Here is a 55771-nt window from a genome sequence, read left to right as displayed (position 1 = left end):
GTGGTTGGTCCGTTCCATGACCAGCTTGGCGACCTTGGAAGGATTTTTGATGTTCTTGATGGCGGCCACCGCGCCGCTGGCGTGGGTCGGGCCGTGCATGACCGAGGCGTCCAGCTCGACCTCCCCTTCTTCGTTGGGCAGACCCCCGTAGCCGACGGACATGTCGTTGGGATCATCCTCGACGATGTTGACGCCGGCGATGACGGCGTCCACCGGGTCGGCGCCGGAGCGGAGAAGCTCCATCGCCTTCTCGGTGGCCCGGATGCCGTTTCCAGAAGCCACGGCCCGGAGTCCCGGCTTGGCGGCCGCCTGCGGCGGAGCAGCCCGCAGGGGCGAGGTTGCGGCCAAGGCGGCCGCACCCAGCACGGCGCCCGACTTGAGGAAATCACGGCGGCTGGTCGAATGGCTCATGGGTCTCTCCTCTTCATCGCGGCATCGGGATTTTCTCCCGGGTTTTGTATAATATCCCTTCTCGGGAGAACGGACAAGGACCGATGGCCCAAGGATTACGCGCGATATTCGCCGAAGTGCCCCCCACCTATGAGCGGGTCAACCGGGTCCTGACCCAGGAGCTGGACGCGGCGCCGATCCACGTCGCCCTCCGCCGCGCCCGGAGCCGGGCTACATGCTGATGTTCATGCTGAACCCGCCGTTGCCCGAGCCGAACCGCGGGTTGATGATGTTGCTGAAGATCGAGCCGAAGCTGTAGCTGAACCCGGCCTGAAAGCTGTAGCTGTAGCCGGTGGCGAGCTGTTTTCTTTGCAGCAGGACTTCCTCCAGCGTCGCCCCGCCCTTGGCCAGGTTGAGCTGATCGTGGACGCGCGAGCCGCTGCCTTCGAAGTTGACGTTGAAGCCCTTGAACAGCCGGATCGAGACTTCGGCGCTCAGCTCGACCCGGTATTTGCTGAGGTCGTGGAAATAGTGGGAGCCGGTCAGATCGGCGCTGAGAGCGCCCCACGGCTGTTTGAACTCGAGGGCCGCCGTCAGCGACTGGCCCAGCAGCGATTCGCGGGTCTTGTCGTAGATCGTCGGCTCGTCGTAGCGGATGAACGTGGGGCCGATCGTGTATAGGAAGCGGAACTGGCGCTTGGTCGATTCGGCATAGGGGAAGACGTCGTATTCGATCGCCGGCCGGGGGTTGACGCCCCAGCGGGTGTTGGCATACGTGCTGCGCTGGAACTCCAGAATGACGCCGGCGGACCAATGGTCGCCCAGGCTCTTGACGGCCAGGCCGCTGAAGCTGGTGCTGTGCGAATCGCTGGTGTAGTCGTAGTCTTCGAGGGTGTATCGGTTGCGCGACAAGGACAGTCCGGCGGACATCCGGAGCTTCCAATCGGGCGTCACCCGGTTGGCCGAGAAGCTGCCGAACAAGTTGCTCATGGCGTAGGATTTCTCGCCGTTGACGAAGGTGTTGCCGGAGACGCTGAAGACCCAGAAATTCCAGGGGTCGACGACCGAGGTGGGCTTGACGGCGTCGAGCAGGCTGACGCTGAGCAGGCCGGCGGCCGGCGATTTCGAGGCGTAGCGAAGCAGCCCCAGGCGAAGCGTCTGGACGAGCCGGGTGCGGAACCGGTCCGGGGGCTCGTTCGGCTCGGGACCCAGCGGATACTCGGCCCGCGTCTTTTCATACTCCCCCCGCCCGGCGAACAGGACGCGTGTCGGCTCGACCGTGACGATGACCTGGGCTTGGGCCCGGTCCGTGACGAAGCGGACGAAAGCGATATCCGCCTGCAGGGCTTCTCCGGACAGGCCGGGCCCTTCCAGCCAGACCCGGGGCAGGTTGTCGGCGGCGTTGGCGGGAGGCTTGTCCGTGACTTGGGCCAAGGCGCCGGCGGCGAGGAGCAGGAACAAGAGAAGGCCGGCGGCGGCGAATCGGGATTGTTGTGATCGTATCATGGCCGAGCTCCTCAATTCATCACGATATGGACGCCGCCGCTGCCCTGGTTGCCGAACCGCGGATTGACGACGTTGGTATAGATCGAGCCGAAGGTGAAGCTCAGCCCGCCCATGACGAAGTAGTTGTAGCCGGTCTCGAGCTGGCGGCGCTGCAGCAGCACCTCGTCCAGACTGGCCTCGCCCTTGATCAGACCGAGCTGGTCGTGGATCCGCCCGCCTCCGCCCGCCACGTACAGGCTGAGGCCCTTGAGCAAGTTCAAGTTGACGCTGCCGAAGATGTTGACCTGGTATTTCGTCAGGTCGTTGAAATATTGGGAGCCGGACAGCACCGTGGAGATCGAGCCCCACTTCTCCTTCATTTCCAGCGTCGCCGAAAGGCTGTGCTTGAACAGGCTGTCCCGGGTCTTGAAATAGATCGTCTCCTCGCGGTAGCGGACGGACTCGAACCCGATCTTATACAGGAAGCGAAGCTGATGGCGGGACGACTCGGCGTAGGGGAAGACGTTGAACTCGATGGCCGGGGCGGGCGCGACGCTCAGCCGGTTGTTGTCGTAGGTGGAGGACTCCACGTCCAGGGCCAGGCCGGCCGACCAGTGGTCGCCCAAAGCCGTCACGTAAAGGCCGTTGAACTCGTAGCTCTCCTGGTGGCTCTTGATCGTCTCGCCTTCGTACTCGAACCGGTCGCCGTGGAAATCGGCCGACCAGCCTAGCCGCAGCTTGCTCCCAGCGGTGATCCGGTTGGCCGAGGCGTTCGCGCCCCAGCTGTTCTGGGTATGCGATTTTTCGCCGTTGAAATAGCCGGACGAGTTAAGGCTGAAGACCCAGCTGTTCCAGCGGTCGACGATGGGGCCGGTTCGGGGCGGAGCCGTGTACTGGACAGTCAGGCGGGAGGCGATCGGGGTGCGGGCGGCGTAGCCGGCCAGCCCGATCTTGAGGGCTTTGACCAGCCCGTGCCGGACTTCGTCGTCCGTATCCGTACTGTTCGAAAAATATTGGACTGTATCGTCCAGGCCTTTGAATTCGTTCTGGCCGAGGAAGTTGAGCATATACTCCCGGCCGCCGCTGCCCGTCGCCTGGGTGGTGATCAGGATATGGACTTGGGCTTCTTTGCGGTCCCGGACATAGTTGACGAACGTCACCTCGGTCTTGATGTACTCGATGTCGCATTCGCCGCAATCGAGATAGACCTTCGGTGCGGTCTTCTTGAGGGCTTCTAGGTCGGCCTGTCCGGGCGTTTGGCCGAAGGCGACGGCGGCCGCCGACAACGCCAGCAGGCCGAGCGCCGCTCGCATCATTCCGTTCCGGTCCATCATGATCCGCTCCTTAATTCCGGCCGGGAAGCATAAAAATCCCCTCGCGCCGCGGCCGGGTTCCCTTGTAATACGCTCGGGCGCGGTAAAAGGTTACAGTGGGTTGTCCAGACCTTCCAGGAGCTGGAACAGGATGGAGTGGGTTCCGGCCGGCACGTCGATCCGGAACGAATCGCCCCGGAACACCTCGCGCGGGGCGTTGTCCACGAGCAATTGGTACTTGCCCTCGCGCAGGAATCGGATCAAGACTTCGCGCGGGCGCAGGCTCGCGATCTCGAAAGAAACTTCGTTCTCCGAGTAGAGGAAGTGACGGACGACCGCCCCGCCGTCCGCGGCGAAGATCTCCCGGTCGTCCTCGAGCAGACGGATCCGCTTGGGGCCCACTTCGACGTCGTAGGACCGGCCCTGCACCGCGAGGTGCGATAGAGTTCCCTTGCTCTCGGGCTTGAGCAAACCGAAGCGGAAGCCCTCCCAAGGCGTGAAGTCCAGATATTCTTCCAAGGCCATCAGGGCGAACAGAGGTCCCCAGCTCTGGTATCGCTGGCCGGCCGCTTCGCCCGTTCGGGCGTCGAAGTTCTCCGGGCAAAGCTGGAAGTTGCGCCAGGTTCGCAGGAACAGGCCGGCGCTTCGGGCCGCGAACTCGGAGCCTTCGATGTCGAAGCCGTAAGCCTTGAGTCCTTGGTAAACGAGGTAGTTCGTGGGCGGCCAGATCGATCCCCGCCAGTACTGCTGGTCCTTGAACGCCGGGTCGTCGCGGGAGATCGAGGGCAGGACATAGTCGCCCCAGAACTCCTTGGGATTGAGCAGCCGGCGCAGCATCAACCGGGCCCGCCGCTCGTCCGGGATGCGGGCCAGCAAGGGGTAGAAGTTCGAGGCCGCCTTGCGGGTCGAGAACCGGCCGTCCCAATGGCGGTCGAAGTAGAAGTTCTCGCGCGGGTTCCAGAGCTGGTCGTTGATGAGCTCGCGGATCTTCTCGTACTCGGCTTGGTACGCGTCGCTCTCGTCGCGGCGGCCCAGGATCGCCGCCATCTGGGCCAGACAGGACGCGTCCAGAGCGTAAAGGCAATTGAGGTCGAGGCAGTTCATCGTCAGCGTGCCGGCCTCGGCATCGAAGGGGACGTCGTCCCAGTTGGGCAGGTCGTCCTGACCGGATTCCCACTTGGCCCGCTGTTCGCCCGAAGCGCCTTGCTCCCAAGGCGGAACCTGGGACTTATCGGCCAGGAGTCCGGAATCCGAGCCCCATTCGAGGAGTCCGTCGCCGTTGCCGTCCCGGCGCGGCTGCCCGTTCGGCCGGCGCGCCTTCCAGAAGGCGTGCCAGCGGCGCAGGACAGGATAGGCCGTTTTTAGTAGATCCATGTCTCCCAAACGCTGGAACAGCTTCAGCGTGCAATAGGCGCCGACCGGGGGCTCGGAGCGGTCGGGGGTGCCGCCGAAACGGCCCCTCCAGTTGGGGATGTTGCCGTTGGGGTACTGGGTCTCCAGCACGGCCCGGATCGCGTCCACGGCCAGCTTAGGGCTTTCGACGGCCAGCTCGAGGGCGTTGAAGAAGGAGTCCCAGGCGAAGATCGTCCAATGATCGGGGCCGCCGTCGGGCCGCGGGAAAATCCAGCGGCGGCCGGCCGGCGTATAAAGACGATGGGCTCCGGGCTGGTAGAGGACCATCCAATACAGGTTGTTGGTGATGGACTCGGGCGCGCCGGCAAAGAGATCGCCCTTGATCAGGACCCTTTTTTTGGCGTAACGGGCCTCCTCCTCCTCCAACAAGCCGTCGATCGTCTTGCGGCGGCGGAACCGCTCCAGCCGCGTCCGGATGGACTCGAGGTCTTCGCCCACACCTGCCGCGAACCGCAGGACTCGCTCCCGGTCCGTCGGGAAGACCTGCTCGGCCTCTTCGCCTTCGGCGGTCTTGCCCGGCTCTCCGGGGCGGTCGGTCCAAAGCAGAAAGCGGGCCGGCTTGGCCGCCCGGGCGTCGCCCTGGATCAAACCGTCGGCCAGGGTGCGAAAGACCCCCTTGAAGTCCCAGGGGAAATAAGTCAGAAGATGGACGCGCAAGCCGGCCGGCGCCGTCAGCCGGCCGATGACGGTGTCTTCATCCTGGCGGGACCATTCCAGGGTCAGGGTTTCCTTGGGCGGCGAAGGCTTGATCAGGATCGGCGTGTCCTTGCGGCTGTCGGCCGGCAGGACGGGCAGGCTGAGATCGAACCGGACCCGGGCGTAAACTCCATCGGGCGCCTTGGGCCCGACTTCGGAAACCATATAAAAAAGATTGTCCCCGTCGATCAAGGCTCCGTCCTTCTCGATCTTGAACCGAAAGCCGAAGCCGGCGTCCTTGGTCGGGATGAGGGTCAGGCCGCACCAGCCCTGGCCTTCCAAGCCGCCGATCTGGACGTCCTTCCAAGGGTAATAAACCTGGGCCCGCAGAAGGAGCGCCAGGAAAAGGACGATGGCTCCCCTTCCCAGGCGGACCGGCGAACGGCGTTGAGGGCGCATGATCTGTTGTTAATGTAAGAGAAACGACGGAAAAAGTAAATCCGGAATCGCGTTGCCCCGGGGATGCCGAACACCTTGACCGCGAGGCCGGTTTTTTTCCGGCCCCGCCGACGGGGCGCTCTTCATCCAAGAAGCGTCGGGCGTCGCGATCAAGACTTTATCGCCGGCCGCTTCCCGGGCGCGCCGGGTTGTGTTAGATTGAGCCGGGGAAAAGGAGGCGGCATGGATTTCCGACTGTATTTCAAGTCCCGCCAGGGCGAGCTCATCGGTTTGCTGAAGGAGCTGGTCAAGCTCGAATCGCCGACCTCGGACAAAAAGGCGGTCGACGCGTGTTCGGCCCAAGCCGTCGCCCGATTCCGGTCGCTGGGCGCCAAGATCACCCGCCTGCCGCAGGCGTCGGTCGGCGACTTTCATTTGATCGAATGGCCGCCTCGCGCCGGGGCCGGCGGGGACGATCGAATCCTTATCCTGACCCATATCGACACGGTTTGGCCGGTCGGACGGTTGGTCCAGATGCCGTTCTACATCCAGGGCGACAAGATCTATGGGCCGGGAGTCCTGGATATGAAGGCCGGCGTCGTCATGGCTTACGCCGCCCTGCGGGCCCTGAGCGACCTCAACCGCAAGCCCGGAAAGAGGATCGCCTTATTCCTCAATTCGTCCGAGGAAGAAAGCTGTCCCGAGGCGGACGATCTGATCCGGGCCGAAGCCCGGCGGGCCTCGGCCGTGCTGTGCCTGGAACCCGCCCTGCCGGGCGGCGGGCTCAAGATCCAGCGTAAGGGCCGCCTGGTCGTGCGCCTGGAGTCGTCCGGACGGGCGGCCCACGCCGGTCAGCCCGAAAAAGGAGTCAGCGCCGTCGAGGAGCTGATCGGCCAAATCCGCAAGCTGGCCGCATTGCGGAGCAAGGACGTCAGCCTCAACGTCGGGCGGATCGGCGGCGGCGAAAAGGCCAATGTGGTCGCGGAGGCGGCTTGGGCCGAGCTTGATTTCCGCTTCTGGACGACGGCCCAAAAGCAGAAGATCCTGGCGGCCGCAAGAACCCTAAGCCCGGTCGTCCGCGGCGCTAAGACCCGGGCTACGATCGCCGGCGCAACGCCGCCTCTCGAACGGACCGCGGCCTCCGATAGGCTCCTAGCCAAGGCCCGCGAAGCGGCGGCCGGGCTCGGGCTGACCCTGGCCGCCGGTCGGGCCGGCGGCGGCTCGGACGGATCCATCGCGGCCGGGACCGGCGCCGCCGTCCTGGACGGGTTGGGGCCGGACGGCGACGGCATCCACGCCGCCGATGAGCACTGCCTCCTGTCCTCTCTGCTGGAGCGGGCGGCCCTGCTGACCGAGATCCTGGCCCGGGCCGGAGATTGACAAACGTCTTTTTATTGACCTATATTAAATATCAAATGTCACATACAACCGCCCGCAAAAGACGCTTTTGTCAAAAGCGGGCCGGCCATTCATCCAAGGAGGCCTCATGATCAAAAAGTATTACCTGTTGTCCCCCGGCCCGACACCGGTGCCGGAGTCCGTCCTGGCCGCGGCGGCCGAGCCGATCATCCACCATCGGACACCCGAGTTCTCCAAGATCTTCATGGAGGCGACGGAGATGCTCAAGATGGTCTTTGGGACCAAGGAGGATGTCTTCATCCTGACATCCTCGGGCACCGGGGCGATGGAAGCCGCCGTCGTCAACACCCTGTCGCCCGGCGACAAGGTCCTGACCATCAACGCCGGCAAGTTCGGCGAGCGCTGGGGCAGCATCTGCAAGGCCTACGGCATCGCCTACAAGGAGATCGTGGTCGAGTGGGGCAAGGACTACCCCAAAGAGAAGCTGGAGGCCGAGCTGAAGGCCCTGCCCGACTGCAAAGCCGTCCTCTGCCAGCTCTCGGAGACCTCGACCGGCGCCATCTTCGACGTCCAGGGCTTCGGCGAGGTCGTCGCCAAGACCGACGCCGTCCTGATCGTCGACGGCATTTCGGGCACCGGCGCGACCCCCTGCCCGATGGATGAATGGAAAGTCGACCTCATGGTCTCGGGCTGCCAGAAGTCGTTTATGATCCCGCCCGGCCTGGCCTATATCGCCTTCGGTCCCAAAGCCTGGAAGATGGTCGAATCGGCCAAGTGCCCCCGCTTCTATTTTGACGCCAAGAAAGCCAAGAAGAACCTGGCCGACAAGACGACGCCCTGGACGCCGGCCGTGTCGCTGGTCATCCAGCAAAAGAAGGCCCTCGACATCATCGCCGGGATGGGGCTGGAGATGCTCTTCGCTCACCACCGCATCCTGGGCGACGCCACCCGGGCCGGCATCAAAGCCCTCGGCCTGGAGCTGCTCTCCGAGAAGCCCGGCAACATCCTGACCGCGGTCAAAACCCCGGCCGGCCTCGAGGGCGGCAAGATCGTCAAGACGATGCAGAACAAGTACATGGCCTACATCGCCGGGGCCCAGGATCCGATGAAGGGCAAGTTCTTCCGGATCGCCCACCTCGGCTACATGGGCGGGTTCGACATCATCACCGCCCTGACCGCCCTGGAAATGACCCTGGCCGACCTGGGCTACGCCTTCGAGACGGGAGCCGCGATCAAAGCGGCCGAACCGATCCTGCGGGAGAACTGGGCATGAAAAAGATCCTGATCGCCGATTCGCTGGACAAGGAGGCCGTGGAGCTTCTGAAAGGCGTGCCCGGCTTCGAGGTCACCGTCAAGACCGGACTGGATGAGGCCGGTCTGGTCCGGATCGTCCCCGGCTTCAACGCCGTGGTCGTCCGCAGCGCCACCAAGATCACCAAGCCCGTGATCGACGCCTCCGCGGGCCTCGAGATCGTCGTCCGGGCCGGCATCGGCCTGGACAACGTCGACGCCGTGGCCGCCAAGGCCAAAGGCGTGGCCGTGGCCAACACGCCCTCCGCCACCACGATCACGGTGGCGGAGTACACCTTCGGTTTGATGCTGGCGGCGGTCCGCCAAACGGGCCGGGCCAATCTGACGATGAAGCAGCACAAGTGGGAAAAGAAGGTGCTGCACGGCACGGAACTCTTCGGCAAGACCCTGGGCCTCGTTGGGGCCGGCCGCATCGGGCTGGCCGTGGCCGAGCGGGCTTTGGCCTTCGGCATGAGCGTCGTAGCTTATGACGTCGTCCCGATCAAAACCGCCCTAACCGTCAAGCAGGTCGCCCTGGACGATCTTTTGGCCCAAGCCGACATCATCACCCTGCACGTCCCCAAGACCCCCGGCGCCCTGCTCGGCCCGGCCGAGTTTGGGCGCATGAAGGACGGCGTCATCCTGATCAACGCCGCCCGCGGCGGGGTTGTCGACGAGATCGCCCTTCTGGCCGCCCTCAACGCGGGCAAGGTTCGGGCCGCCGCTTTAGACGTCTACGCCAAGGAGCCGCCCGAGGACTGGACGCTCGTTGATCATCCCAACGTCATCGCCGCCCCGCACATCGCCTCCCAGGCCGAGGAAGGCCAGAAGAGAGCCGGGCTGGAAGTCGTCCGCATCCTCAAAGACAAGCTGGCCTGACCCGCCGGCTTCTCCCCCGCGCGGCGGGGGAACGGGCGTTTCGCCCGCCCTCCCGCCGCGCTTTTCCCTATCGGGCCTGGAACATACTTTCTTATCGGAATAGTATTTTTTCGTCCGTTTCTGCTAGAATAGAAGCTCGGCCCTAAGCCGCGAAAGCGAGATCGAGATGGTTTACTTCGACAACAACGCCACGACGCCCCTGGATCCGGCCGTCATCGACAAGATGACGGCTTTCATGCGGGATCAGTTCGGCAACCCATCCTCGCTATACCCCATCGGCCGCCAGGGCAAAGAAATCCTCAATGAAGCGCGCGACCATGTGGCCCGATCCCTCGGTGCGGCCAAGGGCGACATCTATTTTACGGGTTCCGGGACAGAGTCGGACAATCAGGCCCTCCTGGGCGTCCTGGACGCTTGTCCCGACCGGCGCGAAATCGTCCTCTCGACCATCGAACACCCGGGCATCCAGGAAACGGCTGCCTACTGCGAGCGCAAGGGCGTTCGCGTAACTTACGTCCCGGTCGATTCTCTCGGCTCGATCGACCTCGGGGCGCTTCGCGACGCCGTGACGCCGCAAACCGCTCTCGTCTCCGTGATGCACGCCAACAACGAGATCGGGACGATCCAGCCGATCGCGCTGATCGCCGAGATCGCCCATGAAAAAGGCGCCCTGATGCACACCGACGCCGTCCAGTCTTACGGCAAGATCGACGTCGACGTGAACGCCCTGGGTATCGATCTCCTAACCGTATCCGGCCACAAGATCTACGGCCCCAAGGGGGTCGGCGCCCTCTATGTCCGCAAGGGCACTCCTTTGGCTCCGTTCGTCCACGGCGGCCACCAGGAGCGGGGCCTGCGAGCCGGGACCGAGAACACCATCGGCATCGTCGGCTTCGGCGAAGCGGCCCGGATCCTGCCCGAGCGGATGCGCGCTGATAAGCCCCGGCTGACGGCTCTGGCCATACGCCTCCGGGCCGGGCTGGAAGCCCGCGTCCCGAAGCTCCATAGCAACGGCCACCCCGAAAACCGGGTGCCGACTACCCTCAGCTACTCCGTCCTGGGCCTGGAGGCGGAGGCGATTCTGCTGGGGCTGGCCACCAAAGGCATCTATATCTCGACCGGGTCGGCCTGCAGCGAGGATTCCGAGGAAGTCTCCCACGTTCTCAAGGCCATCGGCCTGCGGCCCGAGTTCGCCCGTTCGACCATCCGAATGTCCCTAGGCCGTTTCAACACCGACGCGGATGTCGACACGGCCCTGGACGTGATCCCCGGCATGATCGATAAGCTGCGCCGGATCTCGGCTTGGGACCCGGACGAGATTTGATCGCCGCCTCGCCTCCGCGGTCTTGTTTTTTTTGCGGCCCGGCCCGATAATATCCCGGATCCCAAAGCGCTCGAGGAATAACCGCCATGACCGTACCCATTCTTGAGCTGGCCGCAACGAGAACCGTCCTCCTCGACGGAGGCCTGGGTACCGAGTTGATGAAGCGGGGCATCCCTCTGGGCCTCTGCCCCGAGATCTGGAACGTCGAGCGACCCGACGCGGTCGCCGGCGTCCATGCCGATTATTTCGCAGCCGGATCGGACGCCGTCTCGACCAATTCCTTCGGCGGCCACCCGCTCAAGCTCGAAGCTTATGGGCTGCGGGATCGGGCCGTGGAGCTGAACCGCCAAGCGGCCCGGAATGCGGTTTCGGTCCGCCCCCCGGGCCGCTTCGTCGCCGGCAGCCTGGGCCCGACCGGCCGGCTGCTCAAGCCGCAAGGCGAGTATACCGATCGGGAATTTGAAGCCGGATACGCCGAACAAGCCTTGGCCTTGGCCGAAGGCGGCGTCGACTTCCTGATCGTCGAAACGATGTTCGACTTGCGGGAGGCGTTGGCCGCCCTGCGCGGAGCCCGAAGCGCCGTCCTCGGGGTCCCGGTCTTCGTCACCCTGACCTACAATAAAACCCGGCGCGGCTACTTCACTATGATGGGCGATCGGCTGGACGCGGCTGCGGTGGAGCTCGAGAAAAACGGCGCGGCGGCGATCGGCGCCAACTGCACCCTGACCTCGGCCGACATGATCGGCTTGGCCCGGGAACTGCGCGCGGAGACGGCCCGGCCGCTCGTCATCCAGCCGAACGCGGGCCGGCCCGAGATCGAGGGCGACGGCGGCCTGCGCTACGCCCAGACCGCGGACGAGTTCGCGGCGGACATGGCTGCGGTTGCCGCCGAGGGCGTCGCGTATCTGGGCGGTTGCTGCGGCACGGCCCCGGAGACGATCCGCCGCCTGGCTGAGCGCCTTCGCCCCGCTTGAAAATCTCTTAAACCGCGCCCGGGGTCTTCCTGAGTTCCTCGAGATAGCGCCGCCTCACTTCCAGGAAGAAAGCCTTATAGCCGGTCTGCAGGAAGTCGGGGTAGGTCCAATCCAGGCACCGGATGCCGCCGTTCCGAGCGAACAGGAATTCAAGGTGGGCGTAGATGCCGTCGGCCAAGGGAACCCGGTGCGAAAAATCCTTGGCCGTGGCCATGATCAAGGCAGCCTTGGTCAGATATCCCGGGTCGAGGTTGACGGGGCGAAGGCCCGAAGCGAAGCGCCGCCGAATCTCGCCCTCCAGCGCGTTGGTGGCCAGCTTGAGTCCGGCCAGGCGCTGGGGCTCGATGAGCCCGGCGAAGCTTAAGAACCCCCGCTTCAGTCCGGGCCCCATCTCCGCGACATAGTAATCCGTCAAGGAGAACGCGAAGCGCGGGCTGCGGGCCTGGACTAGGCCCAAAAGGCCTTCCAAGCCGGCTTCCGCCTCGCGGAACGCCTCGTCGGAGGCCGCGATGATCCCGCACACCGGTTTAACCGGAAGGAACGGCTTGGGTTCGGCCATGGGCTCACGTTAATCCAACTCGGCCCGGCCGTCAAACCGTCCCCTTGCGCCGCCGCACGGCGCCGCCGGGTTTATTGCTTTCCGGGTCCGGGATTGCCTATAATGGACTGACTTTCTCCCAAGGATTAGTGCCATGAAATGGGTCTATGTCGAGGATATCGCCGCTTACAAGGACCAGGACGTCGAGATCCGCGGCTGGGTCTACAACAAGACCTCCATGGGCAAGGTCCGCTTCATCCTAGTCCGGGACGGGACCGGGATCATCCAGGCCACCGCCTTCAGCAAGGATGAGACGAATCCGCTTTTCGCCCAGTTCGACTCGCTGACCCAAGAGTCTTCGCTCATCGTCCGGGGCCGCGTTCGGGAAGACAAGCGGGCGCCCGGCGGGCACGAGCTGAGCCTGTCCGAGATCGAGATCGTCCAGATCGCCAAAGACTATCCGATCACGCCCAAGGAGCACTCCACCCCGTTCCTGATGGAGCATCGCCACCTGTGGCTGCGGTCGAGCAAGCAGCACGCCGTTTTGCAGGTCCGGGCCGAGGTCGTCAAGGCCATTCGCAACTTCTTTGACGATCGGGGCTTCCGGCTGATGGACACGCCCATCCTGACGCCCAGCGCTTGCGAGGGGACGACGACCCTCTTCGAAACGAAATATTTCGACCAGGCCGCCTATCTCAGCCAGAGCGGCCAGCTCTACAACGAGGCCACGGCGGCCGCCTTCGGCAAGGTTTATTGCTTCGGCCCCGCCTTCCGGGCCGAAAAATCCAAAACCCGCCGCCACCTGATCGAGTTCTGGATGGTCGAGCCCGAAGTCGCTTTCGCCGACCTGGAAGACACCATCGGCTTGGGCACGGACTTGATCCTGTTCATCATCGACCGGGTCCTCACCCGCCGCCGGGCCGAGCTGGAGACGCTCGAGCGGAATCCCAAGCCGCTCGAGGCCGTGGCCGGTCCCTTCCCCCGCTTTACTTACGACGACATCCTGCCCCGGCTCCAGGAGAAGGGCTCGGCGATGGCGTACGGCGATGATTTCGGCGCTCCCGAGGAGACGATTCTTTCCGGCCTCTCGGCCAACCCCGTCCTGATCACTCACTTCCCGGCCGCCATCAAGGCGTTCTACATGCAGCCTGACGCGGCCCGGCCGGACTTGGCCCTGGGGGTCGACTTCATGGCCCCCGAGGGCTACGGCGAGATCATCGGCGGCGGCCAGCGCATCCACGATCCCGAGCTCCTGGAGCAGAGAATCCGCGAACACGACCTGCCGCGCGAAGCCTATCAATGGTACATCGACCTGCGGAAGTACGGATCCTGCCCCCACGCCGGCTTCGGCATGGGTGTGGAGCGGATGGTGTCCTGGATGTGCGGCATCAAGCATATCCGCGAGACAATCCCCTTTCCGAGGCTCCTCTATCGGATCTATCCCTGAACGGAGAGATCGGACGACGGCCATGAAGAGCCCCGCGGTCGCCTTGATCACTTTCGGCTGCGCCAAGAACCTCGTCGACAGCGAAGTCATGCTGGGCTTCCTCGATCGGGCCGGTTATCGCTTTGTCTCCGATCCCGACCTGGCCGACGTGGTCATCCTCAACACCTGCGGTTTTATCGGCCCCTCCCGGGACGAGGCCGACGGCGCCATCGGCGAGGCCGTGGAGCGGAAGCGTCGGCGAGGCGGCCGGGTCATCGTGACCGGTTGTTATGCGGAGAGATCGGGTCCGGCCTTGCGCGGTCGCTATCCGGAAGTGGACGCCTGGATCGGGGTCCGCGACTTCGACAAGATCGTCGCCGTCGTCCGCGGCGAGAGCTTCCGGCCCGGTGAACGCACCTTTCTCTACGGGCACGATTCGCCGCGCGTCCTCTCGACGCCCCGGGGCTGGGCTTACCTCAAGGTCTCCGAGGGGTGTTCCCATGAGTGCGCGTTCTGCGCCATTCCCGCCATCAAAGGGCCCTACCGCTCGAGGCCGGCCGTGTCGATCCTGCGCGAAGCCGCGGATTTGGCCGACCGCGGCATGCGCGAAATCGTTCTGATCTCGCAGGACACCACCTACTTCGGCCGAGACCGGGGCCGGGCCGAAGGGCTGGCCGGCCTTCTCGGCGGGCTGGCCCGCGTCGAGGGCCTGGCCCGGATCCGGTTCCTATACGGGTATCCCGAGGAGACCAGCGACGCCCTGCTCGAAGCGATGTCCCACCCCAAGGTCTGTCGTTACCTCGATATCCCCTTTCAACATGCCGACCCGGCGGTGGTCAAACGGATGCGGCGGACCTTTGCTGCGGCCCGGGCCCTCCGCCTCCTGGACAGGATCCGGACCCGCCTGCCCGGAGCCGCCGTCCGGACCTCGGTCATCGTTGGGTTTCCCGGCGAGGGGCGGCGGGAGTTCGAGCGGCTCCAGGCCTTCGTCCGCGAAGCCGCCTTCGATCATCTGGGGGTGTTCACCTATTCGCGCGAAAAAGGCACTCCGGCTTTCGATTGGGGCGATCCGGTGCCCCAGGTGGTCAAAGAGAGACGCCGCGATCGGATCCTCGAAATCCAGGCGGAAATCTCCGCCCGCCTTCTGGCCCGATCCGTCGGCCGGACCGAGGAGGTCCTGATCGAAGGCCCCTGGGAAAAGAGCGGGCGTCTCCTCGTCGGCCGGACGCGGAGCCAGGCGCCCGAAGTGGACGGAGTCGTCCTCGTCGAGCGGCCCGCGGATTGGACAGAAGCCGCGAACCCCATCGCCGCGGTTGAAATCACCCACGCGGACGTGTATGATTTGCACGGCCGGATAGCCCCCCAAGGGCCCGCCCGCTGAATACGGGGCCGATCACCGCGGCCTCCAGATCGAAGCTTGGAAATGAGAGTCAGCAAAGTCTTTTCCACTTGTCTGGGCGCGGGCCTCTTTCCGTTCGCCCCGGGCACTTTCGCCAGCTTGATCGCGGTTCTGATCCATGCCCTTTTATTGGCTCGGCTCAGCGACCCGCTTCGGGGAGCCGTCATCGCCGCCGTGTTCTTTCTCGGTATCGCCGCAGCGGGATCGACGGCCCGATCGCTCGGGCTCAAGGACCCTCGCCTGATCGTGATCGACGAAGTCGTCGGACAGTGGCTGGCGCTCTTCGCCGCCCCTCCGGGCTGGCTTCCCCTTCTCGTCGGCTTCCTCCTTTTCCGGGGCTTCGACATCCTCAAGCCTTTCGGTATCCGGCGCCTCGAAGCGCTGCCCGGCGGCTGGGGCATCATGGCCGACGATGTCGCGGCCGGCCTGGCCTCGCTGGCCATCCTCCGTCTTCTCCTGCTGGCGCTATGAACATTGAAATTGTCGCCGTCGGTTCGGAGCTGCTGTCGACCCGGTTCGCGGACACGAACTCGCTTTATCTGACCGAGCGGTTGAGCGATCTGGGATTGTCGGTGGCCCGGCGAACGATCGTGGGCGATCAGGGTCCGGACTTGGAGGTTAGCCTGCGGCAGGCGTTGGCCTTCGCCGACCTCGTTCTGGTCGGCGGCGGACTGGGCCCGACCGGAGATGATCGGACTCGGGAATCCGCGGCGGCGGCCCTTGGGCGCAGGCTGGTCTTCCGGTCGGATCTGGCAGCCGGGATCGAGGCGCGCTTCCAGAAGCTCGGCCGTCCGATGTCCGAGCCCAACCTCCGCCAAGCCTGGATCGTCGAAGGCGCCGAAGTCCTGCCGAACGCCAACGGGACTGCGCCCGGGCAATGGATCGAGGCGGACGGAAAGATCCTGGCGCTGCTGCCGGGACCGCCCCACGAGCTGAACGGCGTCTTCGAAAGCGGGGTCTGGCCCCGCCTCAAGGCCCGGAGCTTCCAGCATGCTTCGCGACTCATGATCCGGACGACCGGACTCGGCGAATCCGATCTCGAAGCCCGAATCGCGGATCTTTACCCGGCGGACGAACGCCGGAGGCTGACGGTTCTGGCCTCCCCCGGACGGGTCGACCTGCACATCACGGCCGTATCGCCCGAAAGCGCTGAGCAGGCGGCAGCCTTGGCCGAAGCCCTGGCCGCGGCGCTCCGGGATCGGCTTGGGACCTTCATCTACGGCGGCGAAGGCGCCGATCTGGAAGCGGTCGTCGTCGGACTTCTCGCCGACGCGGGTGCGACCCTCGCCACGGCCGAATCGTGCACCGGCGGGCTTGTCGCCCACCGCTTGACCAACGTGCCCGGCAGCTCGCGGGTCTTCCTGGGCGGGTTTGTCGCCTACGGCAACGCCGCCAAAGCCCGCGACCTCGGCGTCGAGCCCGCGTTGATCGCCGCCGAGGGCGCGGTCAGCCCCGCTGTGGCCCTAGCCATGGCCTCCGGCGCCCGGAGCCGAATGGAGGCCGATTGGGGCTTGGCGTTGACCGGCATCGCCGGACCCGGAGGAGGCTCGCCGGACAAGCCCGTCGGGCTTGTCTACATCGCCCTGGCCGGCCCGGACGGCGTTGCGGTGGAGCGGCATGTCTTTCCGGGCCGCCGCGAGGCGGTCAAGTTCCAAGCCAGTCAGAGAGCGCTCGACCGTCTGCGGCGGCGGCTCGCGGGAATCGCTTGAAGGAGTCGCGCCATGCGCACGTTCATCGCCATCGACCTCGAGCCGGACCTGAAGGCGAACTTGGCCGAGTTCATCAAACGCCTTAAGAAGATCAACGAGAAGGACGTCAGCTGGTCCGGCCCGGACGGCCTCCACCTGACCCTCAAATTCCTGGGCGAGATCCCCGAGGCCAAGCTGGCCGCGGTGAAGGAGAGCCTCGCCGGAGTCGTCAGCTCCCAGAAGTCGTTCCCGCTCGTGCTCAAGGGGACTGGGTATTTCCCTCCGAACTCCAAGTTCATCCGCGTCCTCTGGGCCGGCGTCTTCGAACAGCCGACCCTGATGAACCTGCATCGCGAGATCGACTTCGAGATGGCCAAGCACGGCTTCATCCCTGAAAGCCATCCCTTCCATCCCCATCTGACCCTGGGCCGGGTCCGGACGGCTCTTCGCCTGCACGACGTCCTGGACGAGCTCGAGCGCCACAAGTACTCCACTTTCGGCCAGATGACGGCCGGCCAAGTCACTCTGTTCGAGAGCCGCCTCCAGCCGGCCGGAGCAAGCTACGGCATCCTCGCGGAGTACCCTCTGCCATGACTCCCGCGGCTGCCCGTCTGGGCTTCGCCGCCGCTTCCTACCTGCTGGGGGCTTTCCCCACGGGCTATCTCCTGATCCGATCCCGCACCCGGCGCGACATCCGATCGCTGGGAAGCGGCGCCACGGGAGCCACCAATGTGCTTCGCGTCGGCGGCTGGCGGGCGGCGCTGCCGGTGGCCGTCATCGATCTCGTGAAGGGGGCTATCCCCGCTTATGTGGCGCTCCAGCTCTTCCGCGATCCGGCCTTCTCCGCCCAAGCCGCCTCCCTGGCCGTGCTGGGCCATTGCTACCCCGTTTATATCGGCTTCCGGGGCGGTAAAGGCGTCGCTACGGCCGCGGGGGCCATGGCCGCTCTGGCGCCCTTGCCTGCGGCGGCCAGCCTGGCTCTCTTCGCCGCCGTCGTCGCCGCCACCCACTATGTTTCCCTGGGCTCCATCCTGGCTGCGGCCGCCTTTCCGGGATTCGCCCTCCTCTCCGGCGTCGCGCCGTCCGTCGCGGCCTGGAGCGTCCCGATCGTGCTCATTATTCTCGTCCGTCACGCCGCGAACATCCGCCGCCTGCTGGCGGGGCGGGAGTTGAAGCTCGGCGCCCAGGGAAGGACCATTCGATGAAAGCCTGCGTCATCGGCGGCGGCAGCTGGGGTTCCGCTTTCGCCCTCTATCTCGGCCGCCTCGGGTATCCGACCCGGCTCTGGATTCGCGAGCCGGATATCTTCCTGGCCGCTCGGCGCGATCGCGAGAATTCCGTCTTTCTCCCCGGCTACAGGTTTCCGGCCGACGTCACTTTTCACGACGACTATGAGGAAGCCCTGGCCGGAGCGGAATACGTCTTCATCGCCGTCCCCTCCCAGTTCTGCCGCCGCGTCTTCGGCCATCTGGCCGGCCGGCTGCAGCCCGGCCAAGCCCTGATCAGCCTGACCAAGGGGATCGAAAAGTCGACGCTCAAGCGGATGACCGAAGTCATGGCCGATTGCTTCGGGCCAACAGAACGCCCGCTGGCCGTCCTCTCCGGCCCCAGCTTCTCCAAGGAGGTGGCCGAGGGCCACCCGACCGCGTTGGTTTTAGCCTCCGACGAATCCGATCTGGCCCACCGCCTGCAGGGCCTTCTGTCCAGCCTGAGCCTGAGGGTCTACACAACGCGGGACGTCGTGGGGGTGGAGCTGGCCGGCGCTCTGAAGAACGTCATCGCCATCGCAGCCGGCATCTCCGACGCCCTGCGCTTCGGCCACAATTCGCGGGCTTCGCTTGTGACGCGGGGACTGGCCGAGATCGGCCGACTGGGCTTGCACATGGGGGCTCAGCGCAAAACCTTCGCCGGCCTGGCCGGCATGGGAGACCTGGTCCTGACCTGCACCGGCCATCTCAGCCGCAACCGGCGAGTCGGGCTGGAGCTCGGGGCGGGCCGCCGGCTGGCCGAAATCGTGGCCGACATGCGCATGGTAGCCGAGGGCATTCCGACCACCGTCTCGGCTTACCATTTGGCCCGGCGCGAAGGCATCGAGATGCCGATCACCGAGCAGGTCTATGCGATCTTAGTCCGGCGCAAGGATCCCCGCCGGGCCCTCGGCGATCTGATGTCGCGCGGGCTCAAGGACGAATGAGTCCCACCCGATTGAACCGCCCCGTCCTCCGGGCTACAATAAGAACATGAGGTCTCCGATGAAATCGAAATCCGCCGTCCTGATCTTCCTGATGGCCGCCCTCTTGGCCGCCTGCGCTCAATCCCAAAGGTCCCTGACGGCTCAGCGGGAGAAGGACCCCCAATACCAATACGAGAAAGCCGTGGTCTGCATGAACGCGGGCCTGACCGACTACGCCTTCCCCTACCTCAATCAGGCCCTGGTCCTCGCCCCCCGGCACTACCAGTCGCTCAATCTCCTGGGCTTGGCCCACATGATCAAAGGCAATCTGCCGGCTGCCGTCGCGGCCTTGGAAAAGTGCGTCGCGATCGCCCCCGACTTTTCGGACGGGCACAACAACCTGGCCACGGCCCTGCAGGAAAGCGGCCAGATCGAGAAGGCCGAGGCGGAATACCGCAAGGCCTTCGCTCTGGACGAAAACTACAACGCCAGCTTCAACCTGGCCAAGATCGAGTTTCAACGGAACAACCCCGAGGCGGCTCTGGAATACGCGGCCAAGTCGCTGCGCAAGAACGCCAAGTCCCTCCTGGCGTTCAACCTTCAGGGCCTGATCCTGGAATCTCTCAACCGCCTGGATGAGGCGACCGCCAGCTATGAGGCCGCCATGAAGCTCGTCCCGGGCGAGCTCAACGTCGAATTCAACCTGGCCATCGTCTACACCAAAAAAGAGGATTTTGCCCGGGCCCGGTCGATGTTGACCTCGATCCAGCGCCGCCTGCGTGAGCGGACGCCGGCCCAGGCGGGAGATGCGGAGCTTAAAAAAAGGGTCGACGAGACGCTCAAGCGAATCGAGAACCGCTAGGCGCGCCGATCAGGTCCCTTCCTGCCATTCGGCCAGGTAGCTCTTCTGCTCGGGCGTCAGCTTGTCGATCCGAACGCCCATCGTGCCCAGCTTGAGGCGGGCGATCTCGGCGTCGATGACCTTGGGGACCGAATAGACCGCCTTGCCCAGCTTGGCCGCGTTCTTGACCAGGTGCAGGACGCTGAGAGCCTGGTTAGCGAAGCTCATATCCATGACCATGGCCGGGTGGCCTTCGGCCGCGGCCAGGTTGATCAGCCGCCCCTCCCCCAGGATGAAGACCTTGCGCTTGTTGGGCAGGGTGTATTCCTGGACGAAGTCCCGGACTTGGCGCTTGGCCACGGCCATGGCCTCGAGGGCCTTGAGGTCGACCTCGACATTGAAATGGCCGGAGTTGGCCACGACAGCCCCGTCCTTCATGGCTTTGAAGTGGCGGGCCGCGACGACGGACTTGTTGCCCGTGACCGTGACGAAGATGTCGCCGATCTTGGCCGCCTCGTCCATCGGCAGGACGTCGTAGCCGTCCATCAGCGCTTCGATGGCCTTGATCGGATCGATCTCAGTGACGATGACCCGGGCCCCGGCGCCCTGGGCCCGCATGGCCAAGCCGCGCCCGCACCAGCCGTAACCGGCGATGACGAAGTGCTGGCCGGCCAGCAGGACGTTGGTGGCCCGGAGAATGCCGTCGAGGGTGCTTTGGCCGGTGCCGTAGCGGTTATCGAAGAAATGCTTGGTCTCGGCGTCGTTGACGGCGATGATCGGGTAGCGCAGCACGCCGTGTTTGGCCATGCTCTTCAGCCGGATGACCCCGGTCGTCGTCTCCTCGGTGCCGCCGATGATGTGCTTGAGCAACTCCTGGCGCTTGGTATGCAGGATCGTGACCAGGTCCGCCCCGTCGTCCATGGTGATGTGGGGAGCGTGGCCGAGAGACTGGTGGATGTGCTTATAGTAGGTCTTGTGGTCCTCGCCCTTGATGGCGAAGACGGGGATCTTGTGGTGCTTGACCAGGGTCGCGGCCAGGTCGTCCTGGGTGCTGAGCGGATTGGAGGCGGTCAGACGGACGTCGGCTCCGCCGGCCTTGAGCGTCTCGATCAGATTTCCGGTCTCGGTGGTGACGTGCAGGCAGGCCGCGATCCGGATACCCTTGAGGGGCTTGTCCTTGGCGAACTGGGCTTTGATGGACCGCAGAACCGGCATAAACCGGGCCGACCATTCCATGCGGAGGCGGCCCTTCTCGGCGAGCTTCAAGTCCTTGACGTCGAATTCCATGCGAGCGCTCCTTGACGAAATCGGCGGACCGGGGGGCTTACAGCCCCGCCTCGCGCCGGAGGACGGCGGCCAGATCGGTCCGCTCCCAGGTGAACTCGGGCTCGGTCCGGCCGAAGTGGCCGAAGGCGGCCGTCTTGCGGTAGATCGGGCGCTTGAGCTCGAGGTGCTTGATCATGCCCTTGGGGGTCAGCGGGAAGTGGGCCCGGATGAGCTCCTTGATTTTGTCTTCGGTGATCTTGGCCGTGCCGAAGGTGTCGAGCATCAGGGAGACCGGCTCGGCGATGCCGATGGCGTAAGCAATCTGGATCTCGACCTTGTCGGCCAGGCCGGCGGCGACGACGTTCTTGGCCACGTAGCGGGCCATGTACGAACCGGACCGGTCGACCTTGGAGGGGTCTTTGCCCGAGAAGCAGCCGCCGCCATGGCTGCCGACGCCGCCGTAGGTATCGACGATGATCTTGCGGCCGGTCAACCCCGTGTCGGCGATCGGGCCGCCCAGTTCGAAGCGGCCGGTGCCGTTGATGAAGAACTTCGTGTTCTTATCCATCATCGCGATCGGGACGACCTCGTCGATGACGAGGCGGCGGATGTCGTGCCGCAGGTCTTCCATCTTAACCTCGGCGTCGTGCTGGGCGGCAATGACCACGGCCTCGACTCGCCGCGGGATGTCGCCCTCGTACTCGATCGTGACCTGGGACTTGCCGTCGGGCCGGAGGTACTTCAGGACGCCCAGGCGCCGGACGTCGCTCAAGCGGCGCACGAGCTTATGGGCCAACAGGATGGGCATGGGCATGAGCTCTTCGGTTTCGCGGCAGGCGAACCCGAACATCAGGCCCTGGTCGCCGGCCCCTTGTTCGTGGCTTTCGCTCTCGTCCACACCCTGGGCGATGTCCGGGGACTGCTCATGAATCGAAGACAGGACGCAGCAGGTTTCGTGATCGAACCCGTAATGGGCCCGGGTATAGCCGATGTCGCGAACCGTCTCGCGGACCACTTTCTGGAAATCGCAGTAGCCGAGGGTGGTGATCTCGCCGGCGATAAGGACCATGCCGGTCGTGGCCAGCGTCTCGCAGGCGACCCGGCTGTTGGGGTCTTGGGCCAGTAAATCGTCCAGGATCGCATCGGAGACCTGATCGCACACCTTGTCCGGATGCCCGTTGGTCACCGATTCCGAGGTGAAGAGATGGATGCCGTCTTGACTCATGTGAATCCCTCCTGCGTGGAGTCGAAAATTTAAAGTGACGGACAAGATAACACAAAGCCGAGGCCGGGCGCAACGATTATTTGGGGCGGCGGTTCCGGCCGAAATTGACAACTTCGGGGCCAATCCGGTATAAGTAATCAATGGTTAAGACTCTTTTCGGCAAAATATTCGGGACGGAGAACGACCGGGCCATCAAAAAGGTCCTGCCGATCGTCCCGGCCGTGGGCGCCTTCGAGGCCCGACTGCAAGCCTTGCCCGACGAAGCCCTGCGCGCGAAAACAGGCGAATTCCGCGATCGCTTGAGCCAGGGCACGCCCCTGGACGACCTCCTGCCCGAGGCCTTCGCCGTCGTCCGGGAGGCCTCGCGCCGGGTTCTGGGCATGCGCCACTTCGACGTCCAGCTCATCGGCGGAGCCGTCTTGCACGGCGGCCGCATCGCCGAGATGAAGACGGGCGAGGGCAAAACCCTGGTCGCCACCCTGCCCGCCTACCTCAACTCCCTTGAGCGCAAGGGCGTCCACATCGTCACGGTCAACGACTACCTGGCCAAGCGCGATACGGAATGGATGGGCCCCGTCTATCGCTTCCTCGGCCTCAGCGTCGGCACCATCCAGCACGACATGCCGGACGCCGACCGGCGCGCCGCCTACGCCTCCGACATCACCTACGGCACGAACAACGAGTTCGGGTTCGATTACCTGCGCGACAACATGAAGTTCCGGCTGGAGGATCTTGTCCAGCGGCCGTTCAACTACGCCATCGTCGACGAGGTCGATTCAATCCTGATCGATGAGGCCCGCACGCCGCTTATCATCAGCGGCCCGACCGAGGAGTCGACCGAGCTGTACTTCAAGATCGACACCTTGGTCCGCCGCTTCAAGCCCGAGGTCCATTTCAAGATCGACGAGAAGGCCCGGGCTGTCTCCCTGATCGAAGAAGGCGTCGCCGAATCCGAGCGCTTCCTGCGCGTGTCCAACCTCTACGACCTGGTCCACATGGATCTCGTCCACCACATCAACCAGGCCCTCAAGGCTCACTATCTGTTCAAGCGCGACGTCGACTACATGGTCAAGGACGAGAAAGTCGTCATCGTCGACGAGTTCACGGGGCGCTTGATGCCCGGCCGCCGCTACAGCGACGGACTGCACCAGGCCCTGGAGGCCAAGGAGCGGGTCAAGATCGAGCAGGAATACCAGACCCTGGCCTCGATCACCTTCCAGAACTACTTCCGGATGTACGCCAAGCTGTCCGGCATGACCGGAACGGCGGCCACCGAAGCGGACGAGTTCCGCCACATCTACGGCTTGGGGGTCATGGAGATTCCGACCAACGTGCCTCTGGTTCGGATCGAGAACCCCGACGTCATCTTCCGGACCGCCCGCGAGAAGTGGGAAGCGGTGATCAAGGAGATCACCGAGATCCAGGCGGCCGGCCGGCCGGTCCTGGTCGGCACGACCTCGATCGAGAAGTCCGAGCATCTCAGCACCCTGCTCCGTAAACAGGGCGTCAAGCACATCGTCCTTAACGCCAAGTACCACGAGCAGGAGGCCGGCATCATCGCCCAGGCCGGCCGGGCCGGGGCCGTGACCATCGCCACCAACATGGCCGGCCGAGGCGTCGACATCCTGCTCGGCGGCAACCCCGAGACGCTGGCCCGCGACCAGATGCGCAAATCCGGGCTCGACCCGGCCAAGGCGACGCCGGAGCAATGGGACAAGGCCCTGCAGGCGGCCCGCCGAGTGACCGAAGAGGAACACGCCAGGGTGGTTGGGCAGGGCGGCCTGCACATCACGGGCACCGAGCGCCACGAGGCCCGGCGTATCGACAACCAGCTGCGCGGCCGGGCCGGCCGTCAGGGCGATCCCGGCTCGTCCCGCTTTTTCCTCAGCCTGGAAGACGACCTGATGCGGATCTTCGGCTCGGACCGTCTGTCCGGGCTGATGGCCCGCTTCGGCATGGGCGAAGGCGTTCCGATCGAGCATGCCATGGTCAGCCGGGCCATTGAGCGGGCCCAGAAGCAGGTCGAGGGCCACAACTTCTCGATCCGCAAACACCTCCTCGAGTACGACGACGTCATGAACAAGCAGCGCACCACGGTCTACCGGCAACGGCTGGAGATCCTCGGCGGCAAGCCGCAGCGCGATTACGTCATGGAGCTCGTCGATCAGATCCTCGACTGGATGCTGGACGAGCACGCCAACAAGGACAAGGCTCCCGAAGAGTGGGATCGCTCCGCCCTGCGGGCCGCGATCGGAGCCCAGTTTGGGGTCGACGTGGACGAGATCGGCCTGGATTGGGCGGCCATCACCTTTGAGGACCTTCACGAAGCGCTGCAAACGCGGCTGATCGCGGCCTACGAGGACAAGGAGCGCCTGCTCGGCCAGGAGCGGATGCGCGAGTTCGAGCGGATCATCCTGCTGCACGTCATCGACACCCAGTGGAAGGACCATCTTCTGGGCATGGACTACCTCAAAGAGGGCATCGGGCTCCGCGGCTACGGCCAGCGCGACCCGCTGGTCGAATATAAGAAGGAAGGCTTCGATATGTTCCAGGCCATGCTGGACCGGGTCGAAGAGGAGACCATCCGGGCCCTGTTCCACTTCCAGCCGGTCAGCGAGACCGAGGAAATCCGTGCCCCCGAGAGGCGCGAATCGCCTCGCGTCTACGGCCAGCCCGGAACAGCCGGCCAGCCCGAGGCGGCCCGCCCGGGAACCGCGAGCCCGGGCAAGGCCCGCCAGGCCCGGGCCTCGATCCCGGGCCGGAAACGGCAGAAGTGACCGCCGGGCCCGAGAGCCCGCGGAAGGAGGCGACATGCTGGAGCACCCGATCAAGGAAGGCCTGACCTTCGACGACGTCCTCATCCTCCCTGCCGCCTCCTCCGTCGTGCCGGCCGAGACCGACGTCGCCAGCCGTCTCAGCCGCCGCATCGAGCTGCGGGCGCCCATCGTCAGCGCGGCCATGGACACTGTGACCAAGTCGGCCATGGCCATCGCCATGGCCCAGAACGGCGGCCTCGGCATCGTCCACCGCAACATGACCGTCGAGGCCCAGGCCGACGAGGTCGACAAGGTCAAGCGGCACGAGAGCGGGATGATCCACGACCCGATCAGCATGCGGCCGACCGACCTCATCGGCGCCGCCCGGGACGTGATGCAGAAGTACCGCATCTCCGGCCTCCCGATCACAGACGGGGCCAACACTCTGGTCGGCATCCTGACCAACCGGGATATCCGCTTCGAGACCCGCTGGAACATGCCCATCGCCCAGGTCATGACCCGGGAGCTGGTCACGGTCCCGGTCGGCACCTCGCTCGCCGAGGCCGAAGTCCTCTTCCACAAGCACAAGATCGAGAAGATTTTGGTTATAGACGAGGGCCGCCGGCTCAAGGGGATGATCACCTACAAGGACATCCTCAAGCGCATCCAGTACCCCAACTCGGCCAAAGACGCCTTGGGCCGGCTCCGGGTGGGAGCCGCGATCGGCACGGGCGAAGACGCCCTGGACCGAGCCCGGGCTCTGGTCGCCGCCAAAGTCGACGTCATCATCGTGGACACCGCTCACGGCCATCAGGAGCGGGTTCTGAAAATGGTCGAGCGGCTGCGGGCCGAATTTCCCGAACAGGAGCTCATCGCCGGCAACATCGGCACCGCCGAAGCCGCCCGCGATCTCATCGACCGGGGTGTCGACGCGGTCAAGGTGGGCGTCGGCCCCGGCTCGATCTGCACCACCCGTGTGGTCAGCGGCTGCGGCGTGCCGCAGATCACAGCCATCGCCGACGTCGCCCGGGCGGCCCGGGAGAAGGACATCCCGATCATCGCCGACGGCGGCGTCAAGTCTTCCGGCGACGTGGCCAAGGCCATCGCCGCCGGAGCCAGCTCGGTCATGCTCGGCAACATGCTGGCCGGCACCGACGAGGCGCCCGGCGAGGCCGTCATGTACCAGGGACGCTCCTATAAGATCTACCGCGGCATGGGCTCGCTCGAAGTCATGCGCGAAGGCAAGAGCCTCGACCGGTATTTCCGGGATGCCGCGGCTCCCGAGACCAAGCTCGTCCCGGAAGGCATCGAGGGCATGGTTCCGACCAAGGGCCCCGTCGCTTCGATCCTGCACATGGTCGTTGGAGGACTCCGCTCCGGCATGGGCTACGCCGGCTGCCGGACGATCGAGGAGATGCGCGAAAAAGCCAGGTTCATCAAGATCTCCGCCGCCGGACTCAAGGAAAGCCACGTCCACGACGTGACGATCACCAAGGAAGCGCCGAACTATCGATTGGAATAGGGCCGGCACCCGGAGCAAGCCGTGATCCCCATCCTCAAGATCGTTTTCGCCTCAATCCTCATCCTGGCCGGCGCCGTGGCCGCCGGATCCATGCTCCTGCTCACCGGCCGGCCGATCCCGGCCAAGAATCCCGTCCTGCTGCGCCGCATCCACGCCTGGGCCGGACGGACGTTCGCCGCCTGCCTCTTTCTGAACACCCTCCTGGGCGCCATGCTCCTCTCGCGGGCCGGAGACGCCCTCCCCCTGCGGGCCGTCCTGCATTGGCATCTGGCCCTGGTCCTCGGCGCTCTTGTCCTGGCCAAGATCGGCATCGTTAAGATCTTCCGTCCGATGCTGCGCTGGGCTCCCCCGCTCGGCCTTTTTATCGCCGGGACGGCTTTTGTGGTCGTCCTCGCGTCCCTAGGCTTCGAGGTCCTCGGCGGATCGCGGGCCGGAGGCCGCCGGGAGGGATCGCCGTCGATTCCCGCCGTCGGCCCGGCCGAAACGGGCCGCGAGATTTTCTCCGGACTGTGCGCGGGCTGCCATGGGTCCGACGGCGCCGGCACGCGCGGCGGACCCGCGCTGGCCGGTCTTTTTCGCAGCGCGACGCTGCCCGTCAGCGGCAGGCCGGCCACCGAGGAAAACGTCCGGCTGCAGCTGCGGAAGCCTTTCCGGTCCATGCCCCCCTTCGCGGCGCTTCGCGAGGCCGAGACGGCCGCGCTCGTCGCTTATCTTCGCCGCCTCTGAAGGGATTGACATTCGAGGCCGGGCGGCCTATTCTAAATAAAAACCGATCGAATTAATCGGTTTTAGGCGGCGGCTGCGGGCCTTTTGGACGGGGAGCCTTCCAGGATCCGCGGCGGAAGAGGATCATGATGCGGACCCACTTAACCCATCGGCTGGCGGCGGCGGCCGTCGGGCTGGCTTTCGGGGTCGGTTTGGCCCTAGCCCAAACGGCCTTTTTCCCGGCCTCCGTCGAGAGAATCGTCAAGGGTCATTGTTTGGCCGCGGGCTGCCACACGGGGCGGTACCCGGCGGCGGGAATGAGCCTGGAGCCGTCCGAGGCCGCCTTACCGGCTTTCGACCGCCCCAGCCAATCCAACCCCGAGTACAAGATCATCGATCCCGCCTCGCCCGAAAAAAGCTATTGGCTGATGAAAATCAAGGGATCGGCCGGGATCGAAGGCAAGCGCATGCCGCTCGGCCGGGAACCGCTGGCCGAGCCCGATATCAAAACCATCGCCGACTGGCTCGGCTCCTTGAAGTCTAAAACCGTCCCCGCCGCCGCCGCGGCCGGGCAAAAAAAAAACCTTGAGCGACCGGCTTTCTGGGGCTTGAGCCTGGCCGGGCTGCCGACCGCCGAGACCCTCGAGCGGGGCCGGTTCCTGTTCCGGATCGCGCACCGCTTCATGAACAGCTTGACCGGAAGCGAGGGGAGCTTTCTCGGCCTGGATGGGCCGGCTTCGATCATGCTCGGGGTCGGCTACGGCCTGACCGATCGCTGGACCCTGACCCTGGGCCGATCCAATCTGCTCCGCGAAGTCGAGACCGGACTGGCCTACCGGGCCCTCGATCAGGCCGCCGGAGCGCCCTTCGGCCTGGTCCTGCGCGGCGGCGTCTCGCTGCTGACGCAAAAGACTCCTGGGCGCAGCCTGCTGGCCGGCGACAACATCCGCTGGCTGGCCTCCGTGTCCTTCTCGCGCGCGCTGAACGGCCGCTTGTCCCTACTAGTCGTCCCTTCTTATGCGGGCAACACCGATTTGACCACCGGCTTGCGCCGCGGCACTCTCGCCCTCGGCCTGGGCGGCCGTTGGCGGATCGCCGGCGATCTCTCCCTCTTCGGCGAATGGACCCCCGTTCTGTCCGGCTACGCCGATGCGGCCGACGGCTGGGCTGTGGGGATCGAGAAGAAGATCGGCGGCCACGTCTTCCAGTTCTTCGCCCTGAACGCGGCCGGCATCGCCTCCGCCCAGCGCCTGCCGGGAGGCGATTTGCGGCTCCGCGACGGCGACTTCCGCATCGGATTCAACATCGATCGACTGTTTTAAGGAGGGTCCCTTGAAGTCCTTCTGGCGCTGCTTTGTTTGCAACGACATCCACTACGGCGTCAAGCCGCCGGGCGTTTGTCCCACCTGCGGAGTGGCCAGGCCCTTCGTCCGCGTCTCGGCCCGCGAAGCCCGGGCCGTTCAGGGCTGGGGCCCCGGCGAAGGCCAGGCCTCGGTCGGGCCCTCGGACGCGGGCGAGTTCTCCCCTGAGGAGTTCCGGCGGTCGATCGAGGCCTTCGCCGCAGGCCAGGAGTTCGAGGTCAATCGCGACCGGGCCCGGGTGGATCTCCTGCTCGAGGGCCTGTTCGGCAATGCCGCCAATCACGGCCTTAAATACTGCCCCTGCCGCCTGCGGACCAAGGAATTCCAGGAAGATCTCAAGCTCGTCTGCCCCTGCTTCTTCACCGCCCACGAGACCTACCGCGGGATCGATGCCGGCGAATGCTGGTGCGGACTCTTTAAAAAGAGGTGACCCATGTCCAAGCTGATCATGTTCCACGGCCGCGAATGCCCACACTGCCGGACCATGATGCCCATCGTCGACCGTCTCATGGCCGATATAGGCGTCACGATCGACAAGCAGGAAGTCTGGCACGACGAGGCCAACGCCGATCGGATGCGTTCGTTCAAGGCGATCCTGGCTCCCAAATGCGGCGGCCAGCTCCGGGTGCCGGCCTTCGTCAACACCGAAACCGAGGACGCCTTGTGCGGCGAAGTCCCTTACGACACCCTCAAGGCCTGGGCCGCCCGCTGAAACCATGCTGACTGACGCATTCGATGCCGCCAGGGGCGAACGGGTGGGCATCCTGGACCCGGACGGTCGAGTCCTGCGGCCGGATCTTCTGCCGGCTCTGACGCCGGACGATCTGAGGCGGGTCCTCGCCCTCATGATTCTGACGCGCGAAGCCGACCGGAAAGCGCTGCTCCTGCAGCGGCAGGGGCGGCTGGGCACGTTCGCTTCCAGCCTCGGCCACGAAGCCTGCCAGGTCGGGAGCGCCTTTGGACTGCGGGCCGAAGACTGGGCCTTCCCCTATTTTCGGGATATGGGCCTCTACCTCACGGTCGGCTATCCGCTGGCGACCTATTACCACTATTGGATGGGCAACGAGGCCGGATTCCGAACCCCGGACGGCCTCAACCTCTTCCCCTTCGCCATCCCCGTGGCTTCGCAGATTCCGCAAGCCGTCGGAGCCGCGCTGGCCGCGAAGCATCTCGGCAAACCCTTGGCGGTTCTAACGACCTTCGGCGACGGCGCCACCTCGGAAGGCGACTTTCACGAAGGCCTTAACTTCGCCGGCGTTCATCGGGCCCCGGTCGTCTTCGTCTGCTATAACAACCAATGGGCGATCTCGACCCCGATCAGCCGCCAGACGGCGTCGGCCTCGATCGCCCAGAAGGCGGCCGCTTACGGCTTTCCCGGCCTGGCCGTGGACGGCAACGACGTGCTGGCCATGATCGCCGCCGTCCGGGAGGCACTCGATCGGGCCCGATCCGGCGGCGGGCCGACCCTGATCGAGGCCTTCACTTACCGGATGAGCCATCACACCACTTCCGACGACGCTTCGCGCTATCGGTCCCGGGAAGAAGTCGAGACCTGGGAGCGACGCGACCCGCTGGCCCGCTTCCGCGCCTACCTCGCGGCCCAAGGGTATTGGGACCAGGATTTCGAGGGCCGTTTGGGAGCCGAGACGGGGGCGCGGATCGAAGCGGCGGTAGCGGAGGCCGAAAAAACGCCGCCCGCTTCGCTCGAGGACCTCTTCGTTTTCACCTACAAGGAGATACCCGCCCGGCTGGCGGCACAACTAGCCGAACGAAAAATGCAGCTTGGCGGCGCCCGATGAATCTGAACATGGTCCAGGCGATCAATCAGGCCTTGGCCCAAGCCCTGGCCGCCGACGAGCGGGTCGTCCTTCTGGGCGAGGACATCGGGCCGGACGGCGGAGTCTTCCGGGCCACGGAAGGCCTGTCGGAGCGATTTGGAACCGATCGCGTCATGGATACGCCGCTGGCCGAATCCGGCCTCGTCGGCGCGGCCATCGGCATGGCCGCCCTGGGCCTCAAGCCCGTGGCCGAGATCCAGTTCCTGGGATTCATCTACCCGGCTTTCAACCAGATCGTGTCGCATGCCGCCCGCCTTCGCAACCGGACCCGGGGGCGCTTCGGCGCGCCGATCGTCATCCGGACACCTTACGGCGCCGGCGTCGGCGCCCTGGAGCACCATTCCGAAAGCACCGAAGCCCTCTTTTGCCAGATCCCGGGCCTGACCGTCGTCGTCCCGTCTTCGCCCGTTGAAGCCAAGGGCCTTTTGCTAGCCTCGATCCGGTCCGAAGACCCGGTTCTCTTCCTCGAACCGACCCGGCTCTATCGCGCCGGCAAGGAGGAAGTCCCCGAGGCAGCGTATGAGATTCCCCTACGGCGGGCTCGGATCGTCCGGCCCGGCGCCGACTTGACCATTCTGGCTTGGGGAGCCATGATCCCGATCTCGCTGCAAGCCGCCGAAGAAGCCGCCGCGGCCGGCCACTCGGCGGAGGTCATCGACCTTCGCACCCTCAGCCCGATGGATGAGGAGGCGGTCCTCGCGTCCGTCCGCAAGACCGGTCGAGCCCTGATCGTGCATGAGGCCCCGCGGGCCTTCGGCGCGGGCGCGGAAATCGCGGCTCTGCTGGCGGAGAGCGCCCTGCTTCATCTCAAGGCGCCCGTGCTGCGCGTTACCGCCCCCGACATCACCGTGCCGCTGGCCAAGTCCGAAGCCGCCTATTACGTCGACGCCGGCCGGATCGGGGCCGGAATCACGCGGCTGATGGAGTTCTAAACATGGCTCAAACTTTCCGCTTTCCGGATGTCGGCGAAGGCATCAGCGAAGGAGAGGTTGTCCGCTGGCTGGTCGCCGAGGGCGACACGATCCGGATCGATCAGCCGTTGGCGGAGATCGAGACGGACAAGGCCGTCGTGGAAATGCCATCGCCCTTCGCCGGCACGGTTCTCAAGATCCACGCCGGGGAGAAGGCCTTGATCAAAGTCGGCGCTCCTCTTGTCACCATCGGAGCGCCCGGCGAACCCGTGCCGGAGCCGTCGCTTCCGCCGAGCGCTTCGACCGCCCCGGCCGCTTCCCGCGCGCCCGCGGCCCCTGCCTCCGCTCCGCTGCCGGCCGGCGAAATTCTGGCCACTCCCCTGGTCCGGAAGCTGGCCCGCGACCTGGGTCTGGATCTGGCCGCCATCCGGCCGACCGGCCCCCAAGGCAGGACGAGCGAAGATGATGTCCGAGCGGCCGCAGCCGCGGCCGTCGCAGCCGCGCCCCGCCCGGCCATAAAAATCAAAACCAAATTTGACTTCTTCGGCGAGCTCGAGCGGATCCCGCTGCGCGGCATCCGCCGAGCCACCGCCCGGCGCATGGCCCAATCCGTGTCCACCGCGGCCCACGTCACCCATATCGACGAAGCCGACGCGACCGTCTTGATCCGGTTGCGGGAGTCCCTTCGTCCCGAGGCCGAAGCCCGGGGCGTCAAGCTGACCTATCTGCCCCTTATCGTCAAGGCCGTCGTCGCGGCTCTGGCCCTCCACCCGACGCTCAATGCCTGGATGGACGATGCGGAGGAGGAGATCGTCCTCAAGAAATACTACAACATCGGGATCGCCGTCGACGTCCCCGACGGCCTCGTCGTGCCCGTCGTCAAGTTCGCCGATCAAAAGCCCGTCCTGGAGATCGCGGCCGAGATCGCCCGGCTGGCGGCGGCCGCTCGGGCCCGCTCCCTCGACCTGGCCGACCTCAAGGGCGGCTCGTTCTCGATCACGAATGTCGGCGTCTTGGGCGGCGAGGCGGCCACCCCGATCATCAATTACCCGGAGACGGCCATCCTGGCCACGATGCGCCTCGGCGACAGGGTTCGGGCCCGGAATGGTCGGCCCGAAGTCGTCGCGACGCTCCCCCTCTGCCTGTCGTTCGATCACCGGGTCACCGACGGGGCGGAGGCGGCCCGCTTCATGGCCGAGCTCAAGGCGTTTCTCGAGGACGAAGCCCGGCTGCGGTCGGTTATTTCAACGATTTGATCCGATGGCCCTCGGCGAGCGGACCGATCAGCGCTTCTTAAGGTCTTTGGCCGCGAAACTCTGCGGCACATAGAACAGCGGCGTCCGCTTCATCTGGGCGATCTGGTCGATGATGTCCCGCAGATCGCTCTCCGAGGCCAGGTCGAGCTCATCCGACTTGACGACGAGCAGCGGGGTGGCCTGGTAGTTGAAGAAGAAGAAATCGAAGGCTTCGACCAGGTCCTCCAGGAATTTCTCACTGATGTTCTTCTCCAGGGGCGTCCCCTCGCGGGCGATCCGGCGGAGAAGCGTCGGGATCGAGATCTGAAGATAGACGACCAGGTCCGGCTTGGGAACCCGTTCGGCCAGGACGCCGTAGATTTTTTCATAGACCAGAAGCTCGTCGTCCGACAGCGTCTGGTAAGCGAAGATCTTGTCCTTCTCGAAGATGTAATCGCAGACGATCCGGTCCTCGAATAAGTCCCTTTGCAGAAGGCCCGCCTGCTGGTGATAGCGCGTCACCAGGAAGACGAGCTGGGACAGGAACGCGGCCCCGTCCTTCTCGTCGTAGAAGTCCTTGAGATAGGGATTTTCGGCCTTGTCGGCCACGATCTTGGCCTCCAGCCGCTGGCCGAGGATATTCGCGAGACGGGTTTTGCCGGAGCGGAAGACGCCCTCGAAGGCGATGTGCTTGAACCCGATCTCCGGCATTTCCCACATGATGGCTATGATCTCTTGTCCATTCCGTTATAACGGAAGAGCTTAGCCAAGTCAACGAATAGTGGCGGCGGGATGCGCCTCCCCTAGATGTTGATCCGGATGGGCAGGATGACCGTGGTGATGCCCCGCCAGCGAAGCTCCTGCTGGATGGCGAAGGCCGTCTCGTTGTGGAGGAGACGGTGGATGATGCCGGACTGGCGGAAGACCGATTGGCCTGCGAACACGGTCGACTTGGGATACTGCTTGACCACGGACTCGACCAGCCGGCTGGCGGTCTGGACGATGTCCGTCCCCAGCTCGACCTTGGAATCGGCCGCAAAGCCCATCCGCCGCGCCAAGTCCACGTACTTGGCCAGGGCTTCGCAGGTGGATCCCTCCAGGCAGGAGACCGCGTCGGCGCCCTTGAATGAGCTGATATCGACCTCGCCAACCGAGACGAAGATGAAATTGCGATAGAGCCCGGCGAACTCCCGGTTGATGGACAGGAAGGTGTGGATGCCGAAGCCGTTGTAGCCGTTGACCAGCTGGATGGCGGTCTTGGCGGCGGGATCCGGGGCCGAGGTGTTGACCGGGCCCCGGGTCGGGATGGCGGTCAGCAAATCGTCCATCTCGCGGACGCCGCCGCGGACCTTATTGTAGTGGGCTTTGGTCAGGTAGCAGAGACCGATGACGAGCGAGGTGATGAACAGGGTCAGCCAGCCGCCCAGGGCGAATTTTTCGATCGTCGTGATGACGAGAACGGTCAGGCAGACGGTCAACCCGGTCAAATGGACGGGCAGGTGCTTTTTCCAATGGTGCTCGATCTTGCGATTCTTGATAAAGAACCGCGACATGCCCGTTTCCGAGAGGGTAAACGTCAGGAAGACGTTGATGGAATACATGACCACCAGGGTCGAGATCTTGCCCTTGGAATACACAAGCAGAAGCGCCGCCGCGCCGCCCATGAGCAGGACGCCGTTCTGGATGGTGAAGCGGTCGGAGAGCGATGCGAAGCGGTGCGGGAACCAGTAGTCCGCGGCCATGTTGGCCATGACCCGGGGGCCGTCGACGAATCCGGTCTGAGCGGCAACGAGCAGGAGGGCGCCCTCCGAGAAGATGGTGATGACGGCCAGGATGCCTCCGAACGACCAGGCCCCGAAGACCTTGCCGGCCAGGACGGCGTTGAGCGTCTGGCCGGGCATCGGCACGACCTTTAGGAGCAGATAGCAGAGCAGGATGCCGCCGGCCGTGAAGGCCAGCGACGCCGCCATGTAGATCATCGTCTTCTTGCCCGTTTGGACCCGGGGTTCGCGCAGGATCTGGAGTCCGTTCGAGACGGCTTCGATCCCGGTGAACGTGCCGCCTCCCATCGAGAAAGCTCGCAAGAACAAGAAGAACATTCCTCCGCCGCCAAGTGTCAGGAGTCCCGTTCGGAAGTCCGATCGGATCTGGTGTGTGACGGGGCCGATCTGGCCGATATGGGAGAGAACGCCGTAGCCGATCATAAGCAGATGGGTCAGGACGAAAATCATGAAGATGGGGGCCAGGAAGGTGACGGACTCGCGAATTCCGCGCAGGTTGAGGATGACAAGAAAAAGGATGGCGATAAGCTCGAACTCGAGCTTGTACGGCCGCCATCCGGCAGGGAAGAAGCTGAACATGGCGTCGCCGCAGGAGACGATCGAAACAGTGATCGTCAGCATGTAGTCGACGAGCAGGGCGGCCCCGGAGACAACACCCGCTTTCTCGCCCAGGGTGTGAGTCGCGACGATGTAGCCCCCGCCGCCGGAGGGGAAATACTCGATGATCCGGCTATAGGCATAGGAGATCACGAACACGGTGAAAGCCGTAGCCAAGGCCAGGAAGACGGCTAGATAGGTGTGGGAGCCGAGCGTCCGGAAGGCTTCTTCAGGGCCATAGGAGGCGGACGACAGCCCGTCCGCGCCAAGCCCGATCCAGGCCAGGAGGGGAATCAGGGCCAGCTTGTGGAAAAGAGTGGGGTCCTTGATGCTCCTCGGCTTGCCGATCAAGGTATGCTTGATCTTGTCCTTCAACGATGCATCGTCGTTCATGACTCCGTCTCCTTTCCCCTTTCCGCGGGCTCTTCCGGATTGCGGCCCGTCGAGCATTGGCGGGGGGGGAAAAGACAATAGCGAACCTGAATATCCGCGCCATTATGGCCCCCCTCGAGCTCCGAGTCAAGACCGTGGAAGCGCCGATGGGGTCTTTTTTTAGATGTTGATCCGGATAGGCAGGATGACGGTGGTGATGCCCTTCCAGCGGAGCTCCTGTTGGATGGCAAAGGCCGTTTCGTTATGCAGGAGCCGATGAATGATTCCCGATTGGCGGAAGACCGATTGGCCTGCGAAGACGGTCGATTTGGGGTATTCCTTGACGACGTTTTCTACCAGCCGGCTGGCCGTCTCGACGATGTCCGTCCCCAGGTCGTAGCGTGAATCGGCGGGGAAGCCCAGTCTCCGAGCCAAGTCCACGTATTGGCGTAAGGCATCGCAGGCGGATCCTTCCAGACAGGCTACGGCATCCGAGCCCTTGAAGGAGCCGACGTCGATTTCGGCCACCGAGACGAAGAAAAAGCTCTTATAGAGTCCGGGGAAGCTGCGGATGATGGTCAGAAAAGTATGAACGCCGAACCCGTTGTAGCCGTTGACAAGCTGGATCGCGGTCATCTTGTGGGGATCGATCGGCTCGTGGTTGGGCCGCGAATCGGCCGGGATGGCCAGCAGCTCATCCAGCTCGCGAACCCCGCCCCGGACCTTGTTGTAGTGCCGCTTGGTCGCCAGGCAGAGGGCTACAACGATTGAGGTGAGGACGAACGTCAACCAGCCGCCCAGGGCGAACTTCTCAATCGACGTCACCACCAGGATGGTGACGCAGACGACGAGGCCGATCAGATGGATGGGCAGGTTCTTTCTCCACTTGGGATCGGTCTTCCGATTCCGGATGAAGAATCGCGACATGCCCAATTGGCTGAGCGAGAAGGTCAGGAAGACGTTGATCGAATACATCACGACCAGGGTCGTGATGTTGCCCTTGGAATAGAGGAGCAGGACGATGGCCGCCCCGCCCATCAGCAGGACGCCGTTCTGGATCGAAAAGCGGTCGGAGAGCGAGGCGAAGCGGTGCGGGAACCAGTAGTCGACCGCCATGTTGGCCATGACCCGCGGGCCGTCAACGAACCCGGTTTGGGCCGCGACCAACAGGAGCGCCCCCTCCGTGAAAATGGTCACCACCGCTAGGGCCGGACCGAACGACCAGCCGCCGAAGACTTGGCCGGCCAAGACGGCATTGAGGGTGCGGCCGGCCGTCGGCCGGACGCCGATCAGGAGATAACAGATCAGAATGCCTCCCGCGGTGAAGGCCAGCGAGACGGCCATATAGACCATCGTTTTTTTACCCGTCTCGGCCCGCGGCTCGCGCAGGATCTGAAGGCCGTTGGAAACGGCCTCGATTCCGGTGTAGGTTCCGCCACCCATCGAAAACGCTTTAAGAAAGAGGAGAAGCATCCCGCCCGCCCCGAGGGTGGTCAAGCCGCCGCGGAAGTCGCCGCTGATCTTGGCCGTGACGGCTCCGATCTGCGGGACATGGCTGAAGATGCCGTAGAGGATGAGAAAAAGGTGGGTCAGGACGAAGACGGCGAAAATGGGAGCCAGGAACTGGACGGATTCCTTGACACCCCGCAGGTTGAGCACGACGAGGAGGATGATGGCGGCGATGTCGAAGGGGATCTTGGCCGAATGCCAGGAGGCCGGAAAAAAGCTGAAGATGGCGTCGCCGCAGGAGACGATGGAGACCGTGATCGTCAGCATATAATCGACCAGAAGGGCCGAGCCGGAGATGACGCCGGCCTTCTCGCCCAAGGTATGGGTAGCGACGATGTACCCGCCGCCGCCGTGGGGGAAGTACTCGATGATCCTTGTGTAAGCCCGGGATATAATCAGGACGGTGAACGCCGTGGCCAGGGCCAGGAAGAGGGCCAGGTAGGTATGGGACCCGAGCGTCTTGAACGCCTCCTCGGGACCGTAGGAGGAGGAGGACAGGCCGTCCGCCCCCAGCCCGATCCAGGCCAATAGGGGGATAAGGGCGAGCTTATGGAAGAGGGTCGGGTCCTTGATGTTCCGGGGACGTCCGAATACGGTGTTTCGGAAACGGGATTTGAAGCCGCTCTCTTCGGTCATGGCCTGCGCCCCCTCCAGATCGGACGGAAGGCGGGGTTCGAATCGGCGAGTCGGATCGAGGCCGCAGAGAAGAGCATGAGCGCGGCTATTCTAACAGATGCGAAAGGCCTGTCAACGGGGCGGACTTGGCCGGTCTAAGAGGCCCTCCGTCTTGACTAATGCGAAGGCGAATGGTATCCAATAGGCCTCGAGTTCATCATTCATTAAAGGCCTTGCTCTGGAGGATTCCATGCACGGTTGGACCGGGTATTTTCTACGCGTCGACTTGACGGCCAAAACTTGGCAAAAGGAATCCTTCACGGAAGAATTCGCCCACAAGTGGGTCGGCGGGCGCGGCTTCGCCGTCAAGATCCTTTACGATGAGGTCAAGCCCGGAATCGATCCCCTCGGCCCTGAGAACAAGTTCGTGGTCGCCCTGGGACCGATCTCCGGCATCCCCTCCCCGAATACCGGCAAGGCTGTAGTGGCCGCCATCTCTCCCCTGACCGGGTTTTACGGCGACGGCAACCTCGGAACCCGGGTCGCCGAGCAGCTTCGCAAGGCCGGCTACGACGCCTTGATCGTCGAGGGCCGGGCGGAGCGGCCAACCCTGCTCTCGATCGAGGACGACAAAGTCGAATTCCTGCCCGCCGACGAAGTCTGGGGACAGGGCACCTACGCCTGCAACGACTGGATTTACGCCAAATACGGCAAGGGCGTCGGCGTTCTCAATATCGGCCAAGGCGGCGAGTCCATGGCCCGCTACGCCGTCGTCCGCAGCCTGGAAGGCCGGGCCGGCGGGCGCCCCGGAATCGGCGCGGTGATGGGGTCCAAGCGGCTCAAGGCCGTCGTGGTCAAAGGGACGAAACCGATCCCTCAGGCCGACCCGGAGGCCATGAAGATCCTGGGCTCGGGCGATCTTCGCAAAGTCGGCCAGATCGACAAGCAATCCGGCTGGTCGATCCAGAGTACGACCGGGGTCCTGCCGTTCTGCAACGAAGTGGCCGGGCTGCCCGTCCGCAACTTCCGCAAGACCCATCATCCCGACGCCTGGAAAGTAGACGGTGAGCGCTGCAACAACGCTCGGGTGGCCACTTACGGATGCCCGACTTGCACGATGCGCTGCGGCATCACCATCCACGACGACGAGGGCCGGGAGTCGGAGCTGGACTACGAGAACGTCGCTCTTCTCGGCCCCAACCTGGAGATCTTCGATCTGCCCCAGGTCGGCGCGCTCAACTATCTCTGCGATGACTACGGACTAGACACCATGTCGGCCGGCTGCACCTTGAGCTTTTACGCCGACGCCATCGACCACGGCGCCGCGAGCGGCGATTTCCGGTTCGGCGACGCCAAGCGAGCCAAGGAGCTCCTGGGGCTGGCCGCCCGCCGGGAAGGCCCGATCGGCAACCTTCTGGCCGACGGATCGCTGCGCATGGCCCGGGCTTTCGGTCACGGCTCCGAAGCCTATGCCATGCAGGTCAAAGGCCTTGAGGTCGCCGCCTACAACTGCAAGTTCATCCCCGGCCAAGCCTTGTCCTTCGGCGTCGCCCCGATCGGGGCCCATCACCGCGAGGCCTGGATCATCACCTTCGAGATCAAGCATTCGACCCGCGAGTCCTACGGCCCCGAAAAGGCCGCCAAGGTCATCGAGCTGCAGCGCATCCGAGGCGGCCTGTTCGAGTTCATTGTGGCTTGCCGCTTCCCCTGGATCGAAAACGGCTGGCCGCTCGAGAACTATCCCAAGTACTTCAACACCGTGACCGGCTTGAACTGGGGCCTTGACGATATGTGGCGCGTCGCCGACCGCATTTATGCCATGATCAAGCTCCATTACCTGCGCCAGTTCCCCGACGCCGACCGGCGCGGGGATTATCCCCCGGCGATTTGGTTTGATCCCACGAACGCCGACACCGAAGGCCCCATCACCGGGAAGGTTCTGGAAATGGACAAGTACGACGGGATGCTTCAGCATTATTATGACCAGCGCGGTTACGACCGGCGAGGCATCCCGACCAAGGCCACTCTACTCTCGTTGGGGTTGGCCGAAGAAGCGGCGGCGGCCGAGAAGTTCGCCGCGCTGACCTGATCCGTGGGCCGTGGTATGAATATTCTGGTCAAGATCATCGGCCCTCTGATCTATACGGTCGGGTTCAGCGAGAAGCAGATGGACGTTCCCGCCGGAATGACGGCTGACGAGCTGGCTTCCTTACTGGGAATTCCCAAAGAACGCTCCCGGATCATGACTAGAAACGGCGCAGCCGTCGCTCCCGACGCCCGCCTGGCTGAGGGAGACAAGGTCGCCGTCTCCCCCATTTACTCCGGCGGATGAGCGAGCGCCCGGTCCTTATCGCCGGCCGCTGGCGTCCCGCCCGCGCGTCCGGGGATCCGTTTCAAGCCCTCGACCCCAAAACAGGCCGTCAACTGCCGCCCCTTTTCCCGGTTTCCTCCTGGGAGGACATCGAGGAAGCGCTCGAAGCCGGATCCCAAGCCGCCGCTCATCTATCCGAGCTGCCGGACGAGGCGATCGCTTCAGGGCTCGATCGGGCGGCCCGCCGTCTACTCGATCGAGCCGACGATCTGATTAAGACCGCCGCCGAGGAGACCGCCCTGCCGGCCGAGCCGCGCCTGCGGGCCTCGGAGCTGCCCCGGACCGTCGGCCAGTTACATCAGGCGGCCGCGGCGGCCCGCGACGGCTCGTGGCGGCGGGCAACAATCGACACCAAGCTCAATATCCGTTCCCGGCTCGAACCGCTGGGCGGCCCTGTCGCCGTATTGGGACCGAATAATTTCCCGTTTGCCTTCAATGCCGCCTCGGGCGGCGATTTCGCGGCCGCTCTGGCGGCCGGAAACCCCGTCCTGGCCAAAGCCCATCCCGGGCATCCGGAAACGACCCGGCTCCTGGCCGAAGTCGTCTCGGCCGCCCTCCAAGAGGCCGGCTTGCCGGACGCGGTCTTTCAGATGATTTACCATATCCGACCCGAAGACGGCCTTCGCCTGGTCGCCGATCCGCGCCTCGGAGCCACGGCATTCACGGGCGGCCGTTCGGCCGGGCTTCGCCTGAAAACCGCTGCGGAGGCGGGCGGCCGGCCGATCTACTTGGAAATGTCCGGGATCAACCCCGTCTTCCTGCTTCCGGCCGCCTTGGAAGAACGGGCCGGGGAGTTGGGGGATGCTCTCTTCGCTTCCTGCAGTTTGGGCGCCGGTCAGTTCTGCACCAAGCCGGGCCTGGCCGCTTTCATCGCCGGAGGGGCCGGCGATCGCTTTGTCGCCGCCGCCGCAGCGGCCTTCCGAGGCGCTCCGGCCGGGTATCTGCTCGGTCCGGGCGTCCTGGATGCGCTGCGCGGATCGGTCGAGCGGATGATCGCGGCCGGCGCCGAGCTCCTGGCCGGAGGGCGGGCCCTCCCGCCCCCGGGCTTTCGGTACGAGAGCTCGCTGCTTCGGATTTCGGCCCGGGATTTTCTCCGCCGCCCCGCGGATTTCCAAAGCGAGGCTTTCGGCGCGGCGACGATTCTCGTCGTCGCCGCGGCGGAAGCCGAACTCGTCGAAACGGCCCGGGCCATCGAAGGGACTCTGGCCGCCTCCATATACTCGGGCCGCGGTTCGGACGACGAGCCTCTCTACGAGAGGATCGCGCCTCTTCTGGCCGGGAGAACGGGCCGGCTCCTCAACGATAAAATGCCGACGGGGCTGGCGGTCGTCGCCTCTATGGTCCACGGCGGGCCCTTCCCCGCCTCTGGCCACCCCGGCTTCACCGCGGTCGGCCTCCCGGCGGCCATGACCCGCTTTGCCGCCCTGAGGGCCTATGACAATGTCCGGCCCCACCGCCTGCCCCTCGATCTCCGCGATCCGAACCCGACCGGGCGGATGTGGCGGGCGATCGACGGCGAATGGACGCAGGCCTCGATCGGGCCCCGCTGAAGCCGGAAGACAGGCCTAACGATAGAGGCAAAGATAAGCCGCGTCGGCCGCGACTTTAAGCTGGAATTTTCGGTTCGATTCGACTTCAAAGCTTTGTCCCGGCCCGTATTCCCGCCATTGCGGTTGACCCGGCAGTCGGACCGTCAGCGCGCCGCTGATGACGGTCATGATCTCCTTGGAGGAAGTCCCGAACTCGTATTCGCCCGCGGCCATAACCCCGATGGTAGCGGGCCCGTCGGCCGCCTGGAAGGCGATCGACTTGACCCGGCCGTCGAAATATTCGTTCACTTTGAACATGCGGGTTCTCCTTGAAGCCCTTTCTCCCGGGCCAGAATCTCGACTGCCAGATTGGCCTGCATGGCCGCGACCGCGGCGACGCGCGGAGCCATCGGCGCCGAGCAGGCGTCGCATTCGCTGCTCTCGTCCCCGATGATGTAAAGGCGCCCCAGTTCGCGCTGGCGCAAGGCGTTGTTGTCGCCGAAGCCGGCCAGACCCGACCCGACGATGATCGGACGCTCCGGGAATAGCCGCAGCCAGGTCTCGACCAGCATCTGCTTCTGGTCGGCCGCGTCGAAGGCTTCGATCAAGAGGTCGGCTTCGCCGAACAGCGAGGCTACATTGGCCGGGTCGACCCGGACAACCCGGATATCGTATTTCGAATACGGGTTCATGCGCCGCAGATTCTCGGCCAAGGCCTCAACCTTAGGCCGTCCGATCTGGTCGACGAAATAATATTGGCGGTTGAGGTCGGAGGCCTCGAGGACGTCGAAGTCCGCGATGATCAGCCGACCCACCCCCGCCCTGGCCAGCGCGGCGGCGGCGTTGGAGCCGAGCCCCCCGGCGCCGGCAATGCCGACGACCGACCGGTCGAGCGCGGCCAACACATCCAGGTCTCTTTTAAGAAAGAAGCTCTTTTTAAGGTCGGACATGGAGTTGCTCTCCGCGCGATGTCCGATGACCCCTTAGGCCGCCAAGCGCCCGACAATCCAAGCCGCGGCTAGCAGGGCCAGCGCCCCGGCCGTCGACCAGGCGTTTTTCGAGAAGCCCGATTTCTCGGCCCGGCCGGCCAGAGCCAAGGCCGCGGGGACGAGGAGGGCCGAGAGTCCCGCTCCCAGGCTGCCGTTGATAAAAACATATCGAAGAACGCGGGGCAAGCCTTCCGCGACCCAGAACTCATAGCGGAAAGCATAAGTGATGAGGATGGCGAAGGCGGCATGTCCGCCATAGGAGGCCAGGATGCCGACCAGGGCGCCTCGCCAGGCCCGGGCCGGTCGGCCTGTCCGGAGAAGGATCCAGGCCGCGGCATCGAAGAGCACGCCGACGCAGACGATAGCCAGGAGATGGCAGTAGAACGGAGGCGCGTTGACCAGCTTGAAAAGGGCCGCCATGAGGCCGGCCGCGGAGGCCGTGCCGAAAACGGGGGCCGTCCCCTTTAAAAAGCCGAGCAAGAAGAAAGCCCCGGCCGTCAGCCAGGCCGAGCTGTAGGGAATCTCGAGCTTGGAAAGGGTCTGGCCGCCGACGATTTCGAGAAGTCCCCAGGCTGAGCCCAGGGCCAACGCCCAGAGCCACGATTTTGAGTTCTTGATGATCATTTCGGGTGCCCTCGGACTTCATAATTATCATAGGCGCCGACCCGGCGCAATCCCGCCCTGCGCGGCAAGGACGAACTCCCCCTCTTTACAAAGCGGGAAGCGATCTGGTAGATTACCGGACCGCTCCGAGCCGGAGCGGCTAAAGTCGGCCCTTCGCCGGCCATGCCCTCCGGCCAATGGGTGAGGCGGGAAACGGCCTTGCCTTCCATCTTTGAAAAGGAGGATCGATGATCCACTCTCTGTCTCCGTTCCGTTCCCCCATCCGGACGATCGCGGCCGTGCTCGGCCTCGCTTTCGTCCTCGCCGCGGGCCTTCCCGCCCTCGCCCAACAGACCGAAAAGGCCAAGGAGGCCGAGAAGCCCGTCCGGATCACCGAAGAGATCCAGGTCATCGGCCAGATGCCCCGCGACCAGCCGGTCTCTACCGTGACCCGGATCGATTTCACCAAGCTCGAACAAAACCGGCCGCTCGACCTGGCCGAAGCCATCCGCTACGCACCCGGCGTCTATGTCACGGTCGGCAACAAGAGCGAGTTCACCCTCAAGCTGAGGGGCATGGACTCGCGCCGCATCGTCCTGCTCATCGACGGAGTCCCGAGCTACGAGCCCTACTACGGCTCGTTCGATCTCAAGACCGTGGCCGCCGCCGGCATCGACACTCTGCAGATCACGAAAGGTCCTTCCTCGGTGCTCTACGGCCCCAACACCCTGGGCGGCATCGTCAACGTCATTACCCGCCGGCCCGGGAGCGATCCGTACCTGACCCTCAACGCGGGATTCGGCGCCGACCGGACCCGGTCCGGCGGCCTTGACGGCGGCTTCCGGCTGGGCAAGTTCTCGCTCGCCGGCAACCTCGGCTACCAAGGCTCGCATGGCTACGCCTACCCCGATGCCGCGACAGGCGAGGACGTAACCTACGCCAATACGAGCTATCAGCGCTTCAACCTGAACGCCAAGCTGTTTTACGCCCCCTCCGACACCACCGAGCTCATGATCAACGGCAACGTTTACACGTCCGATTACGGCATGCCGGCCGCGCTCGGCGTCCAGTCGGCCCGTTATTGGCGGTTCAAGAACTGGGACCGCTATGGCTTGAACGCCGGCGGCTTCACCTCCCTGGGGGGCGACTCGACGCTGCGCTTCCGGGCCTTCGCCGTGAACTACCAGAACACGCTGGACCAGTACAAGGACAAGGCCTTCTCCATGCGGCAGTTCGAAAGCACCTTCGATAATTCGGTTTACGGAGCCTTCGCCCTGGCCGATTTCGGCTTGACCGCTAAGAACCGCCTGAAGGCCAGCTTGAACTTCCAAAAGGATATCGCCCGCACCCAGGACGATATAAACCTGCCCTTCGTCGAATACAACCAAGGGACATTCTCGGCGGCCCTGGAGGACGAGCTCAGGCTAACCGGCCAATGGCGGCTCGTCGGCGGAGTCAGCCTGGACGTTATCGACAAGTTCGTCGGCGACGCGACTTCGCGGCTCAACCCGATGCTGGGCCTGAAGTTCAGCCCGAACGAAGCGCTGGACCTGCATGTCTCGGCCTCGATGAAGTCGCGCATGCCTAACATGCGGGCTCTTTATTCGGCCTCGAGCGGCAACCCCGACCTGCTTGGCGAGACCGGGACCAATGCCGAGCTGGGAGCCGTCTGGACCAAGGGCGTCTTCATCTCGGCCTCTCTCTTCACTTACCGATTCAAGAACATGATCGACACCTATACCCTCCCCGACGGAACCCGCCGCTACATGAACGTCGGGAAGGCCCACATCACGGGCGCCGAAATCCAATTGCAGAAATCGATCGGCCCCCTGGACGCGACCCTCAACTACACCAACCTCGATCATCGCAACGACGTCGACGACCGGCCATTGGATGCGCTTTCGCCGCACAGCCTGAACTTCGACCTGACGGTCCGGCCTCTGGTCGGCTTCCGGCTCAGCGTCTATGGCATGTTTGGATCGCAATCGTCCTGGTGGGATTCAAAGGCCGCTAAAGTCCTCGATATCCCCTCTTATTTCAATTTGGACGCCGTCTTGGCCTACGATTGGAAGATGATTCAGCTTTTCGTCAAGGCGACCAACCTGCTCAACGACTACTTCTATGTCGAGCCGATCTTCCCGTGGCGGGGACGGTTCATCGAATTCGGCGTTAAGATGAGAGCTTTCTGATTACGACGACGCATCGGGAGGCTCGGATCGGCCGAAGCCGGTTCGGGCCTCTCCCCCATCCGATTCGAATCGCCGCGTCGGGTCAAAGCCCAAGGTCGGCCGCGATCCCCTGCATCGCTCCGAGGGCGATACTGATGAATTCGTTCAGGTCGAGGCCGAGGTGGCGGCATTCTTCGATCTCTTCGCGGCGGGCGCCCTTGGCGAAGCTCTTCTCCTTGAAGCGCCGCTTGACGAATTCCAGATCGATTGCGGCCAGCTTCCGCTCCGGATGCATCAGGGCGGCGGCGATGATGAGGCCGGTCAGGGGATCGACGGCGAAGATCGACCAGTCCATGGGGTTCTCGCACGGCGCCTTGCCGGCGTGGGCCCGGACGGCATGGACGACGGCCGGGTCGAAGCCCAGGCCCTCCAGAATCTTGACCGTTTCGACCGTGTGAAGCTCAGGGCTCTTCTCGGTCAGCTCATAGTCGAGATCGTGGATGAGGCCGGCCAATCCCCACGGCGCCGGATCGTGGCCGAGCCGGACGGCCAGCGCGTTCATGCAGGCCTCGACGGCCAGACAGTGCTTGATGAGGTTCTTGTTCTTGAGATGGGTCTTGAGCAGCTCCAGGGCGTCTTGTCGGGTCATTGCTGTTTTCCTCCAGATCGGGTTGAGACGGGGGCCGAGCCTCCCGCGACTTTTAGAATAAAAATGGTGCTCCGGTCTCTCTCCTGGTCATAAACCGGAATCCACAGTCCGGCGGCGGTGACGATCGGCTGGGCGCGGACGACGAGGCGGGCGGCGAATCCCGCCGCCAGAAGAAGCGCGGCGGCTGCAAGCGCGGGTCGTTTCGGCATGGGAAATCATCTTAGCACGGCCGGCGCGGGGGCTCAAACGGGCCCGGCCCGGTCCTTTACTCGGCCGGCCGCTCCGTGTTAGAATCTCGGCTCAATCGATCATTTCGATAGGAAAACAATGGTCAACTATATTCTGCTCTACAAGATCAAGAAAAAGGTCAAAGCCATGATTAAAGAGAAGCTGGCCCTGGGCGAGCTGGCCACGACCCCGAGCTCCTGCCTGGATTGCCTGGCTACCGATCTGAGCTGGGAGATGTACTACCTGATGAAAGATAAAGAGGAGGACTGAAGCTTAGTCATTCGAAGCTTCTGTCCCCGGAGCGGGTCCCCCGACTTTCGATCAGAGGAGCCCGCGAAGGGAGCTGATCAGCCGCCCCGCTTGATCCGCTCCTTGGCCTCCCGCCACCATTCCATCCGCTTGCGGACGTCTTTTTCGAAGCCCATTCCGCCCGGCTCATAGAACGCCGTCTCGCGAAGCCGCTCGGGCATGGTCTCCATATCGGTTGTGCCCAAGGCCTCGTCGTGGGCATAGCGATAATCCTGGCCATAGCCGATTTCCTTCATCAAGCCCGTCACCGGGTTCCGGATCGACAAGGGCACGGGCTCATGCGGATGCTCCTCGATATCCTTCCGGACGGCGGTCAGAGCCGTATAGACCCGGTTGCTTTTGGGGGCCGTTCCCAGATAAACGACCGCTTCGGCCAAGGCCAGCTCCCCCTCCGGAGTGCCCAGAAAGTCATAGGCTTCCTTGGCATGCAGGGTCACGGCCAGGGCCTGCGGGTCGGCTAAGCCCACGTCCTCGGAAGCGAACCGGACCAGCCGGCGGGCGATGTAGAGCGGGTCCTCGCCGCCGGCCAGCATCCGGGCCAGCCAATAGAGGGCGGCCTGGACGTCGCTGTTGCGCAGGCTCTTATGCAGCGCGGAGATAAGATTGTAATGCTCCTCCCCCGTCTTATCGTAGAGCAAGGTCCTTTTCTGCAGGGCTTCGCGGACGTCCTCCAGGCCGATGATCGGCCCCGCGGCCAGCGAGGCCGCCAGCTCGAGGCTGTTGAGGGCCCGTCGGGCATCGCCGTTCGATTGCTCGATCAGAATCGCCCGAGCCGTTTCGTCCAGCCCGCGCCCCAACCGCCCCAAGCCGTGGACCTCGTCCGCCAGGGCATCGTCCAGAATGAGCGAGAGAGCCTCCGGCGAAAGGGCGTTGAGCAGGAGGACTTTGGTCCGGGAGAGAAGCGGAGCGATGACCTCGAACGAGGGATTCTCCGTCGTCGATCCGAACAGGATGATGTCGCCCCTTTCGACATAGGGCAGAAACGCGCCCTGCTGAGCCTTGTTGAAGCGGTGGATCTCGTCGATGAAGATGATCATCGGCTGGCCGTAAAGCCGGCGATGGCTTTCGGCCCGGGCCATGACCTCCTTGACCTCCTTGATGCCGGATAGGACGGCGCTGAAGAAGGAATAGGGCAGGTCGAAATGGCGGGCCAGCATCATGGCCAGGGTGGTCTTGCCCGAGCCGGGAGGGCCCCAGAAAATCAACGAAACGAGCCGCCCGGACTCGATGAGCTGGGTCAGGATCTTGCCCTTGCCCAGGAGGTGGTCCTGGCCGCGAAGGCGCTCGAATCCGCTCGGCCGCATCCGTTCGGCCAGCGGAACATGGCTCTCGCTTCGGCTCATCGGGCCGGATTATATCATATTGACGGCCCGCTCCCGGTCGTGCTAAGGTGAGGACGATTTTAAGGGGCGCTCGCCCCGGAATCCGCCATGACCAAGGCTAAACCGACCAGCAAGCTTTTTTTCCGGCTCGACGAAGTCAGCCGCCTGACCAAGGTCGACGCCTCCACCATCGAGGCCTGGGAGAAGGAGTTCCCTTTTCTCCAGCCCGGTCAGACCGGCGGCGGCCAGAAGATCTTCCGGGCCAAGGATGTCGAAATTCTTATCCGGATCAAGGAGCTTCTGGACGGCAAGAGCGTCACGCTGGCCGGGGCCAAGCGCCGCATCGAAGAAGAGCAGGGGCTGCGATCGGCGGAGCCGGTTCATCCCGACCGCCTGCGCAAAGCCCTCCTCCTCGTCCGGGAGGAGTTGCAGGACATCTCCAGCGCTCTGGCCGGCCGGCCAAAAAAAACCTAGCCGTCGGTCCTGCCTTTTTGTTATAATGCGGTCCCTTTTAGGGTCGGGACAATCGGTCGCTTCGGCCGTAGCCCCGAGGGCTCTTAGTGTCGGGACAATCGATCGCCTCGATCGTAGCCCCGACCACTTTTTAGTGTCGGGACGTGGCGCAGCCTGGTAGCGCACATGCTTGGGGTGCATGGGGTCGGCGGTTCGAATCCGCCCGTCCCGACCATCTTTCCTCCGTTGGCTTCTCCCTGACGAATTCCTGGGGAAACGAGACGAACATGACAAATCCCGATCCCTCCGACCTCAAGGCTCAGGTTTTCGACTTAGCCGGCCGGTCCTGATGAAGCCTCTCCCCCCCCCTCCTGCGCCTCGGTCCCTCCCTGCCGATGGACGGCCGCTGATCCTGCTCTGCAACGATGATGGTTTCTTCCGCGAAGAGATCCGCATCCTCCATCGGCGCCTGCGGAGCCTGGGGCGCACCGTGATCGTGGCTCCCGACCGGGAGCGGAGCGCCGCCTCCCTGGCCGTCACCCTGCGGCAGCCCCTTCGCCTCCAGCGCCACACGCCCTCGATCTGGTCGGTCGACGGGACTCCCGCCGACTGCCTTTATTTCGCTCTCCGCAAAATCCTTCCCCGGCGCCCGGACCTTCTCATCTCGGGGATGAACCCGGGGCCCAACTTGGGCCAGCAGGACGTTCACTACTCCGGCACGGTCGCGGCTGCGGTTCAGGCCCTCTTCCTCGGCCTTCCGGCCATAGCCGTTTCCATGATCCCGGACGCCCGCGGCCGATTCCACCTGGGATTCGCGGCCTCCGTCGTCCGCGAGATCGCCGGCCGGATTCTGGCCGACGGCCTGCCGACGGGCCTTGCCTTGAACATCAACATCCCCGCCCCCCCGGTGCGCGGCATCAAGATCACCAAACTGGGTTGGAAGTATTACGATCCCGAGATCATCGAGAAATGCGATCCCCGCGGCAACGCCTACTATTGGATCGGGACAGGGCATCCCAGCCATATCGGCGACCGGGATTCCGACGTCAAAGCCGTCGATGCGGGCTGGATCTCGATCACCCCGATCCACACCGACGTGACGGCTCACGAAACGCGCCGCAGCCGCCGCATCCGGACCCTGGCCCGGCCGCTGTAAGCCGCTTAAGCCTTCGGCTCCCCCGCGTCCCGGCCGGATCGATCCGACTTCCGATGCTTCAGGAACTCCAGAACCGCGGGCAGAAGCGAAATGACGATGATGGCGAAAATAACCAGAGAGAAGTTCTTCTTCACGAAGGGGATGTTGCCGAAGAAATAGCCTCCGAAGGTGAACAAGGCCACCCAGGCGAGGCCGCCGATCAAATTGTAGCTCAAGAACCGGACGTAGCTCATGCGGCCGATGCCGGCGACGAACGGGGCGAAGGTCCGGACGATCGGGACGAAGCGGGCAATGATAATCGTTTCCGCTCCGTATTTTTCATAAAAATTATGAGTCCGCTCCAGGTAGGACTTCTTGAAGATGCGGGAGTTCTCTTTTTGGAAGACCTTGGGCCCGATGATCTTGCCGATCCAATAGTTGACCGTATCCCCAAGGATCGCCGCGACCGCCAGCAGGGCGAAGAGCGTCAGAATATTCAAGTCCCCCCGGGCGGCGAACGTTCCGGCCGCGAAGATCAGCGAGTCCCCCGGCAGGAAAGGCGTCACCACAAGCCCCGTCTCGCAGAAGATCACCCCGAAGAGAATGAGGTAGGTCCACGAACCGGCCTGCTCGATGAGCGCGCTAAGATGGGTATCCAGGTGGAGGACAAAATCGACGATTCCGGACAGAAAGCCCATGGGGTCTCCTTGAAACGGGGAAGGCGTCTTATACCCCAAGGCCGGCGACCCTGTCAATCCGCAGCCGGCCGGTTCCCCCCAAGACCGGGCCCGTTCTGGTAGAATAGGCGGCATGGACGCCTTGATCGCCCGCATCGATCGCGCCCTGGACGCGCTGGCCGGCCGCGAATCGGCCTGCGATCTCTGCCCCCGCGACTGCGGGGCGGATCGGGCCGCCGACGCGGCGGGCGTCTGCGGCATCGGCCGCGGAGCCGGGCTGGCCCAGGCCTTACTCCATTACGGCGAGGAGCCCGTGCTTTCGGGGCCGGAGGGTCCGCCGGGCCGGGGCTCTGGAACGCTCTTCTTCACCGGCTGCAACCTGAAATGCCTATTCTGCCAAAACCACCAGATCAGCTGGAGCCGCGCCGGCCGCCCGGTCTCGGACGCCGATCTGGCCGAGGCGATGCTCCGCCTCCAGGCGGACGGGGCTTACAACATCAACCTCGTTTCGCCGAGCCATGTGATTCTGCCGATCCTGCGGGCCCTGCGCCTGGCCCGGGGCGGCGGCTTGAACCTGCCCCTGGTTTGGAATTCCAACGGATATGAAAAGGAAGCGGTCGTGGCCAGACTGTCCGGAATCGTGGACGTCTACCTGCCCGACTTAAAATACGTCTCGCCGCGGCTCGCGGCCCGATATTCGGGCGCGGCGGATTATTTTGAGCGGGCTTCGGCGGCGCTGCAGGAGATGTACCTCCAGCAACCCGACCTCGTTCTGGACTCGGGCGGCCTGGCCCAACACGGGATGATCATCCGCCATCTGGTCCTGCCCGGATGCGAGGAAGACAGCCTGGCCGCGCTGGAATGGATCGCCGGCTCCCTCTCCCCCTCCGTCGGCCTCAGCCTGATGAGCCAGTATCATCCCTGTCACAAGGCGCCCCCCGAGCTTCGCCGCGGGGTGACATCGGAGGAGTATGGCCGGATCCTGGCCCGGGCCGAGACTCTGGGATTCGAAAGCCTCTTTGCTCAGCCTGAAGTCTTCGCTCCCGACGAACACCTTATCCCGGATTTCGATCGCGATCGGCCGTTCCGCTGGAAGGCGGACTGAGACTCAGTCGCCGGGCCCGATCCGGACGGCCTTGGCCAGCTCCGCCTCCGCAAATCCGAGGGCCGGGGCCAGCTCGCGCAGTTTGGCCTGAATGAGCTGAACGTTTTCCGGCCCCATCCGAAGCAGATGTTTCTGGGGCGCGCTCAGACCCTCCAGCCGCGGATCGATGCAGACGAAGACGGTGACCGTCTTGACAACCTCGATCGGCGCCTCGACCACCGGCGTACGGAGCAGCTCGTTGACGGCTTTGAGCAGGACGCGGTGAAAATCACCCTGCGGGTAGCCCAAGTCCCGATAGGCCTGGCGGATCTGGGCTTGGAAATCCCGGTAGAGCTTGGCGCTGCCCGCGACGCTGACTGAGTCCAGGACATCGGCCACGACGTTGTAGCGCTCGTACGAGGCCGGGTTCAGATATGTCTTTCCGCCTCGCGCGACGGTCGTGAAGGGGCCCTTAAGAGTGAAGAAGTCGGCCTGGGGCCGGGGGGTTTGCCCGTTGGCCACCGCATCCACGGCGGCCACGAACCGCCGGATGAGGTCCTTGGAGCGGATCCATTGCATGAAGAAGGGGTTGGTCGAAACGTCACCGGCCAGCTCGCGCAGCAGCCCATCGCTTTGGTCGAGGGCCGCGGTGACGGCCCCGGCCGCGGCGGGCTCACCTGCGGCCGCCGCATCGGGCCGGACGGCCTCGACCGCCGGCTTGTCGAGGGAATCGGCCGGCTTGCCGCGATCGGCGAGGAACAGATAGTAGACGCCGGCGGCGGCGATCAGGATGATCAGGATGACGATCGCCGTCCTTACAATCTTATGGCTTTCTTCCATGGTTCCGGCCTCACTTGATCTTCTGGAGCTCGATCCGGCCGGACGGCGTCCGCAGGACGATGGAGGCCTCGCCCCCGCCGAGCTTGAGATCGGCTTTTCGGCCGACGCCGGGCGAGGCCCAGTCCCCGCTGATGCCGCCCCAGGCTTCGGCGTCGATCCGGGCGCTCACCGTCGGTTCGAGCGCCAGGCTCAGGTCGCCGGTGCGGACGGTCAACCGGACGGCGTCGTCGCGGCGCAGATCCAGAAGCTCAGCCCGGATCCGGCCGCGCGCAACCGTGGCGTCCAGCCCGCCGGAGAAATTCTCGACCGTCAGGTCGCCGTCCAGGACCGAGACCTTGGCCCGGCCGTAGAGGTCGGCGATCAGGATGTTGCCCTTCTGGGTGGCCGCCTCCTCCAAGGCCAGGGAGCGCGGCACGTTGAGAAAATAGTGCACCGGGTAAACCGCCCGGTCGTCGCCTTCCCAGCGCGTGCGGACGCCCAACCGACCCGCCCCTTCCTCGACCTCGAACCGGGGCCGTCCCGTGCGGCGAGCGACGGGCCAGCCGAATCGGGCCGGCCCCGCTTGGTCGGATTCAACCGTGATCTCGATCTCGTTGCGGTCCCAGCCCCGAATCTCGACGTCGCCGTCGAGGTTCCTCAAGGCTAGGACGCCTCCCGGCGAAAACGGGATCAGACGGTGGAATTCGCGCCGGGTCTCATCCGGGCCGGCGTTGGGATCGTCGAGGACGATGAGGCAGGCCATGGTCGTGGCCGCCCAGGCCAGGACGGCGAAAAGGACGGCGGTGCGGCGGATGCGGCGGGGTGTGCTCATGATCAAACCTCCGGCCCTCCGGTCAATCCTTGTAGAGGGCGTCGATCAGGTCCTTGTATTTGGCCTCGACCAGGGTCCGTTTGACCTTGAGGGTCGGGGTCAGCTCCTCGCGCTCGATCTCGAACTCGCGGTCGAGCAGAACAATCTTCTTGATCTTCTCATAGGGCGCCAGGTTGGGGGTGGCCTTGTCGATCTCGGCCAGCAGGAAGCGGCTGATGCGGACATCGGAGAGGAGAGCCGTATACCCGGGCGCCTGGATGCCGGCTGAACGGGCATAGGCCTCGATCTTCTCCTTGTCGGGCACGATCAAGGCCGAGATAAACTTGCGCTTGCCGCCCACGACGACGGCCGTGGCGATATACGGGTTCTGCTTGAGCAGGTTCTCGATCGGCTGCGGCGCGACGTTTTTTCCGCCGGCCGTGACGATCAGGTCCTTCTTGCGGTCGGTGATGACCAGGAATCCGTCGGCATCGAAGTGACCGATGTCGCCGGTGTGGAACCAGCCGCCTTCCATGGCTTCCTTGGTCTCCGCCTCCATTTTGAAGTATCCGCGCATGACGTTGGGTCCCTGAACCAGGATCTCGCCATCGGCGGCGATGCGGACCGAAACGCCGGGGATCGGGGGCCCGACGGTGCCGAAGCGGAGATGCTCAAAGGTGTTGCAGGCCACGACCGGCGAGGTCTCGGTCAGGCCGTAGCCCTCCTTGATCGGCAGGCCCAACCCGAAGAAGAACTCGCCGATGTCCCCGGCCAGAGGAGCGCCGCCGCTGACAAAAAACTTGACCCGTCCGCCCGTCTTTTCCAGGACTTTCGAAAAGACCAGCTTGTGGGCCAGCCGACGCTTGAACCGCAGGCCGGCCGGGATGGGCTGGTGCTCGATCGACCGGCGGCCCCAATCCCGTCCCGTTTTGGCGGCCCAAAAGAAGATCTTCCGTTTGATCGGCGACCCGGCCAGGACGTTGTCCATGACCTTGCCGTAAAGCTTTTCAAACAGCCGGGGCACGCTGACCATGATCGTCGGCCGGACCTCGATCAGGTTATCGGCCACGGTCTCAACGCTCTCCGCGTAGCCGATTGAGGCGCCCTTGTAGATGAAGGCAAACGTGCACATCCGCTCCAGGACGTGCGAGAGCGGGAGGAAGGAGAGGATGGAGTCGCTCCGGTTGAAGTCGTGCTGGGAATCCAGGGCCAGGATGTTGCTGACGAAATTGCGATGCGTCAGCATCACCCCTTTCGGCACGCCGGTCGTGCCGGAGGTGTAGATGATCGAGGCCAGATCCTCCGGCTTGATCGAGCGGGCCGTCCGCTCGAAGAGGCCGGGGTCTTCGGCCTCCAGGCGCGCGCCGCGCTCCATGACCGCGGCCAGAGTCAGAAATCCTTCGGGCGCCTCGGCCTCCAGAGTGACGGCATGCTCGACCCCGGGGAGCTCGGCCCGGACGACCTCGAACTTGCGCCTCAGATCGGGCCCGGAGCAGACGACGACCGCAGCTTCGGAGTTGGAGATGATGTATTGGATCTGAGCCGGTACCAGCGTCGGGTAGATAGGCACGGTCACCCCGCCCAGGCAGAGGTTGGCGAAATCGACGAGCGTCCATTCGGGGCGGTTCTCGGAGAGGATGACGAGCTTGCGGTCGGGGCCGCAGCCTAAGCTCCGAAGCCCCAAGGCGATCCGTCTCAGGCGCCGGCCGAATTCTTCCGTCGAGATTGGGACGAAGCGTCCGTCGATCTTGACCTGCATGAGGTCGGACTTGGCGGGGTATTCGCTCAGGATATGAAGGGCGATCTGGCTGAGTGTTTCGACCATGAACTATACTCCCAAAAAATTGTCCTCGGCGGCCGAGCAAGCCGGAGGCCGTGATTCATACGTTCGCAGCGCTGAGATCCCGATTTTCAAATCGGGGTCATAAGCACCGCTCAGTATTAATCCTGCTAATACCCCGGGCTTTGCAGCCCTCAGCCGCGAAGCGGATGAGGGCGGGCTAAAGCCCGGGGTATCGAGCGGGTTTATTATATAGCATAGAACAAGAAGCAGGCAAAAAAGAGACGATGGCCCGGCCTCCCCGGAGGCCTCGGTTCGTTCTATAATACGGTCGGGAATAAATACAGCCCTCCGTTGTATAGGATACGGGAGCTCATATGCGGCCAGACGAACGCCAGGAGGAGCAAGCCTTGATTGACAGGGCCAAAGCCGGAGACGTGTCGGCCTTTGAGGATCTGGTCCGGCGCTTTCAGGGCCGCATTTACCGTCTCTGCCGCCGGATGACGGGGACCCACCAATCGGCCGACGACTTGGCCCAGGAAACCTTTTTCAAGGCCTTCCTGGCCTTAGCCGGTTTTAAGGCCGGCCTGGATTTCTATGCCTGGCTGCGGAAGATCGCGGTGAACGCGACGCTGAATTATCTCAAAGTTCGTCGACGGGAGGAGCCCCTGGGCGACCGCGACAACGCCGTCCCCGATGAGAGGCCGCCTCAGGATGAGCTCCAACGCCGTGAGGCCGAGGACCGTTTTCAGGAAGCCTTGCGGGCTCTTCCCGCCGATCAGCGCCTCGTGTTCACCCTGCGGGTGGCCGAGGGCATGAGCTACCGCGACATCGCAACCTCCCTGAGGCTGGCCCCGGGGACGGTGATGTCGCGCTTGAATCGCGCCCGCCGGCGGCTTAAAACGGCCCTGGCCGACGTTCTCGACGGGAGGCCGGCATGAGACACGAAAAAGCCATCGGGCTTGCCGGAGCGGCTCTCGACGGCGAGCTCCGGCCCCGCCGCATGGTCCGCTGGGAAGCCCATCGGCGGAACTGCCCGGACTGCGCAGCCGAAGCGAGTCGGCTGCTCCGCCTGGACGAAACAGCCAAGGCGTCGGTTGGGCCGGACCCCGGGCCCGCTTACTGGGATGGCTTCGCGGCTCGAGTCACCGAATCCATTCGGCGGCATGGCGTCCCCGAGGCAGCCGGGAACCGCTCTTTGTTCAGGGATTCCTTTATCACCCCCGAGCCTGACCTCGCAAGGCGGGCCGTGGTTTTCCCGCTCTCGCTGGCGGCACATGCCCTGATTGCGGCCTTACTGATCGTGCTTCCCCTGCTCCAGACCGGCCATCTTCCCCGAATCGAAATCACCAGCGCCTTCCTCGCGCCGCCCCCGCCTCCGCCGCCCCCGCCGCCGGCCAAGAAGGCCGCCGGCACGACGGCCAAGCGGATCAAGCCGGTCCAAGCCCAGACTTCGTTCGAGGCCGGCAAGCTGGTCGCTCCCGTCGAAATCCCCGATCAGATCGCCGAAGAGCAAATCTCCGACGTCGGAATCGAGGGCGGCGTTGAGGGCGGTGTCGAGGGCGGCGTCATCGGCGGCGTCCTG

53 protein-coding genes, 1 tRNA gene and 1 riboswitch (1 of these 55 cut by a window edge) are annotated in these 55771 nt (G+C 64.6%); of the genes, 34 read left to right on the top strand and 20 right to left on the bottom strand.

Going from position 1 to position 55771, the window contains the following annotated elements; genetic code table 11:
• Positions 1-411 carry the beginning of a N(4)-(beta-N-acetylglucosaminyl)-L-asparaginase gene (locus NTZ26_14560; protein MCX6561722.1) on the bottom strand. 642 nt of this gene lie to the left of the window's left edge, so 411 of the gene's 1053 nt are visible here — the first part of the coding sequence; its start codon is at positions 409-411; its stop codon lies off the left edge, out of view.
• Between the two features lie 83 nt (positions 412-494).
• On the opposite strand from NTZ26_14560, the gene NTZ26_14555 reads away from it, so the two are divergent.
• A complete protein-coding gene (locus NTZ26_14555) occupies positions 495-632 on the top strand; it encodes a hypothetical protein (protein MCX6561721.1) in 138 nt (45 codons plus the stop codon).
• On the opposite strand, the gene NTZ26_14550 is transcribed toward NTZ26_14555, so the two are convergent.
• The 3 genes from NTZ26_14550 to NTZ26_14540 form a co-directional block, all read right to left on the bottom strand.
• Complete coding sequence (locus NTZ26_14550) at positions 622-1896, bottom strand: hypothetical protein (protein MCX6561720.1); 1275 nt, start codon at positions 1894-1896, stop codon at positions 622-624. The two genes, NTZ26_14555 and NTZ26_14550, sit on opposite strands and share 11 nt — an antisense overlap.
• An 11-nt stretch (positions 1897-1907) precedes the next feature.
• Entirely contained in the window at positions 1908-3209 is a 1302-nt protein-coding gene (locus NTZ26_14545; protein MCX6561719.1) for a hypothetical protein, read from the bottom strand.
• 90 nt (positions 3210-3299) lie between these two features.
• On the bottom strand, positions 3300-5696 hold the full coding sequence (locus NTZ26_14540) for a trehalase family glycosidase (protein MCX6561718.1): 2397 nt from the start codon (positions 5694-5696) through the stop codon (positions 3300-3302).
• Positions 5697-5918: 222 nt separating this feature from the next.
• On the opposite strand from NTZ26_14540, the gene NTZ26_14535 reads away from it, so the two are divergent.
• The 5 genes from NTZ26_14535 (at position 5919) to NTZ26_14515 (ending at position 11501) form a co-directional block, all read left to right on the top strand.
• A complete protein-coding gene (locus NTZ26_14535) occupies positions 5919-7055 on the top strand; it encodes a M20 family metallopeptidase (protein ID MCX6561717.1) in 1137 nt (378 codons plus the stop codon).
• 106 nt (positions 7056-7161) lie between these two features.
• Positions 7162-8307: an alanine--glyoxylate aminotransferase family protein gene (locus NTZ26_14530; GenBank protein MCX6561716.1), complete on the top strand. Its 1146-nt coding sequence runs from the start codon at positions 7162-7164 to the stop codon at positions 8305-8307.
• The gene (locus tag NTZ26_14525) at positions 8304-9203 is read left to right on the top strand and encodes a 3-phosphoglycerate dehydrogenase (GenBank protein ID MCX6561715.1); all 900 of its coding nucleotides are present in this window, start codon (positions 8304-8306) and stop codon (positions 9201-9203) included. The genes NTZ26_14530 and NTZ26_14525 overlap by 4 nt, the downstream gene beginning before the upstream one ends.
• A gap of 166 nt (positions 9204-9369) precedes the next feature.
• Positions 9370-10527, top strand: a complete 1158-nt coding sequence (locus tag NTZ26_14520; protein ID MCX6561714.1) for an aminotransferase class V-fold PLP-dependent enzyme — start codon at positions 9370-9372, stop codon at positions 10525-10527.
• Positions 10528-10613: 86 nt separating this feature from the next.
• The gene (locus NTZ26_14515) at positions 10614-11501 is read left to right on the top strand and encodes a homocysteine S-methyltransferase family protein (GenBank protein MCX6561713.1); all 888 of its coding nucleotides are present in this window, start codon (positions 10614-10616) and stop codon (positions 11499-11501) included.
• A gap of 7 nt (positions 11502-11508) precedes the next feature.
• Here NTZ26_14515 and NTZ26_14510 read toward each other — a convergent pair whose 3' ends face one another.
• Entirely contained in the window at positions 11509-12060 is a 552-nt protein-coding gene (locus NTZ26_14510) for a DUF4416 family protein (GenBank protein ID MCX6561712.1), read from the bottom strand.
• Positions 12061-12193: 133 nt separating this feature from the next.
• Between NTZ26_14510 and asnS the strand changes: the two genes are divergently transcribed.
• From asnS to NTZ26_14470, 8 genes are read left to right on the top strand one after another with little or no spacing between them, the layout of a single operon-like run.
• Complete coding sequence (asnS, locus tag NTZ26_14505; protein ID MCX6561711.1) at positions 12194-13486, top strand: asparagine--tRNA ligase; 1293 nt, start codon at positions 12194-12196, stop codon at positions 13484-13486.
• Positions 13487-13508: 22 nt separating this feature from the next.
• Complete coding sequence (rimO, locus tag NTZ26_14500; protein ID MCX6561710.1) at positions 13509-14846, top strand: 30S ribosomal protein S12 methylthiotransferase RimO; 1338 nt, start codon at positions 13509-13511, stop codon at positions 14844-14846.
• Positions 14847-14888: 42 nt separating this feature from the next.
• Positions 14889-15335 carry a phosphatidylglycerophosphatase A gene (locus NTZ26_14495; GenBank protein ID MCX6561709.1) on the top strand — a complete coding sequence of 149 codons (447 nt, stop codon included), beginning with the start codon at positions 14889-14891 and terminating at the stop codon, positions 15333-15335.
• Positions 15332-16573, top strand: coding sequence for a competence/damage-inducible protein A (locus tag NTZ26_14490; protein ID MCX6561708.1), 1242 nt, complete (start codon positions 15332-15334; stop codon positions 16571-16573). The genes NTZ26_14495 and NTZ26_14490 overlap by 4 nt, the downstream gene beginning before the upstream one ends.
• 12 nt (positions 16574-16585) lie before the next feature.
• Positions 16586-17146 carry an RNA 2',3'-cyclic phosphodiesterase gene (thpR, locus tag NTZ26_14485; protein ID MCX6561707.1) on the top strand — a complete coding sequence of 187 codons (561 nt, stop codon included), beginning with the start codon at positions 16586-16588 and terminating at the stop codon, positions 17144-17146.
• Complete coding sequence (gene plsY / locus NTZ26_14480) at positions 17143-17757, top strand: glycerol-3-phosphate 1-O-acyltransferase PlsY (GenBank protein ID MCX6561706.1); 615 nt, start codon at positions 17143-17145, stop codon at positions 17755-17757. Before thpR ends, plsY begins: the two co-directional genes overlap by 4 nt.
• On the top strand, positions 17754-18746 hold the full coding sequence (locus NTZ26_14475) for an NAD(P)-dependent glycerol-3-phosphate dehydrogenase (protein MCX6561705.1): 993 nt from the start codon (positions 17754-17756) through the stop codon (positions 18744-18746). The genes plsY and NTZ26_14475 overlap by 4 nt, the downstream gene beginning before the upstream one ends.
• A gap of 58 nt (positions 18747-18804) precedes the next feature.
• Positions 18805-19587 (top strand): tetratricopeptide repeat protein, encoded by a 783-nt coding sequence (locus tag NTZ26_14470; protein ID MCX6561704.1) that lies wholly within the window; start codon positions 18805-18807, stop codon positions 19585-19587.
• A gap of 9 nt (positions 19588-19596) precedes the next feature.
• Here NTZ26_14470 and ahcY read toward each other — a convergent pair whose 3' ends face one another.
• Together ahcY and metK are read right to left on the bottom strand one after the other, a co-directional pair.
• Positions 19597-20853 carry an adenosylhomocysteinase gene (gene ahcY / locus NTZ26_14465; protein MCX6561703.1) on the bottom strand — a complete coding sequence of 419 codons (1257 nt, stop codon included), beginning with the start codon at positions 20851-20853 and terminating at the stop codon, positions 19597-19599.
• Positions 20854-20890: 37 nt separating this feature from the next.
• Complete coding sequence (gene metK / locus NTZ26_14460; GenBank protein MCX6561702.1) at positions 20891-22057, bottom strand: methionine adenosyltransferase; 1167 nt, start codon at positions 22055-22057, stop codon at positions 20891-20893.
• Between the two features lie 140 nt (positions 22058-22197).
• On the opposite strand from metK, the gene secA reads away from it, so the two are divergent.
• From secA to NTZ26_14415, 9 genes are all read left to right on the top strand, one after another.
• On the top strand, positions 22198-24834 hold the full coding sequence (gene secA, locus NTZ26_14455) for a preprotein translocase subunit SecA (protein ID MCX6561701.1): 2637 nt from the start codon (positions 22198-22200) through the stop codon (positions 24832-24834).
• Positions 24835-24868: 34 nt separating this feature from the next.
• Positions 24869-26335, top strand: a complete 1467-nt coding sequence (gene guaB / locus NTZ26_14450; protein ID MCX6561700.1) for an IMP dehydrogenase — start codon at positions 24869-24871, stop codon at positions 26333-26335.
• 21 nt (positions 26336-26356) lie between these two features.
• Positions 26357-27061 (top strand): cytochrome c, encoded by a 705-nt coding sequence (locus NTZ26_14445; GenBank protein ID MCX6561699.1) that lies wholly within the window; start codon positions 26357-26359, stop codon positions 27059-27061.
• A gap of 125 nt (positions 27062-27186) precedes the next feature.
• Positions 27187-28362 carry a DUF5777 family beta-barrel protein gene (locus tag NTZ26_14440; protein ID MCX6561698.1) on the top strand — a complete coding sequence of 392 codons (1176 nt, stop codon included), beginning with the start codon at positions 27187-27189 and terminating at the stop codon, positions 28360-28362.
• Between the two features lie 10 nt (positions 28363-28372).
• On the top strand, positions 28373-28831 hold the full coding sequence (locus NTZ26_14435) for a hypothetical protein (GenBank protein MCX6561697.1): 459 nt from the start codon (positions 28373-28375) through the stop codon (positions 28829-28831).
• A gap of 3 nt (positions 28832-28834) precedes the next feature.
• Entirely contained in the window at positions 28835-29113 is a 279-nt protein-coding gene (locus NTZ26_14430) for a hypothetical protein (GenBank protein MCX6561696.1), read from the top strand.
• Between the two features lie 4 nt (positions 29114-29117).
• Positions 29118-30200 carry a pyruvate dehydrogenase (acetyl-transferring) E1 component subunit alpha gene (gene pdhA / locus NTZ26_14425; protein ID MCX6561695.1) on the top strand — a complete coding sequence of 361 codons (1083 nt, stop codon included), beginning with the start codon at positions 29118-29120 and terminating at the stop codon, positions 30198-30200.
• Complete coding sequence (locus NTZ26_14420; protein ID MCX6561694.1) at positions 30197-31171, top strand: alpha-ketoacid dehydrogenase subunit beta; 975 nt, start codon at positions 30197-30199, stop codon at positions 31169-31171. The genes pdhA and NTZ26_14420 overlap by 4 nt, the downstream gene beginning before the upstream one ends.
• 2 nt (positions 31172-31173) lie before the next feature.
• The gene (locus NTZ26_14415) at positions 31174-32406 is read left to right on the top strand and encodes a dihydrolipoamide acetyltransferase family protein (GenBank protein ID MCX6561693.1); all 1233 of its coding nucleotides are present in this window, start codon (positions 31174-31176) and stop codon (positions 32404-32406) included.
• A gap of 27 nt (positions 32407-32433) precedes the next feature.
• Here NTZ26_14415 and NTZ26_14410 read toward each other — a convergent pair whose 3' ends face one another.
• From NTZ26_14410 to NTZ26_14400, 3 genes are all read right to left on the bottom strand, one after another.
• Positions 32434-33105: a deoxynucleoside kinase gene (locus NTZ26_14410; protein ID MCX6561692.1), complete on the bottom strand. Its 672-nt coding sequence runs from the start codon at positions 33103-33105 to the stop codon at positions 32434-32436.
• Between the two features lie 83 nt (positions 33106-33188).
• Entirely contained in the window at positions 33189-35156 is a 1968-nt protein-coding gene (locus NTZ26_14405; GenBank protein ID MCX6561691.1) for an APC family permease, read from the bottom strand.
• Positions 35157-35315: 159 nt separating this feature from the next.
• Complete coding sequence (locus NTZ26_14400; GenBank protein MCX6561690.1) at positions 35316-37280, bottom strand: APC family permease; 1965 nt, start codon at positions 37278-37280, stop codon at positions 35316-35318.
• Between the two features lie 229 nt (positions 37281-37509).
• Between NTZ26_14400 and NTZ26_14395 the strand changes: the two genes are divergently transcribed.
• From NTZ26_14395 to NTZ26_14385, 3 genes are read left to right on the top strand one after another with little or no spacing between them, the layout of a single operon-like run.
• A complete protein-coding gene (locus NTZ26_14395) occupies positions 37510-39348 on the top strand; it encodes an aldehyde ferredoxin oxidoreductase family protein (GenBank protein MCX6561689.1) in 1839 nt (612 codons plus the stop codon).
• A gap of 15 nt (positions 39349-39363) precedes the next feature.
• Entirely contained in the window at positions 39364-39591 is a 228-nt protein-coding gene (locus NTZ26_14390; protein MCX6561688.1) for a MoaD/ThiS family protein, read from the top strand.
• Positions 39588-41180, top strand: coding sequence for an aldehyde dehydrogenase family protein (locus tag NTZ26_14385; GenBank protein ID MCX6561687.1), 1593 nt, complete (start codon positions 39588-39590; stop codon positions 41178-41180). Before NTZ26_14390 ends, NTZ26_14385 begins: the two co-directional genes overlap by 4 nt.
• Positions 41181-41195: 15 nt before the next feature.
• Here NTZ26_14385 and NTZ26_14380 read toward each other — a convergent pair whose 3' ends face one another.
• From NTZ26_14380 to NTZ26_14370, 3 genes are read right to left on the bottom strand one after another with little or no spacing between them, the layout of a single operon-like run.
• Positions 41196-41477, bottom strand: coding sequence for a pyrimidine/purine nucleoside phosphorylase (locus NTZ26_14380; protein ID MCX6561686.1), 282 nt, complete (start codon positions 41475-41477; stop codon positions 41196-41198).
• Positions 41465-42136: a sulfur carrier protein ThiS adenylyltransferase ThiF gene (gene thiF / locus NTZ26_14375; protein MCX6561685.1), complete on the bottom strand. Its 672-nt coding sequence runs from the start codon at positions 42134-42136 to the stop codon at positions 41465-41467. Before thiF ends, NTZ26_14380 begins: the two co-directional genes overlap by 13 nt.
• 6 nt (positions 42137-42142) lie before the next feature.
• Complete coding sequence (locus NTZ26_14370; GenBank protein ID MCX6561684.1) at positions 42143-42772, bottom strand: hypothetical protein; 630 nt, start codon at positions 42770-42772, stop codon at positions 42143-42145.
• Positions 42773-42883: 111 nt separating this feature from the next.
• Positions 42884-43008: riboswitch (molybdenum cofactor riboswitch) on the top strand.
• Between NTZ26_14370 and NTZ26_14365 the strand changes: the two genes are divergently transcribed.
• Complete coding sequence (locus tag NTZ26_14365) at positions 43000-44940, top strand: TonB-dependent receptor (GenBank protein ID MCX6561683.1); 1941 nt, start codon at positions 43000-43002, stop codon at positions 44938-44940. Its footprint overlaps the riboswitch before it by 9 nt.
• Positions 44941-45022: 82 nt before the next feature.
• Here the strand turns inward: NTZ26_14365 and NTZ26_14360 are convergent, their stop codons facing one another.
• Both NTZ26_14360 and NTZ26_14355 read right to left on the bottom strand, forming a co-directional pair.
• Positions 45023-45568 carry an HDIG domain-containing protein gene (locus NTZ26_14360; GenBank protein MCX6561682.1) on the bottom strand — a complete coding sequence of 182 codons (546 nt, stop codon included), beginning with the start codon at positions 45566-45568 and terminating at the stop codon, positions 45023-45025.
• On the bottom strand, positions 45565-45777 hold the full coding sequence (locus NTZ26_14355) for a hypothetical protein (protein ID MCX6561681.1): 213 nt from the start codon (positions 45775-45777) through the stop codon (positions 45565-45567). The genes NTZ26_14360 and NTZ26_14355 overlap by 4 nt, the downstream gene beginning before the upstream one ends.
• Positions 45778-45895: 118 nt before the next feature.
• On the opposite strand from NTZ26_14355, the gene NTZ26_14350 reads away from it, so the two are divergent.
• Positions 45896-46066 carry a hypothetical protein gene (locus tag NTZ26_14350; GenBank protein ID MCX6561680.1) on the top strand — a complete coding sequence of 57 codons (171 nt, stop codon included), beginning with the start codon at positions 45896-45898 and terminating at the stop codon, positions 46064-46066.
• Positions 46067-46143: 77 nt separating this feature from the next.
• On the opposite strand, the gene NTZ26_14345 is transcribed toward NTZ26_14350, so the two are convergent.
• Positions 46144-47448, bottom strand: a complete 1305-nt coding sequence (locus tag NTZ26_14345; GenBank protein MCX6561679.1) for a replication-associated recombination protein A — start codon at positions 47446-47448, stop codon at positions 46144-46146.
• 87 nt (positions 47449-47535) lie between these two features.
• On the opposite strand from NTZ26_14345, the gene NTZ26_14340 reads away from it, so the two are divergent.
• From NTZ26_14340 to surE, 3 genes are all read left to right on the top strand, one after another.
• Positions 47536-47901 (top strand): MerR family transcriptional regulator, encoded by a 366-nt coding sequence (locus NTZ26_14340; GenBank protein MCX6561678.1) that lies wholly within the window; start codon positions 47536-47538, stop codon positions 47899-47901.
• A gap of 137 nt (positions 47902-48038) precedes the next feature.
• A tRNA-Pro gene (locus NTZ26_14335) sits at positions 48039-48115 on the top strand.
• 114 nt (positions 48116-48229) lie between these two features.
• Positions 48230-49036, top strand: coding sequence for a 5'/3'-nucleotidase SurE (gene surE, locus NTZ26_14330; GenBank protein ID MCX6561677.1), 807 nt, complete (start codon positions 48230-48232; stop codon positions 49034-49036).
• Between the two features lie 5 nt (positions 49037-49041).
• Here surE and NTZ26_14325 read toward each other — a convergent pair whose 3' ends face one another.
• Positions 49042-49713, bottom strand: coding sequence for a DedA family protein (locus NTZ26_14325; GenBank protein ID MCX6561676.1), 672 nt, complete (start codon positions 49711-49713; stop codon positions 49042-49044).
• 112 nt (positions 49714-49825) lie between these two features.
• Between NTZ26_14325 and NTZ26_14320 the strand changes: the two genes are divergently transcribed.
• Entirely contained in the window at positions 49826-50797 is a 972-nt protein-coding gene (locus tag NTZ26_14320; protein MCX6561675.1) for a radical SAM protein, read from the top strand.
• Positions 50798-50800: 3 nt separating this feature from the next.
• On the opposite strand, the gene NTZ26_14315 is transcribed toward NTZ26_14320, so the two are convergent.
• Genes NTZ26_14315 through NTZ26_14305 form a run of 3 tightly spaced genes read right to left on the bottom strand, consistent with a single transcriptional unit; the run spans position 50801 to position 54231 of the window.
• A complete protein-coding gene (locus NTZ26_14315) occupies positions 50801-51616 on the bottom strand; it encodes a DUF3014 domain-containing protein (protein ID MCX6561674.1) in 816 nt (271 codons plus the stop codon).
• 10 nt (positions 51617-51626) lie between these two features.
• Positions 51627-52427, bottom strand: a complete 801-nt coding sequence (locus tag NTZ26_14310; protein MCX6561673.1) for a hypothetical protein — start codon at positions 52425-52427, stop codon at positions 51627-51629.
• A 22-nt stretch (positions 52428-52449) separates the two neighbouring features.
• The gene (locus tag NTZ26_14305; protein ID MCX6561672.1) at positions 52450-54231 is read right to left on the bottom strand and encodes a long-chain fatty acid--CoA ligase; all 1782 of its coding nucleotides are present in this window, start codon (positions 54229-54231) and stop codon (positions 52450-52452) included.
• A 332-nt stretch (positions 54232-54563) separates the two neighbouring features.
• On the opposite strand from NTZ26_14305, the gene NTZ26_14300 reads away from it, so the two are divergent.
• Together NTZ26_14300 and NTZ26_14295 are read left to right on the top strand one after the other, a co-directional pair.
• A complete protein-coding gene (locus NTZ26_14300) occupies positions 54564-55127 on the top strand; it encodes a sigma-70 family RNA polymerase sigma factor (GenBank protein MCX6561671.1) in 564 nt (187 codons plus the stop codon).
• Positions 55124-55771: hypothetical protein (locus NTZ26_14295; GenBank protein MCX6561670.1), on the top strand; the 648-nt coding region annotated here is incomplete at its 3' end. The genes NTZ26_14300 and NTZ26_14295, both read left to right, overlap by 4 nt.

Source organism: Candidatus Aminicenantes bacterium (assembly GCA_026393855.1).
In the GTDB taxonomy this organism is placed as follows: domain Bacteria; phylum Acidobacteriota; class Aminicenantia; order Aminicenantales; family UBA4085; genus UBA4085.
Note: the sequence above shows the minus strand (reverse complement) of the source record. Positions and strands in the feature narration are given on the sequence as shown.

Excerpts from the sequence above, each read along its gene's own strand:
- NTZ26_14555 (MCX6561721.1), top strand. The coding sequence starts at position 495 with ATGGCCCAAGGATTACGCGCGATATTCGCCGAAGTGCCCCCCACCTAT.
- NTZ26_14550 (MCX6561720.1), bottom strand. The coding sequence starts at position 1,896 with ATGATACGATCACAACAATCCCGATTCGCCGCCGCCGGCCTTCTCTTG.
- NTZ26_14545 (MCX6561719.1), bottom strand. The coding sequence starts at position 3,209 with ATGATGGACCGGAACGGAATGATGCGAGCGGCGCTCGGCCTGCTGGCG.
- NTZ26_14540 (MCX6561718.1), bottom strand. The coding sequence starts at position 5,696 with ATGCGCCCTCAACGCCGTTCGCCGGTCCGCCTGGGAAGGGGAGCCATC.
- NTZ26_14535 (MCX6561717.1), top strand. The coding sequence starts at position 5,919 with ATGGATTTCCGACTGTATTTCAAGTCCCGCCAGGGCGAGCTCATCGGT.
- NTZ26_14530 (MCX6561716.1), top strand. The coding sequence starts at position 7,162 with ATGATCAAAAAGTATTACCTGTTGTCCCCCGGCCCGACACCGGTGCCG.
- NTZ26_14525 (MCX6561715.1), top strand. The coding sequence starts at position 8,304 with ATGAAAAAGATCCTGATCGCCGATTCGCTGGACAAGGAGGCCGTGGAG.
- NTZ26_14520 (MCX6561714.1), top strand. The coding sequence starts at position 9,370 with ATGGTTTACTTCGACAACAACGCCACGACGCCCCTGGATCCGGCCGTC.
- NTZ26_14515 (MCX6561713.1), top strand. The coding sequence starts at position 10,614 with ATGACCGTACCCATTCTTGAGCTGGCCGCAACGAGAACCGTCCTCCTC.
- NTZ26_14510 (MCX6561712.1), bottom strand. The coding sequence starts at position 12,060 with ATGGCCGAACCCAAGCCGTTCCTTCCGGTTAAACCGGTGTGCGGGATC.
- asnS (MCX6561711.1), top strand. The coding sequence starts at position 12,194 with ATGAAATGGGTCTATGTCGAGGATATCGCCGCTTACAAGGACCAGGAC.
- rimO (MCX6561710.1), top strand. The coding sequence starts at position 13,509 with ATGAAGAGCCCCGCGGTCGCCTTGATCACTTTCGGCTGCGCCAAGAAC.
- NTZ26_14495 (MCX6561709.1), top strand. The coding sequence starts at position 14,889 with ATGAGAGTCAGCAAAGTCTTTTCCACTTGTCTGGGCGCGGGCCTCTTT.
- NTZ26_14490 (MCX6561708.1), top strand. The coding sequence starts at position 15,332 with ATGAACATTGAAATTGTCGCCGTCGGTTCGGAGCTGCTGTCGACCCGG.
- thpR (MCX6561707.1), top strand. The coding sequence starts at position 16,586 with ATGCGCACGTTCATCGCCATCGACCTCGAGCCGGACCTGAAGGCGAAC.
- plsY (MCX6561706.1), top strand. The coding sequence starts at position 17,143 with ATGACTCCCGCGGCTGCCCGTCTGGGCTTCGCCGCCGCTTCCTACCTG.
- NTZ26_14475 (MCX6561705.1), top strand. The coding sequence starts at position 17,754 with ATGAAAGCCTGCGTCATCGGCGGCGGCAGCTGGGGTTCCGCTTTCGCC.
- NTZ26_14470 (MCX6561704.1), top strand. The coding sequence starts at position 18,805 with ATGAAATCGAAATCCGCCGTCCTGATCTTCCTGATGGCCGCCCTCTTG.
- ahcY (MCX6561703.1), bottom strand. The coding sequence starts at position 20,853 with ATGGAATTCGACGTCAAGGACTTGAAGCTCGCCGAGAAGGGCCGCCTC.
- metK (MCX6561702.1), bottom strand. The coding sequence starts at position 22,057 with ATGAGTCAAGACGGCATCCATCTCTTCACCTCGGAATCGGTGACCAAC.
- secA (MCX6561701.1), top strand. The coding sequence starts at position 22,198 with ATGGTTAAGACTCTTTTCGGCAAAATATTCGGGACGGAGAACGACCGG.
- guaB (MCX6561700.1), top strand. The coding sequence starts at position 24,869 with ATGCTGGAGCACCCGATCAAGGAAGGCCTGACCTTCGACGACGTCCTC.
- NTZ26_14440 (MCX6561698.1), top strand. The coding sequence starts at position 27,187 with ATGATGCGGACCCACTTAACCCATCGGCTGGCGGCGGCGGCCGTCGGG.
- NTZ26_14430 (MCX6561696.1), top strand. The coding sequence starts at position 28,835 with ATGTCCAAGCTGATCATGTTCCACGGCCGCGAATGCCCACACTGCCGG.
- pdhA (MCX6561695.1), top strand. The coding sequence starts at position 29,118 with ATGCTGACTGACGCATTCGATGCCGCCAGGGGCGAACGGGTGGGCATC.
- NTZ26_14420 (MCX6561694.1), top strand. The coding sequence starts at position 30,197 with ATGAATCTGAACATGGTCCAGGCGATCAATCAGGCCTTGGCCCAAGCC.
- NTZ26_14415 (MCX6561693.1), top strand. The coding sequence starts at position 31,174 with ATGGCTCAAACTTTCCGCTTTCCGGATGTCGGCGAAGGCATCAGCGAA.
- NTZ26_14410 (MCX6561692.1), bottom strand. The coding sequence starts at position 33,105 with ATGTGGGAAATGCCGGAGATCGGGTTCAAGCACATCGCCTTCGAGGGC.
- NTZ26_14405 (MCX6561691.1), bottom strand. The coding sequence starts at position 35,156 with ATGAACGACGATGCATCGTTGAAGGACAAGATCAAGCATACCTTGATC.
- NTZ26_14400 (MCX6561690.1), bottom strand. The coding sequence starts at position 37,280 with ATGACCGAAGAGAGCGGCTTCAAATCCCGTTTCCGAAACACCGTATTC.
- NTZ26_14395 (MCX6561689.1), top strand. The coding sequence starts at position 37,510 with ATGCACGGTTGGACCGGGTATTTTCTACGCGTCGACTTGACGGCCAAA.
- NTZ26_14390 (MCX6561688.1), top strand. The coding sequence starts at position 39,364 with ATGAATATTCTGGTCAAGATCATCGGCCCTCTGATCTATACGGTCGGG.
- NTZ26_14385 (MCX6561687.1), top strand. The coding sequence starts at position 39,588 with ATGAGCGAGCGCCCGGTCCTTATCGCCGGCCGCTGGCGTCCCGCCCGC.
- NTZ26_14380 (MCX6561686.1), bottom strand. The coding sequence starts at position 41,477 with ATGTTCAAAGTGAACGAATATTTCGACGGCCGGGTCAAGTCGATCGCC.
- NTZ26_14370 (MCX6561684.1), bottom strand. The coding sequence starts at position 42,772 with ATGATCATCAAGAACTCAAAATCGTGGCTCTGGGCGTTGGCCCTGGGC.
- NTZ26_14365 (MCX6561683.1), top strand. The coding sequence starts at position 43,000 with ATGATCCACTCTCTGTCTCCGTTCCGTTCCCCCATCCGGACGATCGCG.
- NTZ26_14360 (MCX6561682.1), bottom strand. The coding sequence starts at position 45,568 with ATGACCCGACAAGACGCCCTGGAGCTGCTCAAGACCCATCTCAAGAAC.
- NTZ26_14355 (MCX6561681.1), bottom strand. The coding sequence starts at position 45,777 with ATGCCGAAACGACCCGCGCTTGCAGCCGCCGCGCTTCTTCTGGCGGCG.
- NTZ26_14350 (MCX6561680.1), top strand. The coding sequence starts at position 45,896 with ATGGTCAACTATATTCTGCTCTACAAGATCAAGAAAAAGGTCAAAGCC.
- NTZ26_14345 (MCX6561679.1), bottom strand. The coding sequence starts at position 47,448 with ATGAGCCGAAGCGAGAGCCATGTTCCGCTGGCCGAACGGATGCGGCCG.
- NTZ26_14340 (MCX6561678.1), top strand. The coding sequence starts at position 47,536 with ATGACCAAGGCTAAACCGACCAGCAAGCTTTTTTTCCGGCTCGACGAA.
- surE (MCX6561677.1), top strand. The coding sequence starts at position 48,230 with ATGAAGCCTCTCCCCCCCCCTCCTGCGCCTCGGTCCCTCCCTGCCGAT.
- NTZ26_14325 (MCX6561676.1), bottom strand. The coding sequence starts at position 49,713 with ATGGGCTTTCTGTCCGGAATCGTCGATTTTGTCCTCCACCTGGATACC.
- NTZ26_14320 (MCX6561675.1), top strand. The coding sequence starts at position 49,826 with ATGGACGCCTTGATCGCCCGCATCGATCGCGCCCTGGACGCGCTGGCC.
- NTZ26_14315 (MCX6561674.1), bottom strand. The coding sequence starts at position 51,616 with ATGGAAGAAAGCCATAAGATTGTAAGGACGGCGATCGTCATCCTGATC.
- NTZ26_14310 (MCX6561673.1), bottom strand. The coding sequence starts at position 52,427 with ATGAGCACACCCCGCCGCATCCGCCGCACCGCCGTCCTTTTCGCCGTC.
- NTZ26_14305 (MCX6561672.1), bottom strand. The coding sequence starts at position 54,231 with ATGGTCGAAACACTCAGCCAGATCGCCCTTCATATCCTGAGCGAATAC.
- NTZ26_14300 (MCX6561671.1), top strand. The coding sequence starts at position 54,564 with ATGCGGCCAGACGAACGCCAGGAGGAGCAAGCCTTGATTGACAGGGCC.